57 protein-coding genes (1 of these 57 cut by a window edge) are annotated in these 56,461 nt (G+C 69.2%); 45 read left to right on the top strand and 12 right to left on the bottom strand.

Annotated elements, in window-relative coordinates; genetic code table 11:
* Positions 1-190, top strand: the end of a protein-coding gene (locus tag QRN26_RS12445; RefSeq protein ID WP_369796507.1) for a hypothetical protein. The gene continues 233 nt to the left of window position 1, outside the view; the window shows 190 of its 423 coding nt (coding positions 234-423); its start codon lies beyond the left edge, outside the window; its stop codon occupies positions 188-190.
* Positions 191-196: 6 nt separating this feature from the next.
* On the opposite strand, the gene QRN26_RS12440 is transcribed toward QRN26_RS12445, so the two are convergent.
* Both QRN26_RS12440 and QRN26_RS12435 read right to left on the bottom strand, forming a co-directional pair.
* Positions 197-1,087 carry a TIGR01777 family oxidoreductase gene (locus QRN26_RS12440; RefSeq protein ID WP_056012153.1) on the bottom strand — a complete coding sequence of 297 codons (891 nt, stop codon included), beginning with the start codon at positions 1,085-1,087 and terminating at the stop codon, positions 197-199.
* 38 nt (positions 1,088-1,125) lie between these two features.
* On the bottom strand, positions 1,126-1,551 hold the full coding sequence (locus QRN26_RS12435; RefSeq protein WP_056781902.1) for an OsmC family peroxiredoxin: 426 nt from the start codon (positions 1,549-1,551) through the stop codon (positions 1,126-1,128).
* A 183-nt stretch (positions 1,552-1,734) separates the two neighbouring features.
* Here QRN26_RS12435 and dapA point away from each other — a divergent pair, with 183 nt between their 5' ends.
* The 16 genes from dapA (at position 1,735) to dapF (ending at position 18,745) form a co-directional block, all read left to right on the top strand.
* Positions 1,735-2,712 (top strand): 4-hydroxy-tetrahydrodipicolinate synthase, encoded by a 978-nt coding sequence (gene dapA, locus QRN26_RS12430; protein ID WP_056012147.1) that lies wholly within the window; start codon positions 1,735-1,737, stop codon positions 2,710-2,712.
* 20 nt (positions 2,713-2,732) lie between these two features.
* Positions 2,733-4,409 (top strand): ribonuclease J, encoded by a 1,677-nt coding sequence (locus QRN26_RS12425; protein WP_056012144.1) that lies wholly within the window; start codon positions 2,733-2,735, stop codon positions 4,407-4,409.
* A 147-nt stretch (positions 4,410-4,556) separates the two neighbouring features.
* Positions 4,557-5,549: a permuted SH3 domain-containing protein gene (locus QRN26_RS12420; protein WP_285037092.1), complete on the top strand. Its 993-nt coding sequence runs from the start codon at positions 4,557-4,559 to the stop codon at positions 5,547-5,549.
* On the top strand, positions 5,546-6,253 hold the full coding sequence (locus QRN26_RS12415) for an ABC transporter ATP-binding protein (RefSeq protein ID WP_285037091.1): 708 nt from the start codon (positions 5,546-5,548) through the stop codon (positions 6,251-6,253). The genes QRN26_RS12420 and QRN26_RS12415 overlap by 4 nt, the downstream gene beginning before the upstream one ends.
* On the top strand, positions 6,246-7,484 hold the full coding sequence (locus QRN26_RS12410) for an ABC transporter permease (protein ID WP_056012136.1): 1,239 nt from the start codon (positions 6,246-6,248) through the stop codon (positions 7,482-7,484). Before QRN26_RS12415 ends, QRN26_RS12410 begins: the two co-directional genes overlap by 8 nt.
* 61 nt (positions 7,485-7,545) lie before the next feature.
* Positions 7,546-8,037, top strand: a complete 492-nt coding sequence (locus QRN26_RS12405) for a GNAT family N-acetyltransferase (protein WP_056782039.1) — start codon at positions 7,546-7,548, stop codon at positions 8,035-8,037.
* Between the two features lie 77 nt (positions 8,038-8,114).
* Positions 8,115-11,006 carry an FtsK/SpoIIIE family DNA translocase gene (locus QRN26_RS12400; protein ID WP_285037090.1) on the top strand — a complete coding sequence of 964 codons (2,892 nt, stop codon included), beginning with the start codon at positions 8,115-8,117 and terminating at the stop codon, positions 11,004-11,006.
* Positions 11,007-11,008: 2 nt separating this feature from the next.
* The gene (gene pgsA / locus QRN26_RS12395; protein WP_056012127.1) at positions 11,009-11,617 is read left to right on the top strand and encodes a CDP-diacylglycerol--glycerol-3-phosphate 3-phosphatidyltransferase; all 609 of its coding nucleotides are present in this window, start codon (positions 11,009-11,011) and stop codon (positions 11,615-11,617) included.
* Complete coding sequence (locus QRN26_RS12390) at positions 11,614-12,129, top strand: CinA family protein (RefSeq protein ID WP_285037089.1); 516 nt, start codon at positions 11,614-11,616, stop codon at positions 12,127-12,129. The genes pgsA and QRN26_RS12390 overlap by 4 nt, the downstream gene beginning before the upstream one ends.
* Before the next feature lie 219 nt (positions 12,130-12,348).
* A complete protein-coding gene (locus QRN26_RS12385) occupies positions 12,349-12,657 on the top strand; it encodes a helix-turn-helix domain-containing protein (RefSeq protein WP_056012120.1) in 309 nt (102 codons plus the stop codon).
* Positions 12,658-12,742: 85 nt separating this feature from the next.
* Positions 12,743-12,967 (top strand): DUF3046 domain-containing protein, encoded by a 225-nt coding sequence (locus QRN26_RS12380; protein ID WP_056781914.1) that lies wholly within the window; start codon positions 12,743-12,745, stop codon positions 12,965-12,967.
* A 299-nt stretch (positions 12,968-13,266) separates the two neighbouring features.
* Positions 13,267-14,409: a recombinase RecA gene (gene recA / locus QRN26_RS12375; protein ID WP_082456166.1), complete on the top strand. Its 1,143-nt coding sequence runs from the start codon at positions 13,267-13,269 to the stop codon at positions 14,407-14,409.
* Positions 14,410-14,433: 24 nt separating this feature from the next.
* Positions 14,434-15,306: a regulatory protein RecX gene (locus QRN26_RS12370; RefSeq protein WP_285037088.1), complete on the top strand. Its 873-nt coding sequence runs from the start codon at positions 14,434-14,436 to the stop codon at positions 15,304-15,306.
* Between the two features lie 35 nt (positions 15,307-15,341).
* On the top strand, positions 15,342-16,943 hold the full coding sequence (miaB, locus tag QRN26_RS12365) for a tRNA (N6-isopentenyl adenosine(37)-C2)-methylthiotransferase MiaB (RefSeq protein ID WP_285037087.1): 1,602 nt from the start codon (positions 15,342-15,344) through the stop codon (positions 16,941-16,943).
* Complete coding sequence (miaA, locus tag QRN26_RS12360; protein WP_285037086.1) at positions 16,940-17,854, top strand: tRNA (adenosine(37)-N6)-dimethylallyltransferase MiaA; 915 nt, start codon at positions 16,940-16,942, stop codon at positions 17,852-17,854. The genes miaB and miaA overlap by 4 nt, the downstream gene beginning before the upstream one ends.
* A gap of 9 nt (positions 17,855-17,863) precedes the next feature.
* The gene (gene dapF / locus QRN26_RS12355) at positions 17,864-18,745 is read left to right on the top strand and encodes a diaminopimelate epimerase (RefSeq protein ID WP_285037085.1); all 882 of its coding nucleotides are present in this window, start codon (positions 17,864-17,866) and stop codon (positions 18,743-18,745) included.
* Between the two features lie 9 nt (positions 18,746-18,754).
* On the opposite strand, the gene QRN26_RS12350 is transcribed toward dapF, so the two are convergent.
* Positions 18,755-19,372 carry a class I SAM-dependent methyltransferase gene (locus tag QRN26_RS12350; protein ID WP_285037084.1) on the bottom strand — a complete coding sequence of 206 codons (618 nt, stop codon included), beginning with the start codon at positions 19,370-19,372 and terminating at the stop codon, positions 18,755-18,757.
* A gap of 41 nt (positions 19,373-19,413) precedes the next feature.
* On the opposite strand from QRN26_RS12350, the gene hflX reads away from it, so the two are divergent.
* Positions 19,414-21,018 carry a GTPase HflX gene (hflX, locus tag QRN26_RS12345; RefSeq protein WP_235526828.1) on the top strand — a complete coding sequence of 535 codons (1,605 nt, stop codon included), beginning with the start codon at positions 19,414-19,416 and terminating at the stop codon, positions 21,016-21,018.
* Positions 21,019-21,048: 30 nt separating this feature from the next.
* Here the strand turns inward: hflX and QRN26_RS12340 are convergent, their stop codons facing one another.
* Both QRN26_RS12340 and lexA read right to left on the bottom strand, forming a co-directional pair.
* Positions 21,049-21,954 carry a hypothetical protein gene (locus QRN26_RS12340; RefSeq protein WP_285037083.1) on the bottom strand — a complete coding sequence of 302 codons (906 nt, stop codon included), beginning with the start codon at positions 21,952-21,954 and terminating at the stop codon, positions 21,049-21,051.
* Positions 21,955-22,114: 160 nt separating this feature from the next.
* On the bottom strand, positions 22,115-22,813 hold the full coding sequence (gene lexA / locus QRN26_RS12335; protein ID WP_056012094.1) for a transcriptional repressor LexA: 699 nt from the start codon (positions 22,811-22,813) through the stop codon (positions 22,115-22,117).
* 271 nt (positions 22,814-23,084) lie between these two features.
* Between lexA and QRN26_RS12330 the strand changes: the two genes are divergently transcribed.
* Positions 23,085-23,477, top strand: coding sequence for a LysM peptidoglycan-binding domain-containing protein (locus tag QRN26_RS12330; protein ID WP_056781928.1), 393 nt, complete (start codon positions 23,085-23,087; stop codon positions 23,475-23,477).
* Between the two features lie 71 nt (positions 23,478-23,548).
* The gene (locus tag QRN26_RS12325) at positions 23,549-24,628 is read left to right on the top strand and encodes a histidinol-phosphate transaminase (RefSeq protein WP_285037082.1); all 1,080 of its coding nucleotides are present in this window, start codon (positions 23,549-23,551) and stop codon (positions 24,626-24,628) included.
* A 42-nt stretch (positions 24,629-24,670) separates the two neighbouring features.
* Here the strand turns inward: QRN26_RS12325 and sufU are convergent, their stop codons facing one another.
* Together sufU and QRN26_RS12315 are read right to left on the bottom strand one after the other, a co-directional pair.
* Positions 24,671-25,108 (bottom strand): Fe-S cluster assembly sulfur transfer protein SufU, encoded by a 438-nt coding sequence (gene sufU / locus QRN26_RS12320; protein ID WP_285037081.1) that lies wholly within the window; start codon positions 25,106-25,108, stop codon positions 24,671-24,673.
* On the bottom strand, positions 25,105-26,412 hold the full coding sequence (locus QRN26_RS12315; protein ID WP_285037080.1) for a SufS family cysteine desulfurase: 1,308 nt from the start codon (positions 26,410-26,412) through the stop codon (positions 25,105-25,107). Before QRN26_RS12315 ends, sufU begins: the two co-directional genes overlap by 4 nt.
* Positions 26,413-26,522: 110 nt before the next feature.
* On the opposite strand from QRN26_RS12315, the gene hisB reads away from it, so the two are divergent.
* The 4 genes from hisB to QRN26_RS12295 all read left to right on the top strand — a co-directional run bounded on the left by hisB (position 26,523) and on the right by QRN26_RS12295 (position 29,389).
* Complete coding sequence (gene hisB, locus QRN26_RS12310) at positions 26,523-27,131, top strand: imidazoleglycerol-phosphate dehydratase HisB (RefSeq protein ID WP_056012082.1); 609 nt, start codon at positions 26,523-26,525, stop codon at positions 27,129-27,131.
* On the top strand, positions 27,128-27,763 hold the full coding sequence (gene hisH, locus QRN26_RS12305; RefSeq protein WP_285037079.1) for an imidazole glycerol phosphate synthase subunit HisH: 636 nt from the start codon (positions 27,128-27,130) through the stop codon (positions 27,761-27,763). The genes hisB and hisH overlap by 4 nt, the downstream gene beginning before the upstream one ends.
* Before the next feature lie 86 nt (positions 27,764-27,849).
* Positions 27,850-28,596, top strand: a complete 747-nt coding sequence (gene priA / locus QRN26_RS12300) for a bifunctional 1-(5-phosphoribosyl)-5-((5-phosphoribosylamino)methylideneamino)imidazole-4-carboxamide isomerase/phosphoribosylanthranilate isomerase PriA (RefSeq protein ID WP_056781931.1) — start codon at positions 27,850-27,852, stop codon at positions 28,594-28,596.
* The gene (locus QRN26_RS12295) at positions 28,580-29,389 is read left to right on the top strand and encodes an SseB family protein (RefSeq protein ID WP_285037078.1); all 810 of its coding nucleotides are present in this window, start codon (positions 28,580-28,582) and stop codon (positions 29,387-29,389) included. The genes priA and QRN26_RS12295 overlap by 17 nt, the downstream gene beginning before the upstream one ends.
* Positions 29,390-29,436: 47 nt before the next feature.
* Here the strand turns inward: QRN26_RS12295 and QRN26_RS12290 are convergent, their stop codons facing one another.
* On the bottom strand, positions 29,437-29,808 hold the full coding sequence (locus tag QRN26_RS12290; protein ID WP_056012072.1) for a DUF1844 domain-containing protein: 372 nt from the start codon (positions 29,806-29,808) through the stop codon (positions 29,437-29,439).
* Positions 29,809-30,046: 238 nt separating this feature from the next.
* On the opposite strand from QRN26_RS12290, the gene infC reads away from it, so the two are divergent.
* The 10 genes from infC (at position 30,047) to pheT (ending at position 39,436) form a co-directional block, all read left to right on the top strand.
* Positions 30,047-30,706: a translation initiation factor IF-3 gene (gene infC / locus QRN26_RS12285; RefSeq protein WP_082456168.1), complete on the top strand. Its 660-nt coding sequence runs from the start codon at positions 30,047-30,049 to the stop codon at positions 30,704-30,706.
* A gap of 15 nt (positions 30,707-30,721) precedes the next feature.
* Entirely contained in the window at positions 30,722-30,916 is a 195-nt protein-coding gene (rpmI, locus tag QRN26_RS12280; RefSeq protein WP_056012069.1) for a 50S ribosomal protein L35, read from the top strand.
* 27 nt (positions 30,917-30,943) lie between these two features.
* A complete protein-coding gene (gene rplT / locus QRN26_RS12275) occupies positions 30,944-31,330 on the top strand; it encodes a 50S ribosomal protein L20 (protein WP_056012066.1) in 387 nt (128 codons plus the stop codon).
* Positions 31,331-31,431: 101 nt separating this feature from the next.
* On the top strand, positions 31,432-32,232 hold the full coding sequence (locus QRN26_RS12270) for a TrmH family RNA methyltransferase (protein ID WP_285037077.1): 801 nt from the start codon (positions 31,432-31,434) through the stop codon (positions 32,230-32,232).
* Positions 32,233-32,453: 221 nt separating this feature from the next.
* Positions 32,454-33,173 (top strand): amino acid ABC transporter ATP-binding protein, encoded by a 720-nt coding sequence (locus QRN26_RS12265; protein WP_056781937.1) that lies wholly within the window; start codon positions 32,454-32,456, stop codon positions 33,171-33,173.
* Between the two features lie 91 nt (positions 33,174-33,264).
* Positions 33,265-34,161 (top strand): glutamate ABC transporter substrate-binding protein, encoded by an 897-nt coding sequence (locus tag QRN26_RS12260; RefSeq protein WP_056012056.1) that lies wholly within the window; start codon positions 33,265-33,267, stop codon positions 34,159-34,161.
* Positions 34,162-34,268: 107 nt separating this feature from the next.
* Complete coding sequence (locus QRN26_RS12255) at positions 34,269-34,916, top strand: amino acid ABC transporter permease (protein WP_056013357.1); 648 nt, start codon at positions 34,269-34,271, stop codon at positions 34,914-34,916.
* A complete protein-coding gene (locus tag QRN26_RS12250; protein WP_056013355.1) occupies positions 34,913-35,812 on the top strand; it encodes an amino acid ABC transporter permease in 900 nt (299 codons plus the stop codon). The genes QRN26_RS12255 and QRN26_RS12250 overlap by 4 nt, the downstream gene beginning before the upstream one ends.
* A gap of 67 nt (positions 35,813-35,879) precedes the next feature.
* Positions 35,880-36,920 carry a phenylalanine--tRNA ligase subunit alpha gene (gene pheS / locus QRN26_RS12245; protein WP_056012053.1) on the top strand — a complete coding sequence of 347 codons (1,041 nt, stop codon included), beginning with the start codon at positions 35,880-35,882 and terminating at the stop codon, positions 36,918-36,920.
* 2 nt (positions 36,921-36,922) lie between these two features.
* A complete protein-coding gene (gene pheT / locus QRN26_RS12240; protein ID WP_285037076.1) occupies positions 36,923-39,436 on the top strand; it encodes a phenylalanine--tRNA ligase subunit beta in 2,514 nt (837 codons plus the stop codon).
* A gap of 70 nt (positions 39,437-39,506) precedes the next feature.
* On the opposite strand, the gene QRN26_RS12235 is transcribed toward pheT, so the two are convergent.
* Together QRN26_RS12235 and QRN26_RS12230 are read right to left on the bottom strand one after the other, a co-directional pair.
* Positions 39,507-41,066: a helix-turn-helix domain-containing protein gene (locus QRN26_RS12235; RefSeq protein ID WP_285037075.1), complete on the bottom strand. Its 1,560-nt coding sequence runs from the start codon at positions 41,064-41,066 to the stop codon at positions 39,507-39,509.
* 39 nt (positions 41,067-41,105) lie between these two features.
* Entirely contained in the window at positions 41,106-41,750 is a 645-nt protein-coding gene (locus QRN26_RS12230) for a hypothetical protein (protein WP_285037074.1), read from the bottom strand.
* Positions 41,751-41,921: 171 nt separating this feature from the next.
* On the opposite strand from QRN26_RS12230, the gene QRN26_RS12225 reads away from it, so the two are divergent.
* From QRN26_RS12225 to QRN26_RS12185, 9 genes are all read left to right on the top strand, one after another.
* Positions 41,922-43,175: a sensor histidine kinase gene (locus QRN26_RS12225; RefSeq protein WP_285037072.1), complete on the top strand. Its 1,254-nt coding sequence runs from the start codon at positions 41,922-41,924 to the stop codon at positions 43,173-43,175.
* Positions 43,172-43,861 (top strand): response regulator, encoded by a 690-nt coding sequence (locus QRN26_RS12220; protein WP_285037070.1) that lies wholly within the window; start codon positions 43,172-43,174, stop codon positions 43,859-43,861. The genes QRN26_RS12225 and QRN26_RS12220 overlap by 4 nt, the downstream gene beginning before the upstream one ends.
* A 201-nt stretch (positions 43,862-44,062) precedes the next feature.
* Positions 44,063-45,106: an N-acetyl-gamma-glutamyl-phosphate reductase gene (argC, locus tag QRN26_RS12215; protein WP_285037069.1), complete on the top strand. Its 1,044-nt coding sequence runs from the start codon at positions 44,063-44,065 to the stop codon at positions 45,104-45,106.
* On the top strand, positions 45,103-46,275 hold the full coding sequence (argJ, locus tag QRN26_RS12210) for a bifunctional glutamate N-acetyltransferase/amino-acid acetyltransferase ArgJ (RefSeq protein ID WP_056012035.1): 1,173 nt from the start codon (positions 45,103-45,105) through the stop codon (positions 46,273-46,275). Before argC ends, argJ begins: the two co-directional genes overlap by 4 nt.
* A gap of 2 nt (positions 46,276-46,277) precedes the next feature.
* Positions 46,278-47,183: an acetylglutamate kinase gene (argB, locus tag QRN26_RS12205; protein WP_285037066.1), complete on the top strand. Its 906-nt coding sequence runs from the start codon at positions 46,278-46,280 to the stop codon at positions 47,181-47,183.
* Positions 47,180-48,364, top strand: a complete 1,185-nt coding sequence (locus tag QRN26_RS12200; RefSeq protein WP_056781946.1) for an acetylornithine transaminase — start codon at positions 47,180-47,182, stop codon at positions 48,362-48,364. The genes argB and QRN26_RS12200 overlap by 4 nt, the downstream gene beginning before the upstream one ends.
* Positions 48,365-48,399: 35 nt before the next feature.
* Positions 48,400-49,341, top strand: coding sequence for an ornithine carbamoyltransferase (gene argF, locus QRN26_RS12195; RefSeq protein ID WP_056781948.1), 942 nt, complete (start codon positions 48,400-48,402; stop codon positions 49,339-49,341).
* A gap of 69 nt (positions 49,342-49,410) precedes the next feature.
* Positions 49,411-50,841 carry an argininosuccinate lyase gene (gene argH / locus QRN26_RS12190; RefSeq protein WP_285037064.1) on the top strand — a complete coding sequence of 477 codons (1,431 nt, stop codon included), beginning with the start codon at positions 49,411-49,413 and terminating at the stop codon, positions 50,839-50,841.
* 15 nt (positions 50,842-50,856) lie between these two features.
* Positions 50,857-51,474 (top strand): DNA-3-methyladenine glycosylase, encoded by a 618-nt coding sequence (locus QRN26_RS12185; protein WP_285037062.1) that lies wholly within the window; start codon positions 50,857-50,859, stop codon positions 51,472-51,474.
* A gap of 8 nt (positions 51,475-51,482) precedes the next feature.
* On the opposite strand, the gene QRN26_RS12180 is transcribed toward QRN26_RS12185, so the two are convergent.
* Positions 51,483-52,082, bottom strand: a complete 600-nt coding sequence (locus QRN26_RS12180) for a hypothetical protein (RefSeq protein WP_056781951.1) — start codon at positions 52,080-52,082, stop codon at positions 51,483-51,485.
* Positions 52,079-52,711: a hypothetical protein gene (locus QRN26_RS12175; protein ID WP_056012015.1), complete on the bottom strand. Its 633-nt coding sequence runs from the start codon at positions 52,709-52,711 to the stop codon at positions 52,079-52,081. The genes QRN26_RS12180 and QRN26_RS12175 overlap by 4 nt, the downstream gene beginning before the upstream one ends.
* Positions 52,712-52,877: 166 nt before the next feature.
* Between QRN26_RS12175 and tyrS the strand changes: the two genes are divergently transcribed.
* Together tyrS and QRN26_RS12165 are read left to right on the top strand one after the other, a co-directional pair.
* Positions 52,878-54,188 carry a tyrosine--tRNA ligase gene (tyrS, locus tag QRN26_RS12170; RefSeq protein ID WP_285037059.1) on the top strand — a complete coding sequence of 437 codons (1,311 nt, stop codon included), beginning with the start codon at positions 52,878-52,880 and terminating at the stop codon, positions 54,186-54,188.
* Between the two features lie 133 nt (positions 54,189-54,321).
* Complete coding sequence (locus QRN26_RS12165; RefSeq protein WP_285037057.1) at positions 54,322-56,088, top strand: outer membrane protein assembly factor BamB family protein; 1,767 nt, start codon at positions 54,322-54,324, stop codon at positions 56,086-56,088.
* Positions 56,089-56,461 lie beyond the last annotated feature (373 nt).

Here is a 56,461-nt window from a genome sequence, read left to right as displayed (position 1 = left end):
GACCCGTGAGAGCGGGCGGCCGTTGCGGGACGCCGCTGACGAGCTGTTCCCGAAGTACCGCGACGCAGCCGAGGCTGCACCGGACGACTGGCGCAGCTGGTACCGGCTCGGCCTCGTCTACGACGGGGCGGGTGACCGTCGACGAGCCAGGGCCGCCATCCGGCAGGCGATCCGGCTCGCACGCGACTGACGGCGCTCAGCTCCGCGCGAGCGCCTCGGCCAGGGCGTCCTCGACGGTCGGCGTGCTGAACGTGAACCCGTCCTGCAGGAGTCTGCGGGGCTCGACGCGCTGATCGCTGAGCAGGAGACCGTCCGCGGCGTCACCGAGCAACGCCTTGAGGGCGAATGTCGGAGCCCGCAAAAGGTAGGGCCGGTTCATCCGTCGTGCGAGTTCGAACATGAGGTCGTCCGCTCTGGCCGCCTGTGGCCCGCACAGGTTCACGGGTCCGCTGAGCGAGGAGGTCACGAGGTGGGTGATCGCCCTGACCTCGTCCGCCAAGCCGATCCACGGCCAGTACTGACGACCGCTGCCCAGCGGGCCGGCGAGCCCGAACCGGGTGAGGGGCGCGAGTGGCTTGAGGACCCCGTCGAGGTCGACGACGATGCCGTTGCGCAACAACACCGTGCGGACGGACTCCGGTGCAGCGAGCGCCGACTCCTCCCAGGCCACGACCACGTCGGCGAGGAACCCGGACCCGCGGGTGGACTCCTCCGTCAGCGTCTCGCCCGGGCGGTCGCCGTAGTAACCGACCGCCGAACCGCTGAGGAAGGCCGCGGGCGGCTGATCGGCCCGGTGCATCGCGTCGACGAGGGTGCGGGTGGCGCTGAGGCGCGACCACAGGATCGTCGACTGATAGGCGCGCGTCCACGGGAGCTTGCCGAGCGAGGCGCCGGACAGGTTCACCACCGCGTCGGCGCCGTTCAGCACCGAGGGGTCCAGGGAGCCCGCGAGCGGATCCCACTGGGCCTCGCCCGGCCCGCGGGCAGGACGCCGGACGAGTCGGACGACCTCATGGCCGTCCGACTCGAGTGAGCCGCCGAGTGCGGTTCCGATGAGCCCGGAGGCTCCGCCGATCACGATGCGCATGCGCGTCGCCTTCCTGGTCGTGCTGCGGGGAGGGGAGGTTACGCGAGGCTGGCCTCGAGGGTGATCGGGATGCCGGCGAGCGCCTGCGACACGGGGCAGCCGTCCTTCGCCGCTGCGGCGATGCGCTCGAAGTCCGCCTCCGAGATACCGGGGACGACAGCGCTGACGAGGAGGTGGCTGCCGGTGATCCCGGTGCCGGGGATGAAGGAGACGGCAGCGGTCGCCTGGATGCGCTCCGGCGGGAACCCGGCGGTGGTGAGCTCGTTCGCGAAGGCCATCGAGTAGCAGGAGGCGTGCGCCGCTCCCAGCAGCTCCTCCGGGGTGGTGGTCGTGTTGGAGCCCTCGGAGCGGGCCTTCCAGTCCACGGCGAACTCCGCGGCCTCCGAGGTGTCGAGACTCGTGTGCCCTGAACCTTCGAACAGCGTGCCGTTCCAGACCGTCGTCGCTTCGCTCGTTACCGCCATGGTGTGACCTCCATCGTCGTCGGGCCGTGCAGGAGTGCATCGGCGCGGGTACTCGTGGGTCAGCCTAACCGGATCGACCCGCGCGGACACCCGGTCGACGGGACGCTCCAGGTGTGCTCCCAGCCCCGCGTCGGGACCCCTCCGGTGGTGACCCCGGAGGGGGAAACCCGGTAGCCTGAGACCGTGTCGCGTGCAGAGAACCCCTTCGGTCAAGTCCTCGTCGCCCTGGTGACGCCGTTCACCGCCGACGGCGAGGTGGACTGGAAGGCCGTCGAACGACACATCGACGACGTCGTGACCGCGGGTGCCGACGGCATCGTCGTCACCGGCACCACCGGCGAGACGTCCACGCTGACGGACCCGGAGAAGATCAAGCTCGTCGAGGTCGGCAAGGACGTCGCAGGCGGGCGCGCGAAGATCATCACGGGTGGCGGATCGAACGAGACGGCGCACGCGATCGAACTCGCGAAGAAGAGCGCGCAGGCTGGCGCCGACGGCAACATGATCGTCACCCCGTACTACAACAAGCCGACCCAGGCCGGTGTGCTCACGCACTTCCGCATGATCGCGGATTCCACCGATCTGCCGGTCATCCTCTACGACATCCCCGGGCGCACCGGGATCCCCATCACCTACGAGACGATCCTCCGCGCCGCGAAGCACCCGAACATCCTCGCCGTCAAAGACGCCAAGGGCGACCTCAGCGAGGTCAGCCGCGTGATGAACCAGACGGACCTCATGTACTTCGCCGGAGACGACGCCAACGCGTTGCCGACACTCGCCATCGGCGGCACCGGCCTCATCGGCGTCACGGCGAACATCGCCCCGACGCCCTACCGACACATGATCGACGCCGTGAACGCCGGCGACCTCACCGCGGCCACCGCGGCGCACCGGCAGCTCGAGCCCCTCGTGCGCGCGGTCATGACCCACGTACCCGGCACTGTCGCCGCCAAATACATCTTGCACGGCCTCGGCCGGATCCAGAGCCCGCGGGTGCGTCTTCCGCTGGTCGGTCCGGAAGAGTGGGAGGCCGCGCAGATCGAGGATGAGATCGACCTGGTGAAGGACATCCCAGGCGTCGACTTCCGCAACTTCCGGCCAGACCGCAACGCCGCCGCCGGTGGCGCGCTGCCCAAGGTCGCCGGTACGACTCGCTAGACAAACCAGAGGGGGGCTACATGCCCAATACCATCATCGATCCGCCAGTCCTCGAACCGGGGACGCTCCGCGTCATCCCCATCGGAGGACTCGGCGAGATCGGCAGGAACATGACCTGCTTCGAGATCGACGGCAAGATCCTGATCGTCGACTGCGGCGTGCTCTTCCCCGAGGAGCACCAGCCGGGCGTCGACCTGATCCTGCCCGACTTCACCTCCATCAAGGACCGGCTCGACGACATCGTCGGCGTCGTCCTCACGCACGGTCACGAGGACCACATCGGTGCCGTCCCGTACCTCCTGAAGCTCCGCAAGGACATCCCGCTGATCGGCTCCGGGCTGACGCTCGCGCTCATCGAGGCGAAGCTCAAGGAACACCGCATCGTGCCCTACACCCTTCCCGTGAAGGAGGGGCAGATCGAGGCACTCGGTCCGTTCGACCTCGAATTCGTCGCGGTCAACCACTCGATCCCCGACGCCCTCGCGGTCTTTATCGACACCGACGCCGGAACGGTGCTCGTCACGGGCGACTTCAAGATGGACCAGCTGCCGCTCGACGGCCGCCTGACCGACCTCCGTGCCTTCGCACGCCTCGGCGAGGAGGGTGTCGACCTCTTCCTCGTCGACTCCACGAACGCGGACGTCCCCGGGTTCACGCCGCTCGAGCGGTCGATCGGCCCGGTCCTCGACCAAGTCATCGCGAAGTCCGAGCGACGCGTCATCGTCGCGAGCTTCTCGAGCCACGTCCACCGTGTCCAGCAGGTCCTCGACGCGGCGCACGCCCACGGTCGCCGGGTCGCGTTCCTCGGTCGTTCGATGGTGCGCAACATGGGCATCGCCGCCGACCTCGGGTACCTCAACGTGCCGGAGGGGCTGCTCATCGACTACAAGAAGGCGAAGGACCTCCCCGAGGACAAGATCGTCTACATGTCGACCGGGTCGCAGGGTGAGCCCATGGCCGTCCTCAGCCGGATGGCGAACCTCGACCACGCGATCGAGCCGGGCCCGGGCGACACCGTCATCCTCGCCTCGAGCCTGATCCCGGGCAACGAGAACGCGGTCTACCGGGTCATCGACGGCCTGACGAAGCTCGGCGCCAACGTCGTCCACAAGGGCAACGCGAAGGTGCACGTCTCCGGGCACGCTGCCGCCGGCGAGCTGCTCTACTGCTACAACATCCTGCAGCCGAAGAACGTGCTCCCGGTCCACGGCGAGTACCGTCACCTCGTCGCCAATCAGAAACTCGCCATCGACAGCGGCGTCCCCGCCCAGAACACCTTCATCGGTGAGGACGGGATCGTCATCGACCTGAAGGACGGCGTCGCGAAGGTCGTCGGCCAGCTCGACGTCGGCCTCGTCTACGTCGACGGCTCGACGGTCGGCGAGATCACGGACGCCGACCTCAAGGACCGCCGCATCCTCGCCGAGGAGGGCTTCATCTCGGTCATCGTCGTCGTCGACTCGAAGACGGGTCACATCATCTCCGGTCCCGAGGTCCACGCCAAGGGGTTCGCCGAGGACGACAAGGTCTTCGCCGACATCAAGCCGAAGGTGGCGAAGGCCCTCGCCGAAGCCGCCGAGAACGGGGTCCGCGACACGCACGCGTTGTCGCAGGTCATCCGTCGGACCGTCGGACGCTGGGTCAACACCTCGTTCCGGCGCCGTCCGATGATCGTGCCGCTGGTCATCGAGGCCTGATCGGTCCGTCGGGTCCAACCGACGCAACCCGCCAGGAGGCGGTCGGACATCATTCGCGAGGGTGATGCCGGCCGCCTTCCGCGTTGCTACCGTGGAAGCTCCTATGGCCGCTCGTCACTCCGACTGCGGTGGATTCCGGAGGTCGGCGTGGGCGTTGTCCGCACCTGGGTGTTCCCCATTCTGAAACTGCTCGTCTTCGCCGCGATCGCGGTCGCCCTCGTGAAGGTCGCGTTCTTCCCGGACGCGCCCGCCGAGGAGAGGCCGACGCAGCCGACCGGGAGTCTCGTGGAGCCGGAGGTGCAGGCGGCACTCGGCACCGTGGTCAACACCGTCTCGGTGGAGGGCCAGGTCGTCGCCGATCCGGCCAGCACCGCCAAGTCGACGGTCGCCGGCACGGTCGACGAGGTGTTCGCCGCCAAGGGTGCCGTCCTCGCCGAGGGCGACCCCATCCTCGACGTCAAGACCATCGACGAGGAGGGCAAGGAGCGGTTCGTGCAGGTCACGGCCCCCGTCGCCGGGACCCTCGGCAACGTCAAGCTGATCCACGGCCAGTCCGTGCAGATCGGCGACGCCGTCGCCCAGGTCTCGCCGGCGACGTTCTCGATCACGGGTTCCCTGAGCGCCGACAAGCAGTACCGCCTGCTCACCATCCCGGGTGAGGCGACGGTCACGATCAACGGTGGCCCGGCCCCGTTCGTCTGCCCGGCGGTCCGCGTCACGACACCGACCACCGGTGGAGACGACGAGGAGCCGGCCGCTGGCGGCGGCACGGGACAGACTCCGGGGGCCGCCGGTACCTCGGTCACGTGCGCCGTGCCCGGTGACGTCCGGGTCTTCGCCGGACTCGCAGCGACGATCGAACTCGCGGGCGGGACCGCGGAGAACGTACTCGTCCTCCCGACGACCGCGGTCAAGGGTTCCGCGGGCACGGGGACCGTGTGGGTCGTCGGCGCGGACGGCGCGCAGGAGGAGCGTCCCGTCACACTCGGCCTGAACGACGGGCAGCAGGTCCAGATCGTCGACGGCCTCGCCGAGGGCGACTCCGTGTTGCAGTTCGTGCCCGGTGCCGTCGCCCCCGTCCCCGAGGGGTGCACGACGCTGCCGGACGGCAGCATGAGCTGCGAAGGGTCGGTCGGGTGACCCTCCTCGAACTCCGCGGGGTCACCAGGGTCGTCCAGATCCCCGACGCCCCGCCCTTGACCATCCTCGACGGCGTCGACCTCGAGGTGCACGAGGGGGATCGGGTCTCGATCGTCGGGCGCTCGGGTTCGGGGAAGTCCACGCTGCTGAACCTGCTCGGCCTGCTCGACAAGCCGACCTCGGGCTCCCTGGTCTTCGACGGTCGTCCAGCCGAGCGGCTCGGTTCCGGAGCGCGGGACCGCCTTCGCGGCGCCCAGATCGGCTTCGTCTTCCAACAGTTCAACCTCCTGCCCGGCCGGACGGCGCTCGAGAACGTCACGACACCGTTGCTGTACGCGAGCGGGCGGTCCTTCTGGCGTCGCCGGGAGATCGCGGCGGCGATGCTCGAACGGGTCGGGCTCGGCGACCGACTCGACGCGATGCCCACGAAGCTGTCCGGCGGTGAGCAGCAGCGTGTCGCGATCGCGCGGTCGCTCGTCCGCGGCCCCCGCCTGATCCTGGCGGACGAGCCGACCGGAGCCCTCGACGTCGAGACCGGCACCTCCGTCATGTCGCTGCTCGACGAGGTGGCCACGTCGACAGGGGCCGCACTCGTGACGATCACCCACGACCGCGCGATCGCGAGGCTCGCGACGACGCATCACCGCCTCGACCACGGCGTCCTCACGCCGGACGAGGAGTTGGAGGCGGCGGCGGATGTCTAGGATCCTCACCTCGATCGTCGGAGCCGTCGTCGAGGCGGCGCAGGAACTGCGCATCCATCGCGGTCGCGTCATCCTGTCGCTCATCGGTGTCGGCGTCGCCGTGTGCGCCCTCACGAGCATGGTCGGCATGTCGTCGCTCGCCGCTCAGGCGCAGACCGAGTCGCAGGAACGCTACGGCGGACGGCCGGCCACGCTCATGGCGTCCGCCTACAGCACCGGCACCGGACAACCCGACCCGGAGGCATTCGTCACCGCGGTCCACGAGCTGGCCGACCGCTACGACATCGAGTACGTCTCGCAGTCCGGCAGCCTGCAGCTGAACGTGCAGTTCGCCGACGGCACCGTGCCGGTGACGTCGACCGTGGTCGACGTCCCGTACGGCGAGATGCACCGCATCAGGCTCGACGAGGGCACCTGGTTCCAGGCGGACGACGGCGAACGCCTCGCGCCGGCGGTCGTCGTCAACCCCGCGTTCTGGCAGCGCCTCGGCTCGCCGCCCATCGAGTCGCACCCGACGGTCACGATCCACGGGGAGCGCGCGATCACGGCCGTCGTCGTCGGGGTGTACGCGAGCAACGAGTGGGACACCGAACCGCAGCTGTCGATCCTGCCGGCCGGCGTCACGGCGATCGGACCGGTGTCTGGCGCCGACGAGGCGGCCGGCCAGTCCGGCCAGCTTCCCCAGTTCGAGTTCTGGGTCCCGAACGCCGACGCCGAAGCGTTCACCCAGCGGATCCAGTCCGACCTGCGCGCCGAGCTCGGTGACGCGTACGGGGTCGACGTCTTCCGCAACGACTTCGGGCAGACGGGGGAGGACCCGTTGTTGTCGCTCAAGCTCGTGGTGGGCGCGGTCGCGGGGCTCATCCTGTTGCTCGGTGCGCTCGGGCTCATCAACCTCTCGCTCGTCACCGTCCGCCAGCGGATCCGCGAGATCGGCATCCGTCGCAGCTTCGGCGCCACGGCGCCACGTGTCTTCTTCGCGGTGATGATGGAGAGCGTCGTCGCCACCTTCGTCGCGGGCGTCATCGGCGTGATGGTGGCGGTGGCCGTCGTGAAGAGCCCGATCGTCGAGCAGTTCATCGGGCAGGGGCTCGTGACGGACTTCCCGCCGTTCCCGGTCGAGGCCGCGGTGCTCGGGCTCGTCAGCGCCACCGCCGTCGGTGCCATCGCCGGCCTCCTCCCGGCGCTCGTCGCCGTCCGGGTGAAGGTGATCGACGCGATCCGGTACTGACGACGGCTGCTGGCTCCCTCGCCGACATCTGCTCGAAACACCGGTGGCGTACCATCCGTCCATGGCGGTCTACTCGATCCGCGACGCCGCGGCGGAAGATGTGCGCGTGCTCACCGACATGATGGTCGAGGCGGCGAACTGGAGCGCCGCCGGGTTCCGGACCAGGGCGGCCGTCCTCGCCGACACGCAGCACACCCGGTACGTGCACGGCTGGCGCCGCCCCGGCGATGCCGGCGTCATCGCCGAGACGCAGGAGGGCGCGGTCGTCGGTGCGTCGTGGTTCCGGTTGTTCCCCGCCGACACCCCCGGGTTCGGTTATGTGGCCCCCGGTGTCCCGGAGCTCATCCTCGGGGTCAGTCCGATCCACCGGGCCCAGGGCCTCGGCCGCCAGCTCCTGCAGGCGACGGTCCTGCTCGCCAGGGCCGCCGGGTATCAGCGCATCAGCCTCAGTGTCGAGCGCGCCAACCACGCCGTGGCCCTGTACCGCTCCGAGGGGTTCACGACCCTCGACCGCCGGGGCACGCGCGACACGATGGTCCTGAATCTCCGCTGACCGCCAGGGGCCGCGCGGATCGTGGACACCCCGACAGCTTGCCGGGCTGCGTCGGTGGCGACGAGTACCGTGAACCCATGGCCGCACGTTCCAACTCGACCAGCCGTTCGCGCAGCGCTTCGCCGCCGAGTGGCGCCTCGTCGCGCACCACCAGCACGAAGTCCGCCACGAAGGCCACTCCGAAGTCGGGTGCGTCGGCCACGAAGCAGCAGAAGACGGTCGCCTACCCGGCCGCGGAGGAGCAGCGCAGCATCGTCACCTCGGTGTGGCTCGGCCTCGCGCACGGCGTGGGTGGTGCCGTCAGGGCGCTCGGTCCCGAGCGCATCGCCAAGGAGGACCGCCGCGACGGCTTCCCCTTCCTGCTCTTCCTGCTGGCGGTCACCGGTGCCGTGGTCGAGTGGTTCGGTGCGGCCGACCCGATCGCGCAGACGTTCGACGCCTGGTCCTTCGGTGGGCTGTTCGGCCGACTCGCCTTCGTGCTCCCGGTCATCATGATCGTGTTCGCCGTGTGGCTGTTCCGGCACCCGGCGTCGGTCGACGACAACGGGCGGATCAGCATCGGCCTCGGGCTCCTCCTCATCAGCATCTCGGCGCTGTGCCACATCCACGGAGGGCAACCGAACCCCAGCCAGGGCCTCCCGGCGCTCGCGCAGGCCGGTGGCCTCCTCGGCTGGATCCTCGGTGCGCCGCTCGCCGCCGTCATCACGCCCATCGGTGCGACGGTCCTGATCTCCCTCCTCATCCTCCTCAGCCTGTTCATCGTCACGAAGACGCCGCCGAACCGCGTCGGTGCGCGGTTCCGGCAGTTCTCCGCGTGGATGTTCGGCGAGCAGCCGGAGGCCGAGCAGGAGGAGACCCCGGCCGAGACGAAGCGCTCGCGCACGAAGCGTCTGGACGACCTCGACGAGGAGCCGGACGAGCCGGCGGCCCTGCCCTGGTGGCGCCGGAACACGAGCCGCCGCGAAGACGATCCGACCTTCGAGGATCCGCTCATGGGCGACAACATGACCGAGCTCCTCGGCCTCGACAAGCCGAGTGGCGGCTTCGACTCGCCGATCGAACCGGTCGCCACGCCTGCGCCGTCGCCGAAGTCCGCGCCGATCCACGACGCGTTCGGCTCGGAACTGCTCGGCGACCTCGAGGCGGCGGAGAGCGCCGTCAAGCGGTTCAACACGGGCGAGATCAAGCCGCAGACCGGCCTGCACGACGACAGCATCCCCGGCGCGACGGAGGTCATCGAAGACCTCGACCCGGCCCTGCTCGGCGCACCCGACCAGATCGACTTCTCGGCACGTCCGCTCGCGCAGAGTCACGACGAGACGCCGTACCGCCTGCCGTCCGCCGGAACGCTCGCGGCGGGGGAGCCCGCCAAGACGCACAGCGCCGCGAACGATGAGGCGGTCGCCGCGATCACGAGCGTCCTCGACCAGTTCGGTGTCGACGCGAAGGTCACCGGCTTCTCCCGCGGCCCGACGGTCACCCAGTACGAGATCGAGCTCGGCCCGGGCGTGAAGGTCGAGCGCGTGACGGCGCTCAGCAAGAACCTCTCCTACGCCGTCGCCTCGAACGAGGTGCGCATCCTCTCGCCGATCCCGGGCAAGAGCGCCATCGGCATCGAGATCCCGAACACCGACCGCGAGATCGTCACCCTCGGCGACATCCTCCGCTCGACGGCCGCGACGAACAGCAACCACCCCATGACCATCGGCGTCGGCAAGGACGTCGGCGGCGGGTACGTGGTCGCGAACCTCGCGAAGATGCCCCACCTCCTGGTGGCCGGGTCGACCGGTTCGGGCAAGTCCGTGTTCGTGAACTCCATGATCACCTCCCTGCTCATGCGCGCGAAGCCGAGCGAGGTCCGGATGGTCCTCATCGACCCGAAGCGTGTGGAGCTCGCCCCGTACGCAGGCGTCCCGCACCTCATCACGCCCATCATCACGAACCCGAAGAAGGCGGCGGAAGCGCTGCAGTGGGTCGTGAAGGAGATGGACATGCGCTACGACGACCTCGCGAGCTTCGGGTACCGGCACATCGACGACTTCAACAAGGCGGTCGTCGCCAACGAGATCGTGCTTCCCGCGGGGAGCGAACGCGTGCTCAAGCCGTACCCGTACCTGTTGGTCGTCGTCGACGAGCTCGCCGACCTCATGATGGTCGCCCCTCGCGACGTCGAGGACTCCATCGTCCGGATCACCCAGCTGGCCCGTGCCTCGGGAATCCACCTCGTCCTCGCGACGCAGCGACCCTCGGTCGACGTCGTCACGGGGCTCATCAAGGCCAACGTCCCGTCGCGGCTCGCCTTCGCCGTCACGAGCGTCACCGACTCCCGGGTCATCCTCGATCAGCCGGGTGCCGACAAACTGATCGGTCAGGGCGACGCCCTGTTCCTCCCGATGGGCGCGAACAAGTCGATCCGCGTGCAGGGCGCCTGGGTCGGCGAGAACGAGATCCAGCGGGTCGTCGAGCACGTCACCAATCAGGCGCGACCCGAGTACCGCAAGGACGTCCAGGCCGTCGCCGAGCGCAAGGAGATCGACGCGGACATCGGCGACGATCTGGAGCTGCTGCTCGCGGCCGCGGAGCTCGTGGTCTCGACCCAGTTCGGTTCGACGTCGATGCTGCAGCGGAAGTTGCGGGTCGGCTTCGCGAAGGCCGGCCGGCTGATGGACCTCATGGAGTCGCGGGAGATCGTCGGCCCCTCGGAGGGCTCGAAGGCTCGCGACGTGCTCGTGACCGCGGAGCAGCTTCCGGGCGTCCTGGCGCGCCTCCGTGGTGAGGACGACGGTTCAGCGGCGGCCCCCGTGTCCGCCCCTGCGGTGGCTGCGGCGGCAGCACCCGCCACGGCGGCGGCTCCGGCGACGGCGGCCGACCCCTACGGGCCGGACGCCGTCGAGGCGCAGTTCCAGGACTATCCTGAGGTCGAGGGCGGTTCTGACGACGACGCCTGGAGTCTCACCGGTCGGGAGTAGACATGACGGCATCGGACGCGGCGGCCGCTGAGCCCCGCATCTCGAACTGGAACCTCCCGAACGGCATCACCGTGGCGAGGATCGTGCTCGCGCCCGTCTTCATGTGGATGCTCCTCGCCGACGACGGCACGGACGGCGCCCTCCGCTGGTGGGCGGCTCTGCTCTTCGTCGTCGCGATCGCGAGCGACGGGATCGACGGACACATCGCGCGGAGCCGCAACCTCGTCACCGACCTCGGCAAGATCCTCGACCCGATCGCCGACAAGGTCCTGACGGGCGGAGCACTCGTCGCGCTCTCGATCCTCGGCGAGCTGCCCTGGTGGGTCACGATCGTCGTGCTCGTCCGCGAGGTCGGCATCACCGTCCACCGGTTCATCGTCATCTCCGACCACGTCGTCGCCGCGGCGTGGATGGGCAAGCTCAAGACGGTCGCGCAGGCCGTCGCCATCTCGCTCGCCCTCGCGCCGTTCTGGGTCCTGTTGGGCGACTGGGTCCTCTGGGTGAACGCGGTGTTCATGACCATCGCCGTCCTCCTCACCATCGCGAGCGGTATCGACTACGTGATCACGGCCGCCCGTGGTGCGCGGCTCGATCGTCAGGTGAAGCGATGACGACCGCCTCGGGTGTCGAACCGGCTCCCCGAGCGGCCGAGGCCATCGCGTCGCTCATCGAGTCACGCCTGACCATCGCGGTCGCCGAGTCGCTCACGGGCGGCCTGCTGGCCGCGGAGCTCGTCGGTGTCCCCGGAGCCTCTGCGGCGGTCCGCGGTGCGGTCGTGGCGTACGACACCCGCCTCAAGCACTCGGTGCTGGGGGTGGACGCGGGTCTCCTCGCGCTCCATGGCGCGGTGCACCCGGAGGTCGCCCTGCAGATGGCCGACGGCGTCCGTCGGGCGTTGGCTGTCGACGGGTTGCCGGCCGACGTCGGGATCGCGACGACCGGGGTGGCCGGGCCGGATCCACAGGACGGTCAACCGGTCGGGACGGTCTTCGTCGGGATCGTCACCAGAGCGGGCGGCAGAGTGGTCCCACTCACCCTCGACGGCGACCGCCAGGAGATCCGTCGGCAGACGGTCGCGTCGGCACTCGAGGCGCTCGTCCACGAGCTCGGCCGCCTGGCGTGAAACCCGGCGTCGATCCTTGGAATAGCTACCGTTTCCATCGCGTTACAGATCAGTGATTCACAAGAAAAGCCCAGTGATTCTGGTTAGTGTTCGGCACACGGTGGTTGTAATGTTGGCCATCCACGAACGAGACGGCGATCAGCTGGGACGACGTGAATCCGCGTTGCAGAAGCAGAGCGCTGTACGACATGGAGTCGTAGAGCACAGAGGGAGGGTCACGTGGTTCTAGTCCGTCAAGAGATCGGCGACGTGCTGAGGGACTTCCGGTTGCAGAAGGGTCGCACGCTGCGCCAGGTGGCCAGCAAGGCGAGCGTCGCACTCGGATACCTCAGCGAGGTCGAGCGGGGTCAGAAGGAAGCGTCGAGCGAGATCCTCGCGTCCGTCGCAGACGCCCTCGACACCCCGATCTCCGTCATCATGCGAGAGGTCGGCGACCGCCTCGCGGTCATCGAAGGACTCTCACCGAACATCCCGGACACCGTTCCGGACGAATTGGTCAACGAGCTGGACGAGCTCGTCTCCCGCTGAGCGGGTCGAGTACCTCGTCGAGACGCCCCGGGATCCCTCTCCCGGGGCGTTTCCGTGTCCCGAGGGCGAACAAGGAGGCGTAGGGATGAAGCTGAGTCAGTTCAGGACGGCCGTCGCCGACGAGTTCGGTGCCGCCTACGGGGCGGTGCTTACCGGCGATCTCGGTCTGACGGAGTTCGGGTCGAAGACGGCGGAGGAGGCCCTCCGCGCCGGTGTCCCGCCACGTGACGTGTGGATCGCGCTCTGCGCGGCGACCGACGTCCCCGACGACCGACGACACGGCGTCGGTCGTTTGCAGCCGGGGTCGTAGTCCGCGACGCACGTCGTCCGGACGTCGTTCTGGCGGTGGGGCGATGCCCGACACGCCGTTCGAACGGTATCGAACATCCGTTCTAGTGCTGCTAGTGTCCTCCACAGGATCATTCGTGAGTGCGTTCTGCACGGATCGAGTCGTCCACCGACCGATGTCGGTGGTGGCGCGTACCGTCGAAGACACCAGGAACGATCGACGCCTTGTCGCCTCCGGGCCCCGACCTTCAGGAGAAGCGGGTCTCGGAACACGCGGCGACAGCCTATAGGCACCCGACACCGAGCAGAGAGAAGCACACCATGCCAAGCCCAGCTGAACGCGAGAAGTCCCTCGAAACCGCACTCGCCCAGATCGACCGTCAGTTCGGCAAGGGCTCGGTGATGCGTCTCGGCAGCGACGAGCGCGCGCCGGTCGAAGTGGTCTCCACCGGATCGATCGCGCTCGATGTCGCGCTCGGGATCGGAGGACTCCCTCGCGGTCGCATCGTCGAGATCTACGGTCCGGAGTCCTCGGGTAAGACGACCCTCACGCTCCACGCCATCGCGAACGCCCAGCGTGCCGGGGGCATCGCAGCCTTCATCGACGCCGAGCACGCACTCGACCCCGAGTACGCGAAGAAGCTCGGTGTCGACATCGATTCGCTCCTCGTCTCCCAGCCCGACACGGGTGAGCAGGCGCTCGAGATCGCCGACATGCTCGTGCGCTCCGGGTCCATCGACCTCATCGTGATCGACTCCGTCGCGGCACTCGTGCCCCGTGCTGAGATCGAGGGCGACATGGGCGACTCGCACGTCGGTCTCCAGGCCCGCCTCATGTCGCAGGCATTGCGCAAGCTGACCGGTGGACTGAACCAGACGAACACGACCATGATCTTCATCAACCAGCTGCGCGAGAAGATCGGCGTGATGTTCGGGAGCCCCGAGACGACCGCCGGCGGCAAGGCGCTCAAGTTCTACGCCTCCGTGCGCCTCGACATCCGCCGGATCGAGACGCTGAAGGACGGTACCGAGGCCGTCGGTAACCGTACCCGCGTCAAGGTCGTCAAGAACAAGATGGCACCGCCGTTCCGTCAGGCCGAGTTCGACATCCTGTACGGCGTCGGCATCTCCCGTGAGGGCTCGTTGATCGATTTCGGCGTCGAGCACGCCATCGTGAAGAAGGCCGGCGCCTGGTACACCTACGAGGGCGACCAGCTGGGGCAGGGCAAGGAGAACGCCCGGAACTTCCTGCTGAAGAACCCCGACATCGCCGCTGAGATCGAGCGCCGCATCCTCGGCAAACTCGGTGTCGGAGCCGAAGGTGCCGCCACCAAGAAGGCGGCCGACGCCGCTGCCGCCGAGGTGGCAGCCGCTGAGGCTGCGGCACTCGAAGCGGCGACGGGCGGGGCACCGCAGCTCGCATCGGCCGGCGCTTCGAAGTCCGCTGCCAAGCGCAGCGCCTAACCCCACCCGAACAGCGAGGTCATCATGGTCGTCTCCTTCCCTCCCGCCGGTCCGGCCGACGAGTCGTCGGAGACGCTGGCTCCCGTGACCTCGCTGTTCGGCCGTCGGCCGGCCGCCGAAGCGACTCCTGAGCCCGACGGCTGGTTCGTCGGCCAGACCGAGGATCCCTCGGCACCCGAGGGCGAGGGAGCCTCGCCCGGTCGCCCGGTCGCGCCACTCCGCCGCCGGACCACCGAGGACACGGTCGAACACGGCAGGGCTCAGAGCCGGCCGCAGGCCACGTCATCGCCAACCGACCGGACCGCGCCCGCGCCCGCCACTCGGAGCGTTTCCTGGGCTTCCGACACGGATGCCGAGGCGCCCGGTGACGACGAGGCGGCCGAGGATCCGGAGGTTCCGGTCGACCCCGAGGTGCGGTTGGCCGAGCTCGACCTGTTGGCCGTGCGGCGGCTTGCCCGTCGTGGTTCTTCGGAGTGGGAGATCGCGGAACTCCTCCGGGGCCATGAGGCGGAGCCGGATGAGGTCGAGCATGTCCTGGGTGAGCTCCGTCGCCGCGGTTATCTCGACGATGCGGAACTCGCGCGCCAGCTCGTCGAGAGCCTGCACACCCGGAAGGGGCAGTCCCGAGCGGTGATCGGGCGCGAGCTCTCCTCACGACGGATCGACCCGTCGATCGCGGCGGAAGCCCTCGAGGCGATCGACGACGACGACGAGCTCCGGCGCGCGTTGGTCGTCGCGGAGAAGCGTGCCGGCCAACTCCGGTCGCTCGACCAGGCGACCGCCGAGCGGCGGCTGTCGGCCTACCTGGCACGACGCGGCTACGGTTCGGCGATCATCCGTGAGGCCTGCTCGCGTGCGCTCTCCGGTTCGAAGCGTTCAGGCGTGAGTTTCCGCTGACGGGTCGTGCTCCAGCCCGCGCGTAGACTGCTGGTATGAGCAGCATCGTCGAGACCCCCACGGTCATCAGCGCCTCTCCCGCAGCGTTCGACGAAGCCGGTCGGCAGCGGAGTTACGAGGTCCGCACGTACGGCTGCCAGATGAACGTGCACGATTCCGAACGGTTGAGTGGCTCCCTCGAAGCGGCAGGATACGTCAAGGCCGATGGTGAGCAGGCCGACATCGTCGTCATCAACACCTGTGCTGTGCGTGAGAACGCCGACAACAAGTTGTACGGCAATCTCGGGCACCTGGCGTCGATCAAGAAGCAGCGCGACGGCATGCAGATCGCCGTCGGTGGATGTCTGGCGCAGAAGGACAAAGAGGTCATCCTCAAGAAGGCGCCGTGGGTGGACGTCGTCTTCGGCACCCACAACATGGGGTCGCTTCCCAGCCTGCTCGAACGGGCTCGACACAACGACGAAGCCCAGCTGGAGATCCTCGAGTCCCTCGACACCTTCCCGTCCACGCTCCCCACGAAGCGGGACTCCAGTTACAGCGGCTGGGTGTCGATCTCCGTCGGCTGCAACAACACGTGCACCTTCTGCATCGTGCCGTCCCTCCGGGGCAAGGAGAAGGACCGACGCCCGGGTGAGATCCTCGGCGAGCTGCGGGCCCTCGTCGACGACGGCGCGATCGAGGTCACCCTCCTCGGCCAGAACGTGAACTCCTACGGGGTCGAATTCGGCGATCGACAGGCGTTCGGAAAGCTGCTGCGCGCGGCTGGGACGATCGAGGGGCTCGAACGGGTCCGCTTCACCAGTCCGCACCCCGCGGCGTTCACCGACGACGTCATCGACGCGATGGCGGAGACGGCGAACGTCATGCCGCAGCTGCACATGCCCCTCCAGTCGGGATCCGACCGCATCCTCAAAGCCATGCGTCGCTCGTACCGGTCCGAACGGTTCCTCGGCATCCTCGACCGGGTCCGCGCACGGATCCCGCACGCGGCGATCTCCACCGACATCATCGTCGGGTTCCCCGGCGAGACCGAAGCGGACTTCCAGGAGACGCTGCGGGTGGTGGAGGCCGCACGGTTCGCGAGCGCGTTCACGTTCCAGTACTCCATCCGGGCTGGGACACCCGCGGCAACCATGCCCGACCAGGTGCCGAAGGCCGTCGTGCAGGAGCGGTACGAACGACTCGTCGCGCTGCAGGACCGGATCAGCTTGGAGGAGAACCAGCGGCAGGTGGGCCGACAGGTCGAATTGCTCGTCGCCGTCGGTGAAGGTCGCAAGAACGACACGACGCATCGGCTGAGCGGCCGGGCCGAGGATTCACGGCTCGTCCACTTCGATGTGCCAGCTGGATCCGAGGTCCCGCGCCCGGGCGACGTCGTCACGGTCACCATCACCGAAGCCGCATCGTTCCATCTCCTCGCCGACGCCCCGGCCGGCGCACCGCTGCGCGTCCGCCGCACGCGGGCCGGAGACGCCTGGGATCGCGCTCAGGCCGACTCCTGCGGCGTGCCGGCCACACCTGGGGTGAGTGAACCCGGGCGGGTGTCGCTCGGACTTCCCGGACTCCGCGTCGGGGCCCCGGTCGCCGGGGTGACCACCTCGCCCATCTACGACCCGAGTGACGGCGAACGTCGGTGACCGGTTTCCTCGCGGTCGTCGGAGCGACCGGGACGGGGAAGTCCGCGCTGTCTCTCGATCTGGCGACGGCCTTCCGGGACGTCGGTCGACCCGCTGAGATCGTGAACGCCGACGCCATGCAGTTCTACCGCGGCATGGACATCGGTACTGCCAAGCTGCCGCTCGCCGAGCGCCGGGGGATCCCGCATCACCTGTTCGACGTGCTCGACGTCACCGAGGAAGCGTCCGTCGCCTGGTATCAGCCGACGGCTCGCGCGGTGATCGACGGACTCCTGGCCCGTGGGGTGACGCCGATCCTGGTGGGTGGCTCGGGGCTGTACGTGTCCAGCGTCATCCACGACTTCCGGTTCCCCCCTCGCGACCGGGGCGTCCGGGAGCGGCTGGAGCACGACCTCGAACGAGAGGGGATCGCGGTACTCGTCGAGCGGCTTCGGCGAGCGGACCCCGAGACGGCGGAGCGGGTCGACGTGGCGAACGCCAGACGCGTCATCCGGGCGCTCGAGGTGCATGAGCTCGCCGAGCGAGGTCACGGCGCGGCGCTGCCCGAACGCCCGACGCCCTGGCGACCGGTCGAGGTCGTCGGCGTCTCCACGCCGCGAGAGGAACTGGTCTCGAGGCTCGACCGGCGCGTCGAGGCGATGTGGGCGTCGGGTCTCGTCGACGAGACCGCTTCCCTCCTCGAGCAGGGGCTGGAGCGCGGTGTGACCGCTGCCCGGGCCATCGGGTACGCCCAGGCGGCGGCGCAGCTCCGGTCGGAACTCACCGAGCCGGAGGCGATCGCCGAGACCCAGCGGCTCACGAGACGCTATGCCAGGCGGCAGGTCAGCTGGTTCAAGCGGTACCCCGACATCGAGTGGGTGGAGGGCGGGAGCGCCGAAGCGGACGAGTTCGTCGGCCGGACTCGCCCGTAGACTGGTCGGATGGCGTCGACACTCTCCTTCACGAAGGGCCACGGTACGGGCAACGATTTCGTGCTGTACTCCGATCCCGACGGCCGAGAGCCGCTCGACCCGCAACAGATCGCGGCGCTCTGCGACCGACACTTCGGGATCGGCGCCGACGGCGTGATCCGCGCAGTGCGGTCGGAGCACCTCGACGTCGGCGCAGCAGCGCTGGCAGCCGATCCCTCAGCGGAGTGGTTCATGGATTACCACAATGCGGACGGCTCTGTCGCCGAGATGTGCGGCAACGGGATCCGAGTGTTCCTGCACTACCTGCTCGAACGCGGTCTGGTGACCCTGGCCCGCGGTGAGGAGCTCGCCATCGGCACCCGCGCGGGTGTCCGGACCATCGGGTACGACCCGCTCGGGTACGCCGTCGACCTCGGCCGCTGGTCCCTCGACGAACGGGAGACGCTCGTCCGGGTGAAGGGGCTTCCCGTCGCCCGACCCGGCATCGGGATCGACGTCGGCAATCCGCACATCGTCGTCGCGGTGGCGGACGCCGCGGAACTCGATGGAGCGGAGCTGGAATACGTCCCCCAGCTCGAGCCCACGCCGCCGCAGGGTGCGAACGTCGAGCTGGTGGTCCCCGGAGAGCCGCTCATCGCCGACGGCGTGGCACGGATCCGGATGCGCGTGCACGAGCGGGGCAGCGGCGAGACACTGAGCTGCGGCACCGGGACCGCGGCCGCGGCGCTCGCCTTCCGGCACTGGGCCGGCTCAGCAGCGCCCGACGATTGGCGGGTGGAGGTCCCGGGCGGTGTGCTCGGGGTCCGCATGGTGCAGCGCGAGGACGGCGAGCACGTCGTGCTGGCCGGCCCCGCGACGCTCGTCTACTCGGGCACGATCACGCTCGCCTGACGACGCCGCTCAGCGGTGTTCGCGCCGTCTGGCGTGCAGCACCCGGAAGCCCTTGGCCATCGCCGCTCGGCCCACGTGGAACGACGCCGGCAGCTGCTCTTGGAGCCACTTCTGCAGGGAGTCGGAACCGAGGTTCTTCTGGACGACGAGCCACGCGTCACCGTCGTCCTGGAGTCGTGGAAGCCAGTGCATGAGCAGTCGGTGGAGTTCGTCCTTGCCGACCCGGATCGGTGGGTTGGACCAGACGGTCGCGAACCGGATGTCGTCCGGCACGTCTTCCGGCAGGACGGCGCGGATGTTCTCGAGTCCGAGACGCTCCGCGTTGATGCGGGTGAGCTGGAGCGCCCGCTGGTTCACGTCGACCGCCCAGACGGTCGCCTCCGGTGACGCGAGCGCGAGCGACAGGGCGATCGGACCCCAACCGCATCCGATGTCGAGGAGGTCGCCGGTCGCCGGCGGCGGTGGTGTGTTCGCGAGGAGCACCAGCGTGCCCTGGTCGAGGTGCCCGGGGCTGAAGATGCCGCTCGCCGAGACCAGGGATCGGTCGACTCCGCCGAGCTTCGCAGTGATGGGTCTGAGCTGCAACTCGCTCGCGGGTTCGGCGGTGAAGTAGTGCTCGTTCGACATACAGGAACGGTACCGGACCAGGAGGAAGTAGGGTTAACGTGATGAGTAGACCACCGATGGATGCAGCCCACGACCCCGCAGACGACGCCGATGTCGACCCAGGAGCCGGATCGGACGACGTCTCGGTGGCCGATCCCGACGACGTGGTGGCGCGGGTGCTCACGAGCGCCGCGTCCCGCTCGAGCGGGTACACCCTGTTCGGCAGCGGTGCCGCCGCGCTGCAGACCTCGGACACCACGGGTGGCTCGTCCGACGACGGCGAGCAGTTCGACCGCGAGGACCGCCAGGCCCTCCGTCGCGTCGCGGGGCTCTCGACGGAGCTCGAGGATGTCACGGAGGTCGAGTACCGCCAGCTCCGCCTCGAGAACGTCGTGATCATCGGTGTCTACCCGCAGGGTGCACTGCACGACGCGGAGAATTCGCTGCGCGAGCTCGCCGCTCTCGCCGAGACCGCCGGGGCCGTCGTCCTCGACGGATTGCTCCAGCGCAAGCCACACCCGGACCCGAGCACCTATCTCGGGCGCGGCAAGGCGCAGGAGCTGAAGGCGATCGTGCAGGCGCTCGGCGCCGACACGGTCATCGCCGACACCGAACTCGCACCGAGCCAGCGACGAGCGCTCGAGGACGCCGTGGGCGTCAAGGTGATCGATCGCACGGCCGTCATCCTCGACATCTTCAGCCAGCACGCGAAGAGCCGTGAGGGCAAGGCGCAGGTCGAACTGGCCCAACTCGAGTACCTCCTCCCGCGCCTGCGTGGTTGGGGTGAGTCCATGAGCCGTCAGGCCGGTGGACAGGTCGGTGGTGCCGGCGCCGGTATGGGCTCGAGGGGGCCGGGTGAGACGAAGATCGAGCTCGACCGCCGGCGCATCCACACCCGCATGGCGAAGCTGCGCAAGTCGATCACCGCGATGAAGCCGGCGCGCGAGGCGAAGCGGGCGAACCGACGACGCAACACCGTGCCGTCGGTCGCGATCGCGGGGTACACGAACGCCGGGAAGTCCAGTCTGCTCAACCGCATCACGAAGGCCGGCGTCCTCGTCGAGAACTCCCTGTTCGCGACGCTCGACGCGACCGTCCGACGCAACGAGACCGCCGACGGGCGCGAGTACACGCTCGCCGACACCGTCGGCTTCGTCCGCAACCTGCCGCACCAGCTGGTCGAGGCCTTCCGGTCGACGCTCGAGGAGGTCGCCGACAGCGACGTCATCGTGCACGTCGTGGATGCCGCGCATCCCGACCCGGCGGGTCAGATCGCCACCGTCCGCGACGTGATCGGTGAGGTCGGCGCGCGCCACATCCCGGAACTGGTCGTGTTCAACAAGGCCGACCTCGTCGATGACGGACAGCTGCTCGTCCTGCGCGGTCTGGTCCCGGACGCCGTGTTCGTCTCCGCGAGGACGGGCGTCGGGATCGACGAACTGATGGAGCGCATCGAAGCGCTGATCCCGTCGCCGAGCAACGAGGTCAACGTGCTCGTCCCGTTCGACCGAGGCGACCTGGTCACCTTGCTGCACGAACGCGGCAAGGTGTTGTCGACGGACTACGACGAGCGCGGGACCATCGTGCACGCCCTCGTCGGTGCCGAGGTCGCAGCCGCGCTCGCGCCGTTCGCCGAGATCCTCCCGGCGCCGGCCGTCACCTCCTGAGGCCCGGCCGTCCGCCGTGTCGGCTGGGATTCAGCCGCAGCGGATCCGGACGGCGTCCTTGAGTGCGGTCGCGGTGGCTGCAGGCAACGGAAGCGTCATGACCGCTTCCGGTCCGCCGTCGATGCGCACCACGAGCGGGAAGCGTGTCCCGACCTTGTCCTCCGCGAGGGCGTGCGGGTCGCATCGCGTCGGAACGATGCGGACGTCGATCGACTGAGGACCACTGGTCGCATCGACGGTGCGGTCGAGCGGCCACGCCGAAGCGTCGGTCGGCGTCGACGCGTCGGGTGCCGGTTTGAGGAGCACCGTGGACCGCAGCTCGACCAGGTCGAGGCGTCCGCGCCGGCCGGTGGGCGTGACGCTGATCGTCAGGACCGCGACGGTCGACGGCCCGGAGCCCTCGAGTCGCACGGAGGTCTCGGCGGTGACGTCCGCGATGCGCTCGACGCCCACCACGGTGCACTCGGCTCCGTGCAGACGGGGCAGGACCGCGGTGGGGTCGGCCACTGCCGTGATCGCGATCACAGCACCGTCCTCGAGGTGCAGGGTGACGTCGGCCCGAAGATCTGACGCAGCCGTGCCGCAGGCAGCCGGGGGAAGCTCGACGGACAGATCCTTCGTCTGCCCCGCTGGCACGGCCGACGCCCGGTCCCGGTCGGTGGTCGCCGTGAAGGCGGACCCCGAGACCTCCAGGCCGACGATGACGAGGTCGTCCTCGCTCCCGTTCTCGATCCGGATGATCGCGGAACGGCCGGCGTACTGATCGCGGTTCTGACCCAGCTGCACGGTGACGTCGGTCGGAACGGCCGTCGTCGAGGTGCCGTCGGGTGCGGGCGTGCATCCCGCCAGGATGGCGAGGCAGAGGAGCGAAGACGCGCTCAGGAGGCCCACGCGACGGGACGACCGGCTGGCGCGAGCGTTCGGGCCGGCGTCCATGCGTTCAGCGTAGGACCAGGGCGCGGGATTGGGAACACCTCACTGTGCGCCGCACTCAGGCCGAGTTCGGCAGCGCTGAACCGAGCGTCTCGGCACAGACGGACACGGGCCGGGGCGACCGTCTGATCGTCCCGGCCCGTGTCCGTCGAGTGGGGTGACGTCAGACGGTCCGGAGTACCGCGACGACCTTGCCCAGCACCTCGGCGTGGTCGCCGAGGATGGGCTCGAACGCCGAGTTGCGGGGGAGGAGCCAGGTGTGACCGTCGCGCTGACGGAACACCTTCACCGTCGCCTCCTCGTCGAGCATGGCGGCGACGATCTCACCGTTCTCCGCGGTCTTCTGTTCACGGATGACGACCCAGTCACCGTCGCAGATGGCGGCGTCGACCATGGAGTCGCCGACGACCTTCAGCATGAAGAGACTGCCCTTCCCGACCAGTTGGCGTGGCAGGGGGAAGATCTCTTCGACCTGCTGCTCGGCCGTGATGGGGATGCCGGCCGCGATCCGCCCGACGAGCGGCACCATCGCCGCGTCACCGACCGGGGGAGCAGTGTCGGGGTCGCTGCCCTCCACGGCGCTCGGGAGGTCTATGAGGACCTCGATGGCGCGGGGGCGGTTGGGGTCGCGCCGGAGGTACCCGCTCAGTTCGAGCTGGCCGAGTTGGTGCGTCACGCTCGAGAGGGAGGCGAGCCCGACGGCGTCCCCGATCTCACGCATGCTCGGCGGGTAGCCCCGCTGCGAGACAGAGCGCTGGATGACGTCGAGGATCGCCAGCTGCTTGTCGCTGAGGCTCTTCCGCCGCCGAGTGCCGCCGACCTGACGCTCCCTTGCGCCGTCGCCCGCCGTGTTCGCTGCCATCTTCGCTCCTGCCCTGATCGGCTGTCGGTGACCGATGTCGGTGGGTGGTGGTGTACTGCTTCCAACACTCGAAACTGTATCCGCACCAGCTCGACCAGACAAACATCTGTTCGAGCGTGTCGTCGATTTCCCGGCGCGAAGGTGCGAACACAGGGTTGAGTATTCGAACAATCGAAGATATATTCGGAACACAGGTTCGTATCCGGCCCTCTCGGCCGAGGGTCGGATACGAGTCCTCATCGCACGATGAGCACACACTTGGAGGGTTGACATGAGCGCAGCACTGATCGGGTCACACGCAACGGTTTCCACGCGCACCGCGCAGGCACCGACGTCGGACGCGCGGCCAGCGCGTCGGCTCCGTCTGACGCGACGCGGGCGGGTCGTCTTCACCACGCTCGCCGCCATCCCACTCGTGATCGGCGTCGCGGTCGTCGGCTTGTCAGCCGGTGGCGCGGCAGCCAACACCGCAGCGGCGGGTACGACGTTCAGCTACATCACGGTCGACCCGGGTGAGTCGCTCTGGCAGCTCGCCGAGTCCATCGCCCCGGATGCGGACCCTCGCGACGTGATCGCGGAGATCATGAACCTGAACCAGCTGAGCACCGCCGGCATCGAGCCCGGGCAGCGTCTGGCCATCCCGCAGCGATACGCAGCGGAGTAAGGCAGGCGCGAGCTGCTCGTGAGTGGCCCTGAGCGCGTCGACGGCGGGGTACGACTGGCTACGATTGTCGGGTGACTGCTCTCGACGACCTCCCCATCCGCGACGACCTCCGAGGACAGCGCCCGTACGGGGCCCCCCAGGCGCAGGTGCCCGTGGCGCTGAACGTCAACGAGAACACGCATCCCATCCCCGAGGCCGTGGCGCACGACATCGTCGCCTCCCTGGCCTCCGCCGTCCTCACCGTCAACCGCTACCCGGACCGCGAGTTCACGGTCCTCAGGGAGGCCTTGGCCGGGTATCTGGGTCACGGCGTCGCGCCGGAGCAGATCTGGGCGGGCAACGGTTCGAACGAGGTCCTGCAGCACATCCTGCAGGCGTTCGGCGGACCGGGTCGTTCGCTGCTCGGATTCGTCCCGACGTATTCGATGTACCCGTTGCTCGCAGCGGGCGTCGGCACGACGTGGATCCCGGCGGAACGCGACCCGGAGTTCGAACTCTCACCAGAGACGGCCGCCCGGCAGGTGAAGGCGGCTGATCCCGACCTCGTGTTCCTGTGCTCGCCGAACAACCCGACCGGCACGCCGCTGTCGCTCGAGACCGTCGCCGCGGTGTACGAGGCGTCGCGCGGCATGGTCGTCGTCGACGAGGCGTACGCGGAGTTCGCCCACGATGACGAGGCGAGCGCCCTGCGCCTGCTCGAGGGTCGGCCCCGCCTCATCGTGTCGCGGACGATGAGCAAGGCGTTCGCCTTCGCGGGTGTCCGGCTCGGCTACCTGGCCGCAGACCCGGCCGTCGTGGACGCGCTCCGACTCGTGCGGCTGCCGTATCACCTGAGTGCGCTGACGCAGGCCGCCGCAACCGCCGCGTTGCGGCACGCCGACGAGATGCTGGCGATGGTCGACGACATCCGCACCCAGCGGGATCGCCTCGTGGTGGAACTGACGCGCCTCGGCTACGACCCGAAGCGGAGCGGCGCGAACTTCGTCCTCTTCGGCGGTGTCTCCGATCCCCACGCCGCCTTCGAGGCGCTGCTGGCGAGGGGCGTCCTCATCCGCGACGTCGGCATCCCGAACCACCTGCGGGTCACCGCCGGTACGGAGGCGGAGACGACCGCGTTCCTGGAGGCGTTGGCCGCCATCAGCCCGGCGTAGTGCCCTCGACCGGCGTGCGGGTGTCCCGCGCGCCGGCTCCGTTCACGGAAGCCGCGAGACGGCCTCCTCCGCGGCGACCCAGGGCAGCATCGCGCACTTGACGCGGGCGATGTAGCGCGAGACGCCTCCGAACGCCGCGGCGTCGCCGAAGCGTTTCTCGTCGAACTGCAGGGTGCCGCGCGAGCGGATGACCGTGCGGAACTCGTCGATGAGCGTCTGCAGCTCGCCGGGGGTGAGGCCGGGCGCGAGGTCGCTCAGGCAGGAACTTGACGCCTGGGAGATCGAGCAGCCGTGCCCTTCCCAGGCGATCGCCCGGAGGCTGCCGTCGGACTCGAGGTGGAGCTGCAGGGTCACCTCGTCGCCGCAGGTGGGGTTGAGCTGATGCGATTCGGCTGCGGGCGCGTCCAGCAGCCCGAACCCGTGCCGCTGTCGGGCGTGGTCGAGGATGAGCTCCTGGTACAGACTCTCGAGACCGCTCATCGGCCCACTCCGAAGAACGGACCGACGAGTGCGGCGGCGTCCAGGAACGCGTCGATCTCGGACTCGAGCGTGTAGAGGTAGCTGCTGGCGCGCGTCGAAGCCGTCAGGCCGAGCCTGCGGTGCAGCGGCTGGGCGCAGTGGTGCCCCACGCGCACGGCGATCCCGCGATCGTCGAAGAACTGCCCGACGTCGTGCGCGTGCACACCCGCGACCTCGAAACTCGCGAGACCGGCACGGGGAGAGCCCGGAGGAGGGCCGATCAGACGGACCCCGGGGACGGCGGCGAGTCCGGCCGCGAGCCGGCGGCCGTACGCGGCCTCGGTGGCGTGGATGCGGTCCATGCCGACGTCCTGCAGGAACCGGACCGCGCTCGCGAGGGCGATCGCCTGCGAGACCGGCTGGGTCCCGGCCTCGAACCGCTGGGGCGCCGGCAGGAACTCGGCACCTTCGAGGGTGACGGTCGTGATCATCGACCCGCCGGTGAGGAAGGGGGGAAGCGCGTCGAGCAACGCACGACGGCCCCAGAGGGCTCCGATGCCGTTCGGGCCCAGCATCTTGTGGCCGGAGAACACCAGGAAGTCGACGCCGAGCGCCGTGACGTCGACCGGGAGGTGCGGCACCGACTGGCAGGCGTCGAGCACCGTGAGCGCGCCGACGCGCTGGGCGAGGGCGACGAGCTCCGCGACGGGGGCGAGGGCGCCGGTCACGTTCGACACGTGCGCGAAGGCGAGGATCCGCGTGCGTTCGCCGATGACGGCGGCGGCGTGGTCCGTGGAGAGGACGCCGTCGTCGTCGACGGGCAGATGACGGAGGGTGGCGCCCGTCCGTGCGGCGAGTTGCTGCCAGGGGATGAGGTTCGCGTGGTGTTCGAGTTCCGTGACGACGATCTCGTCGCCGGGCCCGAGGCGGAACCGCTCGGCCGCTGCGCCGCCGAGTCCGGCGCTCGCGTTCCCGATGGCCCCGGCGATGATGTTGAGGGCCGCTGTAGCACCGGACGTCCACACGAGTTCGCGCTCGTCCGCACCGATGAATCCGGCGACGGTCGCCCGTGCGTCCTCGAAGGATTCGGTCGCCTCCGCGGCCAGGAGATGGGCGCCTCGGTGGACCGCCGCGTTCTCGTGGGTCGCGAAGTGCCGTTCGGCGTCGAGGACCTCGGTCGGGCGCTGGGAGGTGGCGCCCGAGTCCAGGTACACGAGCGAGTGCCCGTTCATCTCGCGGGCGAGGATCGGGAACCGCTCCCGGAGCGCGGCGATCTCCGCCTGGTCGAGAGCGGCGGCCGGCGTGGTGCTGAGTGAGGAAGTCATGACCTCTCAACGATAGGCGTCGTGCCGGACGGCCGCTCCCGGATGACGTGGCGACCACCGTCGTCCGACACACGGCGTGTGACGCTCACGCCCTCGATACACTGGAACGCATGACCACGCAGCAGCGAACGGCCCGGATCCAGCGCTCGACGAGCGAATCCAGCATCGAGCTGGAACTGGACCTCGACGGCACCGGTACCAGCAGCATCGAGACCTCCGTCCCGTTCTACAACCACCTGCTCACGGCGTTCGCGAAGCACTCGCTGACGGACCTGACCGTGCGCGCGACCGGCGACGTCGACATCGACGTCCACCACACGGTCGAGGACGTCGGCATCGCCCTCGGGCAGGCGATCCGCCAGGCGCTCGGCGACAAGTCGGGGATCTCGCGCTACGGGGACGCACTCGTGCCGCTCGACGAGGCGCTCGTCCAGGCTGTTGTCGACATCTCAGGCCGCCCGTACCTCGTCCACGGGGGCGAGCCGGCCGGGTTCGAGTTCCACCTGATCGGCGGACACTTCACCGGGTCGATGGTGCGTCACGTCTTCGAGGCGATCACCTTCAACGCCGGTCTCACGGTGCACGTCAACGTGCTCGCCGGCCGCGACCCGCACCACATCGCCGAGGCGGAGTTCAAGGCCTTCGCGCGTGCGTTCCGCCAGGCGAAGGCCCTGGACCCGTTGGTGCAGGGCATCCCCTCGACGAAGGGCTCCCTGTGACGGCCCGCCCCTCGGTGGTCGTCCTCGACTACGGTTCCGGCAACGTCCACTCCGCCGTGAAGGCGCTCGAGCTCGCCGGCGCCGACGTCGTCCTGACGGGGGACCGCAAGGCCGCCCAGGCCGCCGACGGCCTCGTCGTTCCGGGTGTCGGCGCCTTCGACGCGGTCATCGGCGCACTGCGTTCCTCGCACGGCGACGAGGTCATCGACCGCCGTCTCGCCGGAGGCCGACCGGTCCTCGGCATCTGCGTGGGCATGCAGGTCATGTTCGAGCGCGGGGTGGAGCGCGGTTCCGAGGCCGAGGGGCTCGGCGAGTGGCCGGGCGTCGTCACCGAACTCACCGCACCGGTGCTGCCCCACATGGGCTGGAACACGGTCGCGCCCGACGCCGGCTCGGTCCTCTTCGACGGGCTCGCCGACGAGCGGTTCTACTTCGTCCACTCCTACGCGGCCCAGTCGTGGACCCTGGAGGTCATGCCGCCGTTCCCCGAGCCGCGTCTGACCTGGGCGACCCACGGGGCGCCCTTCCTGGCCGCCGTCGAGAACGGTCCGCTGTCGGCGACGCAGTTCCACCCCGAGAAGTCGGGCGCCGCAGGCATCCGTCTCCTGTCCAACTGGCTCGGCACCCTGTAGCCCGACTAGGATCAGGTGTTTGTGCCACGAGGCATCCTGTGCGCCGACGCCCGACGGGCTCGCAGCTTCCGAAGAGACGGTGGATCATGAACGAGTTCAACACGACGGCCGGCCTCACCCTGCTGCCGGCGATCGACATCGTGGACGGGAAGGCCGTCCGCTTGACGCGCGGCGAGGCCGGCTCCGAGACCAACTACGGGGAACCCGTCGATGCGGCTCTGGACTGGGCCCGTCAGGGCGCTGAGTGGATCCACCTCGTCGACCTCGACGCCGCGTTCGGCCGGGGCGACAACCGTGCGATCATCCGGAAGGTGATCTCGAAGGCGCGCGGGGTGAACATCGAACTCTCCGGTGGCATCCGCGACGACGCCTCCCTGGAGCAGGCGCTGGAGACGGGCGTCAAGCGCGTGAACCTCGGAACCGCGGCGCTTGAGAACCCCGAATGGGCGGCGAGTGTGATCGCCCAGTACGGCGAGGCGATCGCCGTCGGTCTCGACGTCCGGGGGACGACCCTCGCGGCCCGTGGTTGGACGCAGGACGCGGGCGACCTCTGGACCGTGCTCGACCGCCTCGAGGAGGCGGGTTGCGCCAGGTACGTCGTGACCGACGTGACCAAGGACGGGACGATGCAGGGCCCGAACATCGAGCTGCTCCGACAGGTGATCGACCGCACCGACCGTCCGGTCGTGGCCTCCGGCGGGATCTCGAGCCTCGACGACCTGGTCGCCCTGCGCGAGCTCGTCCCGTTCGGCCTCGAAGGGGCGATCATCGGCAAGGCGCTGTACAACGGTGCCTTCACCCTGGCCGAGGCGCTGGATGTCTCCGGCAGCTGAAGACGGTCCTGCGCCCGACCGTCACCACCGCCCGACGCCGGGTGGCGCCGATTCCGCGGGCCAGCCCTGGGCCGGTCGACGGTTCCAGCAGAACGCGAGCTCGGGCGACGACGGCAGCGCGCCGGAACGCCTGATCGAGTCCCTGCGGCGCTTCCGCGCCGGCGAGGTCGGTGAGGCGGAGGTCGTCGACGCCTTCCGGGACTCACGACTGCTCATCCCGCTCGTGGCGCACCTCGGCGAAGCCGGGAGCAACGAGCAGGGGCAGTTGGTGGACAAGTCGCAGGAGCTGTCGATCGTGACCGTGACCGGCCCTGACGGTCGGACCGTCCTCCCGGTGTTCAGCTCGGTGGGTGCCATGTCGGCCTGGAACGGCACGGCCCGGCCGATCCCCGCCGATGGCGTCCGGGTCGCGCTGGCCGCGGCCAGTGAGCAGACCGACGTCGTGGTGCTCGATCCGACGTCGACGACGGAGTTCGCCATCCGCCGGCCGGCGCTCTGGGCGATCGCGCAGTCACAGCCGTGGACGCCCAGCTTCAGCGATGCCGCGGTGCGGCAGGCGTTCGAGCGGTCGATCGAACCGGAACTCGCGGTCGTGACCGTGCGGCTGCGTGCCGGAGATCCCGACGCGAAGCTGGCCGGATCCGAGCTCGTGGTCGAACTCGGACTGCTGCAGGGCCTGACCCAGCAGGAACTCGACGCGGTGCTCGCCCGTCTCGCCCAGCGGTGGGCGGCCGACGAGACGATCGCCACCCGGGTGGATTCACTCGCCGTCTCGCTCCGTCCCGCAGACTGACCGTCCCGCTCGCCGACCGTCCTCCGGCCGGCGAGGCGGGAACCGGATCAGGTGACCGGGCCGGTCCACTTCTCGCCGGGCCCCTTGCCGATGGGGTCCTGGATGGTCGAGGCCTCCCGGAAGGCGAGCTGCAGCGAACGCAGGCCGTCGCGCAGCGAACGGGCGTGCATGTCGCTGATCTCCGGCGCTCCCGCGGTGATGAGGCCGGCGAGGGCGTTGATCAGCTTCCGAGCCTCGTCGAGGTCGGTCTGGGCGTCGGGGGCGTCGGCGAGGCCGCACTTGACCGCTGCGGCGCTCATGAGGTGCACGGCGGCGGTGGTGATGACCTCGACGGCGGGGACGTCCGCGATGTCGCGGGTGGCCTGATCGGCTCCTCCCGACTCGTCGTCGTGGTCGTAGGGGCTGGTGGTGTTGTTCACGTGGATCCTCTGTTAGACTCGTGCGGTGCTCCGAGACATGTCTCGGTACGAAAGAGGAGATTCTCCCACCCGCGCTTGACCGCTTCATTAGGTTACCGGGTTGTCACGCTCCGCCCGACGCTTCACGGCTTCGGGTAGCAAGGGTGTGGTGCCTTCCGGCACGGTGTTCACGGACACCGTTCGGGGGTACGGGTGTGTGGTGAACCGAATTCGTCGCGTCGCAGGTATCGGACCTGCCGTGTGGCATCCCACCCAGTCAGAGGAGCTCCGCATCAGCGATCCCCGTACCAATGACCGTATCCGCGTCCCGGAGGTCCGACTCGTCGGTCCCGGCGGAGAACAGGTCGGCGTCGTCAAAATCGAGGTCGCCCTTCGCCTCGCGCAGGAAGCGGATCTCGACCTCGTCGAGGTCGCACCCAACTCCAAGCCGCCCGTCGCGAAGATCATGGACTACGGCAAGTTCAAGTACGAGGCTGCGCAGAAGGCCAAAGAGGCCCGGCGCAACCAGGCGAACACCATCCTCAAAGAGGTCCGGTTCCGCCTCAAGATCGATCAGCACGACTACGAGACCAAGCGCAAGCGCGCTGAGGGCTTCCTCAAGGCCGGCGACAAGGTGAAAGCCATGATCCAGTTCCGCGGCCGCGAGCAGTCCCGCCCAGAGCAGGGCGTCCGCCTGCTCCAGAAGTTCGCCGAGGACGTGTCCGAGTGGGGCACCGTCGAGTCCACCCCGATGGTCGACGGCCGCAACATGGTGATGGTCGTCGGACCCCTCAAGAACAAGTCCGAGGCCAAGGCCGAAGCCAACGCACAACGTGCGGCATCGAAGGCACGTCCGGCTGAAGCCGACGAAGCCTCCGAGGCTGCTCCGGTGGAGTCATCCACCGACGAGAACCGATAAGAAACGAGGAATCCCATGCCGAAGCAGAAGACCCACTCCGGGGCCAAGAAGCGATTCAAGGTCACCGGCAGCGGCAAGCTGATGAAGCAGCAGGCCGGTATGCGACACAACCTGGAGAGCAAGTCCAGCCGTCGCACCCGTCGCCTGAACCAGGACCAGGTGCTGGCGCCCGCCGACGCCAAGGTCATGAAGAAGCTGCTCGGTCGCTAGACCGTTTACCCGTAAGGAACTAGGAACATGGCAAGAGTCAAAAGGGCGGTCAACGCTCACAAGAAGCGTCGCGTCATCCTCGAGCGCGCCGCCGGTTACCGCGGTCAGCGTTCGCGTCTGTACCGCAAGGCCAAGGAGCAGGTCACTCACTCCCTCGTCTACTCGTACCGTGACCGTCGTGCGCGCAAGGGTGACTTCCGTCGCCTCTGGATCCAGCGCATCAACGCCGCGTCGCGCGCCAACGGCATGACGTACAACCGCTTCATCCAGGGTCTCGGCCTCGCCGGTATCGAGGTCGACCGTCGCATGCTCGCCGAGCTCGCCGTGCACGAGCCCGCCACGTTCGCGGCGCTCGTCGCCTCGGCCAAGGCCGCGCTGCCCGCCGACACCTCGGCGCCGAAGGTCTCCGCCTAGTCGGAAGCCCTGCGCTCGTCCTCGGACGTGTTCGAACGGCCCGATCCCTCAGGGGATCGGGCCGTTTCGTCTGTCCGGAGCCCGCGCCCTAGGATGGGTGCGTGCTTGACAATCCCCGGTCCCCGCGCGTCCGATCCGTCGCCAAGCTCGCCAAGCGTCCGGCGAGACAGGAGACCGGCCTGTTCCTCCTCGAAGGACCACAGGCGGTGTCGGAGGCCCTGCAGTTCCGGCCCGACCTGATCCTCGAGCTGTACGCCACGCCGACGGCGCTCGAGCGGTACACCGAGATCGCCGCCGCCGCGTCCGCCGCCGGCCTCGAGATCGAGTTCGTCACGGAGCAGGTCCTCGAGTCGATGGCGGACACCGTCACGCCGCAGGGGTTCATCGCCGTCGCGCAGCAGTTCCCGACCTCCATCAAGGACATCTTCGCCGGGGAGCCGCAGCTCGTCGTCATCCTGGAGGAGGTCCGGGACCCCGGCAACCTCGGGACGATCATCCGCGCGGCCGACGCCGCCGGAGCCGACGCGGTCGTCCTCAGCGGACGGACCGTCGACCTCTACAACCCCAAGGTCGTGCGGTCCACGACCGGTTCGCTGTTCCACCTGCCCGTCGCCGTCGGTGTCGAGCTGCCCGCCGTGCTGGAACGGGCCCGTGCCGCGGGTCTGCAGACGCTCGCGGCGGACATCAAGGGTGAGGACCTGCTGGTGGCGCGGTCCGAGGGCGTGCTCGCACAGCCCACCGCCTGGGTCTTCGGCAACGAGGCCAGAGGACTCACCGACGAGCATCTGGCGCTGGTCGACCGTGCGGTTACGGTACCGATCTACGGCCGCGCGGAGAGCATGAACCTGGCCACGGCAGCATCGGTGTGCGTCTTCGAGAGCGCGTTCGCGCAGCACGCCTGAGCGCCTGAGGCGTCGGCCGTCGAGGTTACGAAACGGTAACCGTAGCGCTTCCGTCATGCGCACGAAACACACGGTCACCTAGTTTGGGTTACATGGAGCCAACAGCGTCCCCGAACTCCGGCCCGACGGAACCCGAAGCCGCGTCAGCGCACGGAGCCGCCGGAGCATACGAGACCACCAGCAATCCCATTCAGGCGGGCAGGGGCGAGCCGCTCGTTGTCATGGAAAACGTCGAGAAGCACTACGGCGACTTCCACGCCCTGAAGCGCATCAACCTCACCGTCAACAAGGGTGAGGTCGTCGTCGTGATCGGACCGTCCGGTTCCGGCAAGTCGACCCTGTGCCGCACCATCAACCGACTCGAGACGATCACCTCGGGGGAGATCCGGATCGACGGCAAGCGCCTCCCCGAGGAGGGCAAGCAACTCGCCGAGCTCCGGGCCGACGTCGGCATGGTCTTCCAGTCCTTCAACCTGTTCGCGCACAAGACCATCCGCGAGAACGTCACGCTCGGACCGATCAAGGTGCGCAAGCAGAAGAAGCGTGACGCCGACGACGCGGCCAAGGTGCTCCTCGAACGCGTCGGTATCGGCGTACAGGCCGACAAGCTGCCCGCGCAGTTGTCCGGCGGACAGCAGCAGCGCGTCGCCATCGCCCGAGCCCTTGCCATGAAGCCCAAGGTCATGCTGTTCGACGAGCCCACCTCGGCGCTCGACCCCGAGATGATCAACGAGGTGCTCGACGTCATGGTGCAGCTCGCGAGCGAAGGCATGACGATGATCGTCGTCACCCACGAGATGGGCTTCGCCAGGAAGGCCGCCGATCGCGTGGTCTTCATGGCCGACGGGGAGATCCTCGAGGACACCGACCCGGAGTCGTTCTTCACGAACCCGCAGTCGGATCGCGCGAAGGACTTCTTGTCGAAGCTCCTCACCCACTGACCCATCCGACTCCGGATCGCGCTTCCCGCGCGGCGACCCGGAACTGACCAACCGATCGGCCCGTCCCGGGCACCAAGGAAGGAAGGACAACATGCGCAAGAGGCTCATGTTCATCACCGCGGGAGTCGCTGCAGCAGCGCTCGCGCTCAGCGGGTGCAGCGGCGGCGACGCCGGCACCGGATCGACCGACGGCGCGTCCGACGGCGGCGCCCTCTTCGAGGTCGCCTCCGACGTCCAGCTCGAAGGTAGCCCCACCTACGACGCGATGGTGAAGGCCGACAAGGTCCGCATCGGCGTGAAGGAGGACCAGCCCGGTCTCGGGTACCTCGACGCGGCCACCGGCGAACGCTCCGGCTTCGACGTCGAGATGGCGACATGGATCGCCGCATCGCTCGGCTTCGACGCCGACAAGATCGAGTTCAAGGCGATCCCGAGCGCGAACCGCGAGTCCGCGATCGTGAACGGCGACATCGACTACTACGTCGGGACCTACTCGATCACCGACAAGCGCAAGGAACAGATCGACTTCGCCGGCCCGTACTTCGAGACCGGCCAGGGCCTGCTCGTCGCCGCGGACAACGACGACATCAAGGGCGAGGACGACCTCGCCGGCAAGACCGTCTGCTCGGCGACCGGTTCCACGCCCATCCAGAACATCAAGGACAACTTCCCCGACACCAAGACGGAGGAGTTCGACACCTACTCGCAGTGTGTCGAGGCGCTGAACGACGGCAAGGTCGACGCGGTCACGACCGATCAGGCCATCCTCATCGGGTACGCGGCGCAGTTCCCCGACACCCTCAAGGTCGTCGGCGAACCGTTCAGCACCGAGCTCTACGGCATCGGTCTCCCGAAGGGTGACGACGCGCTCCGCCACTTCATCAACACGATGTTCACCGATGGCGGCGACACCTGGACCAAGATCTACGACGCCACCCTCGGCGCCTCGGGTACCAAGGTGACCCAGCCGGCGGTCGACGACTACTAAGCAGCGCCCCGGGCGGCCACGCACCAGTGGCCGTCCGGGGGAGCTGTCCCGTCGACTCCGCCCAGGCGCCCGCCACGGGCGTCCCCCTCCCGAAAGGCGTGCGCGACATGAACGTCCTGCTCGACAATCTCGACCTCTTCGTCACCGGCTTCCGCAACACCCTGCTGTTGTTCGTGGTGTCGGGGTTCTTCGCGCTCGTGCTCGGCACCATCGTCGGTGCGATGCGGGTCTCGCCGGTGCCCGCCATGCGCCTGTTCGGCACCGTCTACGTCAACACGGTGCGCAACACCCCGCTCACCCTCATCCTCTTCTTCTTCGCCTTCGGCTACCCCAAACTCGGGCTTCCGGAAGTGAGCTACACCACGCTCGCGATCATCGGACTGAGCCTCTACACCGCGACCTACGTCGCCGAGGTCCTGCGATCGGGCGTCAACACGGTGCCGATCGGCCAGGCCGAGGCCGCTCGTGCGATCGGCCTGCCGTTCGGGCAGACCATGACACTCGTCATCCTCCCGCAGGCGTTCCGTGCGGTGCTCCCGCCGCTGTTCAGCGTGTTGATCGCCCTGCTGAAGAACACCACCGTCGCAGCGGGCTTCTCCGTCGCCGAAGCCGGTGCCATCCGTGCGAACCTGTCCGAACGCGGTGAACCGCTCCTCATCGGACTGCTGTGGGTGGCGCTCATCTTCGTCGCCCTCGTGTCGCTCCTGTCCCTCGCCCAACGGGCCTTCGAGAAGAAGTGGAGGATCGCGCGATGAGCTCCGTCCTGTTCGACACCCCCGGCCCGAAGGCCGTCGTCCGCTACCGGTGGATCGGGGTCGCGACCGTCCTCGTCGTCGCCGGCATCCTCGCCTTCATCGTCTTCCGGTTCATCGAGACCGGGCAGTTCACCGCTTCGAAGTGGAAGCTCTTCACCTTCCCCCGCGTGTGGGAGCAGATCCTCCAAGCGACGGGCGCGACCCTGTCCGCCTTCGCGGTCGCCGCCGTCTGCAGCGTCGTCCTCGGACTGGTGCTGGCGATCGGTCGGCTGTCGGACCACAAGATCATCAGCGTCCCCTTCACGATCTTCATCGAGTTCTTCCGGGCCGTCCCGGTCCTCATCCTCATGATGCTCATGTACTACGGGCTGCCGCCCCTCGGCTTCACCTTCGTGACGCCGTTCGTCGCCGTCGCCATCGCGCTGACGCTGTACAACGGCGCGGTCTTCTCCGAGATCTTCCGAGCGGGCATCGAGTCGCTGCCGAAGGGTCAGGGCGAGGCCGCGTACGCGATCGGGCTGCGCAAGTCCGCCGTCCTCCGCCTGATCCTGTTCCCACAGGCGATCCGGGCGATGCTGCCCGTCATCATCGCGCAGCTCGTGGTCGCGTTGAAGGACACGGCGCTCGGCTTCCTCATCACCTACCAGGAGCTCCTCTACCTGGCGAAGCAGTTCGGGTCGCAGGCGCTGTACGGCAGTCCGATCATCCCGTCCATCATCGTCATGGGGTCGATCTACATCGTGCTCTGCCTCATCCTGTCCGGGGTCGCGAAGATCGTCGAGGTACGCACGCGTCGGTCCCCTCGGACGCCGAAGGAGCAGGCCGCTCCCGAGGTGACGACGACCCAGCTGATCGGCGTGCAGTTCGGGGACCAGACGGGACGCCCCACACCCTGACGGCGGCGACCGGGTGCGTTGCAGCCGGTCGCGCCGCGGGGCGGGCGCCTGGGTAGACTTGGCTCTCGTGTCCGACGCATCCCCAATCTCCGAACCAGCGGTGAACGCCGCGGTCGATGCCGCTCTCGAAGCCATCGCCGCCGCCACCGACTCGGCCGCCCTCAAAGCGGTCCGATCAGCCCACGCCGGCGAGGCTTCACCGCTCGCCACCCTCAACGGCTCGCTCCGCAGTGTGCCGAACGACCAGAAGGCCGCTCTCGGCAAGCTCGTCGGCCAGGCGCGTGGTCGAGTCGCCAAGGCGTTGAGCGCTCGCGAGGACGAGATCCTCGCCGCCGAGACGGAGGCACGCCTCGCGGCCGAGACGATCGACGTCACCGCGGTGCCCCTGCGGCGCACGGTCGGCGCGAGGCACCCGCTCACCCTGCTGCAGGACCGGGTGTCGGACATCTTCGTCGGCATGGGGTGGGAGATCGCCGAGGGGCCGGAGGTCGAGAGCGAGTGGTTCAACTTCGACGCCCTGAACTTCGACGCCGACCACCCGGCGCGTGCCATGCAGGACACCTTCTTCGTCGAGCCGCTCGAGTCCCACCTCGTCCTGCGCACCCACACCTCGCCGGTCCAGGTCCGCTCGCTGCTCGAGCGCGAGCTCCCGGTCTACGTCCTGGCGCCGGGCCGGGTGTACCGCACGGATGAACTCGACGCCACCCACACGCCCGTCTTCATGCAGTTCGAGGGCCTCGCCGTCGACAAGGGGCTCACGATGGCGCATCTCCGCGGCACCCTCGACCACTTCGTGAAGAGTGTCTTCGGCGACGACGCGAAGGTGCGACTGCGCCCCAGCTACTTCCCCTTCACCGAGCCGAGCGCCGAGCTCGACTTCTGGCACCCGACCTTCAAGGACGGCCCGCGCTGGATCGAGTGGGGTGGGTGCGGGATGATCAACCCGAACGTGCTCCGCTCGGCGGGGATCGACCCCGACGTCTATTCGGGCTTCGCCTTCGGGATGGGCGTCGAGCGCGGGCTGATGCTCCGCGACGGTGTGCAGGACATGCGAGAGATGGTGGAGGGCGACGTCCGCTTCTCCCAGCAGTTCGGGATGGTGGTGTAGTCGTGCGTGTTCCATTGAGCTGGCTCGGGGAGTTCGTCGAACTCGCCCCGGGGACCACCCCCGAAGACGTCCACGCGGCCCTCGTCCGTGTCGGGCTCGAGGAGGAGGACATCCACGTCTTCGAGCTGACCGGCCCCATCGTGGTCGGCGAGGTGCTCGAGTTCGTCGAGGAGCCCCAGTCGAACGGGAAGACCATCCGCTGGTGCCAGGTGCGTGTCGCCGAGGGCGATGACGAGGGTGCCGTACGCGGCATCGTCTGCGGCGCCGGCAACTTCTTCGTCGGCGACCAGGTCGTCGTCACCCTGCCGGGAGCCGTGCTCCCCGGCCCGTTCCCGATCGCCGCGCGGAAGACCTACGGTCACGTGTCCGACGGCATGATCGCCTCCGCCCGAGAGCTCGGCCTCGGTGAGGACCACGACGGCATCCTGCGGCTTTCGACGATCGGTGTTGAGGCACCCGTCGGTACGGACGCCATCGCCCTGCTCGGTCTGGACGACGCGGCGGTCGAATTGAACGTCACGCCGGACCGCGGCTACGCGTTCTCCATCCGCGGGGTGGCCCGCGAGTACTCGCACGCGACGGGCGCTCGGTTCCGCGATCCGGCGTCCAGTGTGCCCGACGCCTTCACGACCGAACTCGACGGGTTCCCGGTCACCATCGACGACGTGGCTCCGATCCGGGGCCGCGTCGGTTCGACCGTGTTCGTGACGCGCGTGGTGCGCGAGGTCGACCCGAGCCGGCCGACGCCGCCCTGGATGGTCGCCAGACTGAAGCTCGCGGGCATCCGCTCCGTGTCGCTCGTCGTCGACATCACGAACTACGTCATGCTCGAGCTCGGCCAGCCGATCCACGGCTACGACCTCGACACGCTCACCGGCGGCATCGTCGTCAGACGTGCGCGGACGGGGGAGACCTTCGTCACCCTCGACGGTCAGGAACGGAAGCTGCACGACGAGGACCTCCTGATCACCGACGACTCCGGTCCGATCGGTCTGGCGGGCGTCATGGGCGGCCTCCACACGGAGATCACCGACGTGACCCGGAACGTCCTCATCGAGGCGGCGAACTTCGATCAGGTGTCCATCGCCAGGAGCGCCCGTCGCCACAAGCTGCCGAGCGAGGCGTCCAAGCGCTTCGAACGCGGCGTCGACCCACAGGTCGCGATCGCAGCAGCCGGCCGGGTCGCGCAGTTGCTCGTCGACCTCGCGGGTGGTCGCCCGGACGCGCTCGGATCGACCGTCGCCGCCGCTGCCGATCGTGAGGCGATCCTGCTGCCCGACGGGTACATCAACGGACTGGTCGGGGTCGACTTCGGCGCCGACGAGACCCGGTCGGCCCTCGCGGAGATCGGCGCGGTCGTCGCCGCCACCGACGACGGCCTCCTCGTGACACCGCCCAGCTGGCGTCACGACATCACCGGCAAGGAGGATCTCGCGGAGGAGGTCGCTCGTATCCTCGGTTACGACCGCATCCCGTCCGTGCTCCCGGTCGCCCCGCCGGGCCGCGGGCTCACCCGTTCGCAGCGACTCCGCCGAGGCGTCGCCGACGCGCTCGCCTACGGCGGTGCCACCGAGGTCCTGTCGTACCCGTTCGTCTCAGCCGAGGAGAACGCCCGCTTCGGTACCGCCCAGCCGGGGGAACTCCCGTCGGTGAAGCTCGCGAACCCCCTCGACGCCAAAGCTCCGTATCTCCGGGCGTCGATGGTGCCCGGTCTCCTCACCGTCGCTCACCGCAACGTGTCGCGTGGGCTGACCGACCTGGCGATCTTCGAGCTCGGGGCGGTGTTCCGTCCTGCACGGCACGGCGCGTTCGGTCAGTCGGTGTTGCCGGAGGGGGCAGCCCGACCATCGGACGAGCAGCTCGACGAACTCGAAGCGGGCGTCCCGGCACAGCCGCGTCACCTCGGCTTCCTCGTCGTCGGCAACAGTGTGCCGAAGCAACCGGGGCAGCCGGCGGTCGCCGCGGGGATCGCCGAGGCGCTGGAGGCCGTCCAGGCCGTGGCCGTCGCGACCGGTGTCGAGATCACGGTGTCCCAGGGCGCGCACCAGGCGATGCACCCTGGTCGTGCTGCGGCCCTGCACGTCGGTGACGTGCTGGTCGGCTATGCGGGTGAACTGCACCCGCAGGTCGCCGAGGCGGCCAACCTGCCCCGCGTCGTGGCCGTCGCGGAACTCGACCTCGACCGCATCATCGCCCTCGGCGACGCGGTGCCCGAGGCGGTCGGCGTCCGGACGCTGCCGGCGGCGACGCAGGATCTGTCACTGCTCGTGCCCGAGACGGTCGCCGCAGGTGCCGTGCTCGAGACCGTGCGGAACGGGGCCGGTTCGCTGCTCGAACAGATCCGCCTCGTCGACGATTACCGGGGCACGGGGGTGCCGGCCGGGAGCAAGAGTCTCACCTTCGCCTTGCGCTTCCGGGCGTCGGATCGCACGCTGACGGCTGCGGAGGCGAGCGACGCGAAGCTCGCCGGAGCGGCGGCGGCCGCGGAGCGCTTCGGCGCGAGCATCCGCGACTGAGTCGGTCCAGGACAGACGAAGCGGCCCCGCGGATCGATGATCTGCGGGGCCGCGTCCGTCGTCGGCTGACTCAGTCGCGGAAGGTCTCGATCGAGGCGCCGAGGGTGATGAGTCGTTCCTGCAGTTGCTCGTACCCACGGGCGATGATGTCGACGTTCCGCAGGACACTCGTGCCCTTCGCCGCGAGCATGGCCAGCAGGATGACGACGGCGGGTCGGAGTGCCGGCGGGCAGCTCACCTCGGCTCCGGACCAGTGCGTCGGTCCGGAGACGTCGATGCGGTGCGGGTCGCGCAAGCGGACGTTCGCGCCGAGGCGCGTGAGGTCGGTGAGGTGGATCGCCCGGCCCTCGTAGACCCAGTCGTGGATGAGGGTGTCGCCCTCGGCGCACGCGGCGATGACGGCGAAGAACGGCAGGTTGTCGATGTTCAGTCCGGGGAACGGCATCGGGTGGATCTTGTCGATCGGTGCGTGCAGCTTCGACGGGTGCACGGTGACGTCCACGAGCCGGGTGCGACCGTTCGCCGCCGGGTACTCGGGGGAGCGGGTGTGACGCAGGCCCATTTCCCCGAGCGTCGCGAGTTCGATCTCCATGAACTCGATCGGGACCCGTGTGACGGTGACCTCCGAATCGGTGACGATGCCTGCAGTCAGCAGGCTCATCGCTTCCACCGGGTCCTCGCTCGGCCAGTAGTCCACGTCCTCGTTGATGGCGCTGCGGCCCGTGATCCGGAGGGTCGTGCTGCCGATGCCGTCGATGGTGATGCCGAGGAGCTCGAGGTAGAAGCAGAGGTCCTGCACCATGTAGTTCGGGCTGGCGTTGCGGATGGTCGTGACCCCGTCCCGGACGGCTGCGGCCATGATCGCGTTCTCGGTGACGGTGTCGCCGCGTTCGGTCAGCACGACGGTCAGTTCCTCGGGCACATCGGGAGCGACGGTGGCCTGGTACCACCCGGCCGTCGCCTCGATGGACAGGCCGAAGGGTCGCAGGGCGATGAGGTGGGGTTCGACTGTGCGTGTTCCGAGGTCGCAGCCGCCGGCGTAGGGCAGGGCGAAGGTGTCGTATCGGCCGAGCAACGGGCCGAGGAACATGAGCACGCTGCGGGTGCGTCGTCCGGCGTCCTCGTCGATGCTCGCGAGCGAGAGGTCGTCGGGCACGTGGATCTCCACGTCCTGGCCGTCGGGCGACCATACGACGGAGACGCCGAGACTGCGCAGGACGTCGATGATGCGGTCGACCTCGACGATGCGGGCGATGCCGTGGAGCGTGGTGCGGCCTCGGTTCATGAGCGCCGCGCAGAGCAGGGCGACCGAGGCGTTCTTGCTCGAGCGGACCTCGATGCTCCCGTGGAGTCTGCGTCCGCCCTGGACGCGGAGGTGCGAGTTCTTCTTCTGCTCGCCGAAACTGACGATCTCGCTCTCGAGCGCGGTGCTGATCCGGCTCAGGAGGTCGATGCTGATGTTCTGGCTGCCCTGCTCGATCCGGTTGATCGCGCTCTGGCTCGTGCCGACGCGTTCAGCCAGTTGGGCCTGGGTGAGTTTGCGTCCCTGTCGTGCCCCGCGGATGAGTGCTCCGACCTGCCGGAGCGGCGCAGCGGGGTCAGTTCGTTCAGACGTTGCCGTATCTTCCATGGCGTCATGCTATCTCAGATATGAGATAGCGCACCCCCGCTAAGGCTTTGAGTGCGACCGAATCGGATCGGATACCCGCTCCGTGGTGTCGGGCTGTGCCGCGGCGCTCCGGAACAGGACCGCGTACACCGGCCCTGCGACGAGCCAGATCGCCGTGATGGCGAGCAGCTTGACGATCATGCCCCAGATGACGTCGTCGTTCGCCTCCGCGAACGATGAGGGCACGGACCACCCCACCATGGCCTGCATCGCGAGGAGTCCGCCGATGGCGATGCTCACGGCGAGCAGCACCCGACGCCATTCGAGCCACGCGGCCCGAACGTACGCGGGCCCGGACTTCGGCTTCGCCTGCGGTGCCGGGCCCCCGGCGAACCGGTGGGCGAACCAGCCGTCGGCCTTCGTGATGAGCGCGTGTCCGAAGGCCACGGTGAATCCCAGGTAGATGGTCGCCAGGAGGTGTGTGAGGTTCGGTTCCTCGCCGCCGGCCAGATCGATCGCGGTGAGGACGAGGAGGACGAGGTCGACGAGCGGCACCCCGATCAGCATGATCGAACTGAGCAGCCGCCGCCGCAGCAGGTAGCGGACCGCCAAGCCGCCGAAGAGGAGGATCCAGAACGCGCCCTCCGCGCCGAGGATGGCCCAGATGAGCGGGCTGGTCCCGAAGAGTTCCGTGAAGCTGTCCATGTCCCGATGCTCCCGCAGCGGCGTGCTGCCCCACATCGACCGAGCTGCGGATCCTGCGCCGGCGTCGTCAGCGGAACTGCGTACGGGCGCGTCGTCCCTCCGGCGCTCGCGTCTACCGCCGGGAACTGGTCTGATGGACGCATGGCTGCGCTTGAAGGACCTCGCTCATGGGTGAGTCGACACCGGGAACCGGTCGTCACCGTCGTCTGCGCCGTCGTCGGGCTCCTGTTCGCGCTGATCGGATTCCAGATCCCCTGGAGTATGGCGGCGACCCCGTCGACGGCGCCGGTGATGCTGGTCTTCCTCGCCGCCGTCCTGGTCGTGCACGTGTTCCGGCGACGCCGCCCGCTGACCATGCTCCTGCTGGGGGCGCTGATCGCCCTTGCGGAAGCGCTGTCGACGGGCAGCAGCAGCGTCGGGGTCCTCGTCGTGCTGTCAGACCTCGCCTACGCCGCCGCCCTCTACTCACGGTCGCGCCTCGTCGACATCGCCGCCTTCGTGTGCACGGCGATCGCGGTCGCAGCGGTCAGCGTCTTCGCGGTCTTCTGGTTCACCGACGACGTCGTCGCGGCCGCGCGTCTGGACGGAGGCGTCCTGTTGGGTTCGCTCATCACCGTCCCCGTGATCCTGGCCAGTTCGATCTGGTTCGGCAGGATGGTGCGGTACCCGCGCCTCGAGGCGGAACGTCAACGGGAGCGTGCCGACACGATCGCGCAGGCCGCCACCGCCCTCCGCCAGGACGCCGTCACCCGGGAACGGCTCGAACTCAGCCGCGAACTCCACGACGTCATCGCCGGACACCTGTCGGCGATCGCCATGCAGTCGACCGCGGCGCTGGAACGACGGACGCCTGCCGACGAGGCGACCCTCCGTCACACCGTGGAACTCGTCCGAGCCGGCAGTCTGGAAGCCTTGGCGGACATGCGCACGATGATAGATGTGTTGCGGGGGGACCCCTCCGCAGACGTGCCGGTATCGGCGCCCGACCGTCTCACCGGCGAGCAGATCGCCCGTGCGGTCGACGTCGCCCGCGCCAGCGGTGTCGAGATCGACCTCCGGATGCCGGGGGACGCGGCGCTCGCCGAGGTCCCGGCGCAGACGTCGATCGTCGGACTGCGGACCCTCGTCGAGGGGCTGACGAACGCCGCGAAGCACGCGCCGGGCGCGCGGGTGCGGGTCGAGATCTCGCTGCCGCCGGGCGCACTCTCGGTCGTGCTCAGCAATCCGCTGCCGTCGTCGCCGGTCGCATCGGCCCTCGTCGGTTCCGGCGGCGTCGGCCTCGTCGGCCTGGCGGAGCGGGCGCGGCTGGTGGGAGGGGACCTCACCGCAGGCCCTCACGGTGCCGAGTGGCGGATGTCGGTGACGGTGCCGACCGGGATGCTTCGAACGCCGCCGGCCCGGGTCACCGCGGGGATGACGACATGACGATCTCCGTCCTGATCGCGGACGACCACGCGGCCGTCAGGGCCGGGTTGGGTGCCCTGCTCGCCGAGCCGGACGACATCATGGTGGTCGCCGAGGCGGTGGACGGGGAGTCCGTCGTCACCCAGGCCACCCGCTACCGGCCGGACGTCGTCCTCCTCGACGTGCAGATGCCGCGGGCCTCCGGCATCGACGCGATCCCGGCCATCTTCGCCGCGGTCGACCCGCCGCCGGCGATCATCGTGCTCACGACCTTCGCGATCGACCGCTACGTCGACGACGCGCTCGCCGCCGGGGCGAACGCCTTCCTCGTCAAGACGGTCTCGGCCGCCGGCCTCGTCGATGCCATCCGTCGTGTCCATGCGGGGGAGGCGGTCCTCGCTCCGGAGGTGACGCGCCGGGTACTCGACCGTCTGGCGGCATCGAGCCCTCCCGTCGTCACCGGTCCGGTCACCGTCCACCCGGGACTGGCCGCCCTCACACCGCGGGAGCGGGAGGTGCTCGCGCAGCTCCGAGCGGGACTGAGCAACGCGGGGATCGCCGCCGCGCTGAGCCTGTCGGAGGCGACGGCGCGCACACACGTGTCGCGGATCCTCGTGAAGCTGGATGCCCGGTCCCGGGTCCAGGCGGCGCTCATCGCGGAGCGCGCGGCGGCCGGTCCGGATTCGTCCGCATCCTCGTCGCCGTAGTACGCTCTCGGCATGGCACGTTTCCAGGCACAGGGTTCTTCGCGGGCGATCACGCTCCGCGCCCTTCGCCGTCGCGTGTCCACGCGCTCCACCGCAGAGCGACGCTAGGCGACCCCGATGCCCGCACGGTCCACGAGACGGTGCAGTCGTCCAGGAGTCGCCGCCTCCGCCACCCGAGCGTCCACTCAATAAGGTAGAGCCATGTCCTTCTCTGTCGCCGTCGCCGGCGCATCCGGTTACGCAGGAGGCGAGCTGCTTCGGCTGCTCGCCGACCATCCCGACTTCGAGGTCACGACGGTGACCGCGCACGCGAACGCCGGTCAACCACTCATCGACCACCAGCCACACCTCCGATCGCTCCGGCATCTGGTCCTCGAGGCGACGACGCCCGAGGTCCTGGCCGGGCACGATGTCGTCTTCCTGGCCCTGCCGCACGGCAAGTCGGGGGAGGTCACCGCCTCGCTCCCGCCCGAGACGCTGGTCGTCGACTGTGGAGCCGACCACCGGCTCGTCGACGAGGGCGACTGGGACGCGTTCTACGGCGGCGACTACTTCGGTGCCTGGGCGTACGGCGTGCCCGAACTGCAGACCACCACCGGCCGGGGCCGCGACGCACTCGTCGGCGCCAAGCGGATCGCCGCCCCCGGGTGCAACGCGAGCACGGTCGCCCTGTCGCTCGCGCCAGGCATCGCCGCCGGCGTCATCGAGCCGCTCGACCTCGTCTCCGTGCTCGCGGTCGGCCCGTCCGGCGCCGGCAAGAGCCTGAAGCTCAACCTACTGGCGAGCGAGGTGCTCGGCTCTGCGAACCCGTACGCGATCGGCGGGACCCACCGCCACATCCCCGAGATCACGCAGAGCCTGCGAGCCGCGGGAGCGGACGTGGCGACCATCTCCTTCACCCCGGTCATCGTGCCGATGTCGCGGGGCATCCTGGCGACCTCGACGGCGCGGATCGTCCCGGGCACCACGGGCGCGCAGGTGCGCGCCGCGTGGGAGTCGGCCTACGAGGGCGAACCCTTCGTGCAGGTCCTGCCGGAGGGGGCCTTCCCGCGGACGGCGGACGTGCTCGGTGCGAACACCGCGCTCATCGGGCTGGCGGTCGACGAGGCCGTCGGACGCGTGGTCGTCGTGACCGCCGTCGACAACCTGGTGAAGGGGACCGCCGGAGCGGCGATCCAATCGGCGAACCTCGCACTCGGACTCCCCGAGTCGACCGGCCTCAGTGTGAACGGAGTGGCACCGTGAGTGTGACAGCAGCAGCAGGATTCGTGGCGGCGGGGGTCGCTTGCGGCCTCAAGACCTCGGGCGGGCTCGACCTCGCCATCGTCCAGAATGTCGGACCGCTGCAGCATGCGGCGACGGTGTTTACGAGCAACCGGTGCAAGGCGAACCCCGTCCTCTGGAGCGAGCAGGTCATGGAGGACGGCATCGTCTCGGCCATCGTCCTGAACTCCGGTGGCGCGAACTGCTACACGGGGTCGCGCGGGTTCCAGACCACGCATGCGACGGCGGAGTCGGTCGCGGAGCGCCTCGAGGTCTCCGCGGGCGACGTCCTCGTCTGCTCCACGGGACTGATCGGCGAGCAGCTCGACCTCGACAAGCTGACCGCCGGCGTCTGGGATGCGACCCGGGCGATCACGATGGAGGGTGGCGCCGGTGAGGCGGCCGGCCTCGATGCCGCGACCGCGATCATGACGACCGACACGAAGCCGAAGCAGGCGACGCATCGATCGGCCGACGGGTGGACCATCGGCGGGATGGCCAAGGGAGCCGGCATGCTCGCGCCAGGGCTGGCCACCATGCTCGTCGTCATCACGACCGACGCGGTCCTCGAGCCGGCGGAACTCGACCGCGCCCTCCGGAGCGCGACGCGGGTCACCTTCGACCGTCTCGACTCCGACGGCTGCATGTCCACCAACGACACCGTCTCATTGCTCGCCTCCGGGGCGAGCGGAGCGACCCCGGACCTGCCCGACTTCATCGCGGCACTCACCGAGGTCTGCCGCGATCTCACCCTCCAGCTGCAGGCCGACGCCGAGGGCGCGGCCCACGACGTCGCCATCGAGGTCGTCGGGGCGTCCTCAGAGGACGACGCCGTCGAGGTCGCTCGTGCCGTCTCGCGCAGCAACCTGTTCAAGGCCGCCGTCTTCGGCAACGATCCGAACTGGGGTCGCGTGCTCGCGGCCGTCGGGACCACGGGCGCCGCATTCGACCCCTACGGGATCGACGTGGCGATGAACGGTGTCCAGGTGTGCACGGCGGGAGAGCCCGATCAGCCGCGTGAACTCGTCGACCTCGCTCCCCGTGCCGTGCACGTCCTCATCGACCTCCACGCCGGCGAGGCGGGCGCGACCATCTGGACGAACGACCTCACCCACGACTACGTGCACGAGAACAGCGCGTACGCGAGTTGACGATGACGGAGTACCGAGACAACTCGCCCGAGGAGGCTGCCATCAAGGCGGCCACCCTCATCGAATCCCTGCCCTGGCTGAAGGCCTTCCGCGACCAGACGATCGTCGTGAAGTTCGGCGGCAACGCCATGGTGAGCGACGAACTCGCCCAGGCCTTCGCCGAGGACATGGTCTACCTGCGCTATGCGGGGCTCAAGCCCGTCGTCGTCCACGGTGGAGGACCCCAGATCTCCGCCATGCTGGAACGCCTCGACATCCACAGTGAGTTCCGCGGCGGATACCGGGTCACCACGCCGGAGGCCATGGACGTCGTCCGGATGGTGCTCACCGGCCAGGTCAACCCTGAGCTCGTCGGCCGTATCAACGAGCACGGTCCACTCGCGGCCGGCCTCTCCGGCGAGGACGCCGGCCTGTTCGGCGGACGCCGTCGTTCCGTCGTCGTCGAGGGGGAGCCCGTCGACATCGGCCTCGTCGGCGACGTCGTGACCGTCGAACCCTCGTCCGTGCAGGCCTACCTGGACGCGGGGAACATCCCGGTGGTGTCCTCGATCGCTCCAGACCTCGACCACCCCGGACAGACGCTCAACGTCAACGCGGACGCCGCCGCCGCTGCGCTCGCCGTGTCACTCGGCGCGGCGAAGCTCGTCATCCTGACCGATGTGGCCGGTCTGTACAGCGACTGGCCCGACCGTGACTCGCTCGTCTCGCGGATCACGACCACGGAGCTGCGGCAGATGCTTCCGAGCCTCGAATCCGGCATGATCCCCAAGATGACCGCCTGCCTCGACGCCGTCGACGGTGGCGTCGCGAAGGCGGCCATCATCGACGGCCGCGTGCCGCACTCCATCCTGCTCGAGGTGTTCACCCAGAACGGCTCCGGCACCGAGGTCGTCCCGGAGGACTCATGAGCGACTGGAAGTCCCGCGTCGAACGGGACATGATGCGTACGTTCAACACGCCGATCGCGATGTTGACCCGAGGCGAGGGCTGTCACGTCTGGGATGCCGAGGGCAACCGCTACCTCGACTTCCTCGCCGGGATCGCGGTCAACGCGCTCGGACACGCGCACCCGGCCTTCGTCGGCGCCGTCACCCGGCAGGCGAGCACGCTCGCGCACGTCTCGAACTACTTCTCGACTCCGCCGCAACTCGAGCTCGCCGCCCGGTTGAAGCGGCTGGCGGGTGCCGACGACGGCGGTCGGGTGTACTTCGCGAACTCGGGTGCCGAGGCGAACGAGGCGGCGTTCAAGCTCGCGCGCCTGAATGTCGGCGACGGTTCCCGGACTCGGGTGCTGACCCTGGAGAACTCCTTCCACGGGCGTACCTTCGGCGCGCTCGCGTTGACGGGCAAGCCTGCCCTGCAGGAGGCGTTCCACCCGCTTCCCGGGGGAGTCGAACACATCCCGACGACGATCGAGGCGCTGGAAGCGGAACTCGATGATCGGGTGGCCGCGCTGATCGTCGAGCCGATCAAGGGCGAGGCCGGCGTCGTCGACCTCCCGGACGGTTACCTCGCCCGAGCCCGCGCGCTCACCGAGGCGCACGGGGTGCTGCTGATCATCGACGAGATCCAGACCGGCGCCGGCCGCACGGGGGAGTGGTTCGCCTTCCAGCGCGCCGGCATCATCCCGGATGCGATCACCGTCGCGAAGGGCATCGGTGGTGGTATGCCGATCGGCGCGCTGGTGACCTTCGGTGCGGCGTCCGAGCTGTTCGGACCCGGCCAACACGGCAGCACCTTCGGCGGCAACCCGCTCGCCACGGCGACGGCCAACGCGGTGCTCGAGGAGATCGAGCGTGCCGGTCTCGTCGAGAACGCGGCCGTCCGCGGCGAGCAGCTCCGGGCGGTGATCACGGCCATCGGATCACCCCTGATCGAGGAGGTCCGCGGACACGGCCTCCTCATCGGCATCGGCCTCAGCGCACCCGTGGCGGCGGAGCTGTCCGCCGCGGCGTTCGAGCGAGGCCTCATCATCAACGCACCGAACGCGACGAGCATCCGCATCGCACCCCCGCTGATCATCGGCGACGCCGAGATCGACGAGTTCACCACGCGTTTCCGCGCCGCGCTCGACGCCGTCCAGGCCTGACCGGCCACCGACCCTCACGAACAGGACTCTCAGTCATGACCCGTCACTTCCTCCGCGACGACGACCTCAGCCCGGCCGAGCAGGCCCAGATCCTCGATCTCGCCACCGAGCTCAAGCGGGACCGCTGGTCCCGTCAGCCGTTGGCCGGCCCGCAGACCGTCGCGGTCATCTTCGACAAGTCCTCCACGCGCACGCGGGTGTCCTTCGCCGTCGGCATCGCCGACCTGGGTGGGTCCCCGCTCATCATCTCGACGGCGAACAGCCAGCTCGGCGGCAAGGAGACGGCGGCGGACACCGCTCGGGTGCTGGAACGCCAGGTCGCGGCGATCGTCTGGCGCACCTACGCGCAGTCCGGCTTGGAGGAGATCTCCGCTGGAACGACCGTGCCCGTGGTCAATGCCCTGTCCGACGACTTCCACCCGTGCCAGCTGCTCGCCGACCTCCTCACCATCCGTGAGCACAAGGGCGGTCTGGCGGGGCTGACGATGTCGTTCTTCGGAGACGGCGCGAGCAACATGGCGCACTCCTACCTGCTCGCCGGCGCGACCGCCGGCATGCACGTGCGGGTCGCGGCGCCCGCGGAGTTCGCTCCGTCGCCGGATGTCGTCGCGGACGCGGAACGCATCGCCGAGACGACGGGCGGGTCGATCCTCGTGACGACCGACCCGGACGAGGCCGCAGCGGGCGCCGACGTCATGATCACCGACACCTGGGTGTCGATGGGCAAAGAGGACGAGAAGGCACAGCGTGTGGCGATCTTCGGCGGCTACCGGGTCGACCGGAGACTCATGGGGCTGGCCGCCGCCGACGCCGTGTTCATGCACTGTCTGCCGGCCGATCGCGGCTTCGAGGTCGAGGCCGAGGTGATCGACGGCGAGCAGAGCATCATCTGGGACGAGGCGGAGAACCGCCTCCACGCGCAGAAGGCCCTGCTCGTCTGGCTGCTGGAACAGCAGCACACCGGTTCCGCGGCCTGACCCACCACCGCTTCAGCCACATCGACCCGTCCGGAGCGCTTCGGACGCGAGCAGTACAGGAGGCCCATCGTGGCAGAACAGCAGAACCGTGCAGGCGAATCGGGAGCCCTCTGGGGAGGACGGTTCGCGAGCGGACCGTCGCCGGAGCTCGCGAGGTTGAGCAAGTCGACGCAGTTCGACTGGGTCCTCGCCGCCTACGACATCGCCGGCTCCCGCGCCCACGCGAAGGCACTGGCCGCGGCGGGCTACCTGGACGACGCCGAACTCCGCGACATGCTCGCCGCGCTCGACCGACTGGACGCGGATGTCGCCGAGGGCGTCTTCGTCGCCGCGGAGAGTGACGAGGACGTGCACTCCGCGCTGGAACGTGGCCTCGTCGAGCGGGCGGGGAAGGAACTCGGCGGGAAGCTGCGCGCCGGCCGCAGCCGCAACGACCAGATCGCCACGCTCGTCCGGCTCTACCTGATCGATCACGGCCGGGCGATCGCCCGCGAGGTCGTCCACCTGATCGATGCGATCGTCTCCCAGGCGGAGGCACACCCCGATGCGGCGATGCCCGGCCGGACACACCTGCAGCACGCCCAGCCGGTGCTGCTCGCGCACCAGTTGCTCGCGCACGCCTGGCCGCTGACCAGGGACCTGGAACGGCTCCGTGACTGGCTGGCCCGAGCGAGTGCGTCACCCTACGGATCCGGAGCACTCGCCGGGAGTTCGCTCGGCCTCGACCCCGTGCTCGTCGCTCGGGAGCTGGGCCTCGACCGCCCCACCGAGAACTCGATCGACGCGACGGCGAGTCGTGACGTCGTCGCCGAGTTCGCGTTCATCACCTCGCTGATCGGGATCAACCTGTCGCGGTTCGCCGAAGAGATCATTGTGTGGAACACCCGCGAGTTCGGCTTCGTGACCCTCGACGACGCCTATTCGACCGGCTCGAGCATCATGCCGCAGAAGAAGAACCCCGACATCGCCGAACTCGCCCGAGGGAAGTCCGGCCGGCTGATCGGCAATCTGACCGGGCTGCTGGCGACCCTCAAGGCACTGCCGCTCGCGTACAACCGCGACCTGCAGGAGGACAAGGAGCCGGTCTTCGACTCCGTGAACCAGTTGGAGGTCCTGCTCCCGGCGTTCACCGGGATGGTCGCGACACTGCGGTTCGACACGGCGCGTCTGCGCGAGCTCGCGCCTGAGGGCTTCTCGCTCGCGACGGACGTGGCCGAGTGGCTGGTGAAGCAGGGGGTCGCCTTCCGGGACGCGCACGAGATCAGCGGGGCCCTCGTCAAATACTGCGAGGAGCGGGGCTTGGCCCTGCACGAACCCGACGACGCCGCGCTCGCCGGCGTGTCCGAGCACCTCACCCCTGAGGTCCGGAGCGTCCTGACGGTGGACGGCTCGATCGGCAGCCGACTCGGTGCTGGTGGCACGGCGCCGGAACGGGTGCAGGACCAGCTCGTCACGCTCGTCGGCCGGGTCGGCGCGTTGTCGCAGGCCCTCACGCTGTAGGCGGCGCCGGGTCTCATGACGGCGGCCGGTGCGTTGCACGCGTTGACCTCGGCGTCGGCCTTGGAGGTCGCGCCGGCGCTGCTCGGCGCGGTGCTGTCCCACACGACGCCGGAGGGCACCGTGTCGGTCAGGCTGACCGAGGTCGAGGCCTATCTCGGCGTCGGTGAGGATCCCGGCTCGCACGCCCATCGCGGACCCACACCTCGGACGGGTCCGATGTTCGGTGCGCCAGGCCACCTGTACGCGTACTTCAGCTACGGCATGCACGTGTGCATCAACGTGGTGTGCTCGCCGGCCGGAACCGCGTCGGCGGTGCTGCTGCGAGCCGGAGAGGTCGTCGGAGGCGAGGAGCTCGCCCGACGGCGTCGAGGCGAGCGCGTGTCCGCCCGTGACCTCGCCCGAGGGCCGGCACGGCTGACGGTCGCCCTCGGCGTGACGCTCGCCCAGTCCGGCGACGACCTCGCCGCTCCGCCGTTCGACCTCGCCTTGCCGCAGCGGGTGTCGGATCCGGTGAGCGGGCCGAGGACCGGTGTCAGCGGGGTCGGCGGTGGCGCGGCGTATCCGTGGCGGTTCGTCCTTCCCGGGGAGGCGACCGTCTCGCCCTATCGTCGGTCGCCCCGGGCCGCCGACTGACGAGCGGCTCAGCCCCGAGCGATGACGAGGATCGACGCCACGCCTGCCGCCCAGAGGAGGCTGGCCAGCGAGCCGATGATGAACCGTTCGCGTGCCTCGGCCGAGTCCAGTTCGCTGAAACGGCCGACGCCCTTGACCGCAACGATGACGGCGATCGCCTCCGGATAGCCGGAGAACAGGGCGGCCACGAGGGCGAGCCGTTCGAGGACGCCGATGGCCATCCCGCCGCGGAGGACTTCGATCGGACGGCCGACGACCTGCGACTCGCCCGTGTGCCGTTCTCCCACGAGGATGCCGCCGTGGACACCGGGTGCCACGGTGCCCTTCGTCGCGAGCGAGAGCACCAACGACGCGACCGGCCCGCCGCCCGCGACCGCCACGGCGAGGACGAAGGTGCCGAGGAGCAGGAGGGCCGGGCCGCTCGGCGGGGTGGCGGGGACGAGGGCCGTCGCGAGCGCGCCGGTCGCCATCAGGACGGCGAGGGCGACCATGAGCCGGTTCGCCAGCCGCGCGGCGAGCAGCCGCCCGAGCAGGAGGAAGAGCAGGGCGCTCCCGAGGAGGCCGACGATGGTCGGCCAGGTGAGCGGGGTGAGCACGAAGAGGTTCATCGCTCGTCCTTTCGATCGACGGAATGGGGGGTGTCCGAGTGCTGGTCGAGCTCGACCAGGAGTCGAACGAGCGCGGTGGTCGCCGCGGCTTCGGCTCGGATGCCGGCCGCGGCCACTCGGCGGCTCACGGAACTCTCCGTGATCCCGAGCCGTTCCGCCGCCTCCGTCTGCGTCGCACCCGAGGCGAGGAGGTCGGCCACCTCCCAGCCGCCGGCGGTGCGGCGGTCCCGGAGGTGCAACAGGAGGACGATGAGTGCTTCGAGGTCGGCGCCTCGTTCCCGGTCGGCGGCGTCCAGCGCGAATCGGAAGGGCGCGCGCTTGGCGCGGGTGACGGCGTCCCTCGCGGCGTAGAAGGCCTGCCCGGTGGCCGCGCGGGTCGACTCGGGAAGCGGTCGGCGGACGTCTCCTTGACCGACGCCCACGCTCCATCCCCGGTCACGCAGCAGGTCGAGGGCGATCGTGAGCGCCAGCTCGGCGTCCTCGGTGGCGAGCTGGAACTCGTCGCCCGCCGTCCGTTCCGCGGGGAGGAGGAGACGGTCCCGGAACCGCTCGTTGACGGCGTCGATGACGGTTCCGGCGCGGTCCGGGCCGGTCCGGCTGGCGATCTGGTCGACGGTGAGGACGAACACGGCATTCCTCCCGTCAGTCGGTTCACGCTCACCGTAGACCCTCCATGCAGGAATTTCAACAACTCGCACGACTGAGAGAAAATACCGCAAGTCGACGAGCGGGTCCTGGCACAGCGCCGCCCTCGGTCGATCGGGCGGTCGATCCGGCGCTGATAGCCTTACACGCGTGTCGAACCTCGCTCTCCCTGAACAGCGCAACGATCCAGCCTTCGAGGACATCTGGGACGAACTCGTGTGGCGCGGGCTCGTCCACGTGTCGACCGACCAAAAGGAGCTGAAGGCCCTGCTCGCGGGAGACCCCATCACCTACTACTGCGGGTTCGACCCCACCGCGGCGAGCCTGCACCTCGGCAACCTCGTCCAGCTCCTCGTCATGCGTCGCCTCCAGCTGGCCGGTCACCGGCCGCTCGGACTCGTCGGCGGGTCGACGGGGCTCATCGGCGATCCTCGGCCCACCGCCGAACGCACCTTGAACACCCCGGACACGGTCGCCGAATGGGTGCAGTCGTTGCGCGCCCAGATCGAACGCTTCCTGAGTTTCGAGGGCGACAACGCCGCTCGTATGGTCAACAACCTCGACTGGACGGCGCCGTTGTCCGCGATCGACTTCCTGCGCGAGATCGGGAAGCACTACCGCGTCGGCACGATGATCAAGAAGGACGCGGTGAGTGCGCGGCTCAACTCCGAGGCGGGCATCAGCTACACCGAGTTCAGCTACCAGATCCTCCAGGGCATGGACTACCTCGAGCTCTACCGCGAGTACGGGTGCGTGCTGCAGACCGGCGGAAGCGACCAATGGGGCAACCTCACGAGCGGCACCGACCTCATCCACCGGGTGGAGCGGGCGAACGTCCACGCGATCGGGACCCCGCTCATCACGAACTCCGACGGCACGAAGTTCGGCAAGAGCGAGGGCAACGCGGTCTGGCTCGACCCGAGCATGACGAGTCCGTACGCGTTCTACCAGTTCTGGGTGAACACCGACGACGCGGACGTCGTCGCGCGCTTGAAGGTCTTCACCTTCCTCGACCGATCCGAGATCGAGCGATTGGCGGCCGCGACCGAGGCCGAACCGTTCAGGCGTGAGGCGCAGAAGACGCTCGCCTACGCCGTCACCGCGCTCGTCCACGGGACGACGGCCACGGACGCCGCCATCGCCGCGTCCGCCGCGCTGTTCGGGCAGGGCGAGCTCGAGGCACTGGACGTGGACACGCTCCGCTCCGCCGTCGCAGAGCTCCCGAACCGCGCCACCGGCGAGGACACCCTGGTCATCCAGGCGCTGGTCGACACGGAACTCTGCTCGAGCCTCGGCGAGGCCAGGCGCGCGGTCACCCAGGGGGGCGTCTCGGTGAACAACCGGAAGATCGACGATGTCGACGCCACGCTTGCGGGTCGGTTCCTCCCCGGTGGGGTGGCCGTGATCCGTCGCGGTAAGCGGACGCTCGCCGGGGTCTTCCTGGACGACGCGTCCGCCTGATCCGCCGACCACGGCGTCGCGATCGTCGTCGAATCTGAGAGGGATGCTCCGAGTGCAGCTCTGCGAGGCGTGCGGGACCGAGATCGTCGATCGTCGCGACGGCGTGTGCCCGAGCTGTGGAAGCATGCTGCCCGTGCGATCGGAAGAGCTCTCGGCGAGCGGGGCCGACACGGACGCTGAGACGGCGGGCGATCTCGGGACGCAGGCCGAGACCGAAACCGAGATCGCGCCGAGGTCCGGGACGGCGTCGACGGACGAGCCGACGCCGTCGACCGGTGCGGTCGACCAGGACGGGACCGCCGCTGTCACTCCCGGCGGGGTGCCCTCCCCGGAGACGGACTCGTCTGAGGCACCCGCACCCGCGCCCGCGACGTCGGCACCGCCCACGTCCCCGGAGGTCTCGTCCTCAGCCGCCGAGCTGCCTGCGGCGACGGCGCGGGACACGCTCCAGGTGACCGCGACGGGGGAGACGGTGGAGGCGGGCACCACCGGCCCCCGCGCCGTCTGGCATCCCGACTCGTTGCCGGCTTCGGCCAAACGGGTCCCCTCGCGGCGTCGATGGTTCCTGCTCGGTGGGATCGCCGCAGCCGTGGTCGCCGCGATTGTGGTCGTCGTGCTCATCGTGGTCGCGTCCGTCCCGCACCGCGTCGAAGGGCTGGCGTTACTGCGGGACCTCCCGACGAAGCCGACCGTCGGGACCTGGGATCTCGCCCACCCGCTCGACGACGAGGTGCCCGCGGGGGACGAGCTGTACGTGAACGGGTACACGGCGAGTCCGAGCACGGCGCTCCTGGTGTGGTCGACCGACCGGCCGCTGGATCAGACGAGCCTCGACGACGCCCCCGGTGAGACGGTGATCTCCCTCGTGAACACCGCCAACGGGCACACGCTCTGGGACCGCCGTGTGACCGAGCTCTCCCCGGAGTTCGACCGGTTCGACGCCCCGGTGGTCGTCTCGCCTCCCGATGCTGCCGCCATCGTGCTCAACCAGGGCGACCTCATGGTCGCGGTGAGTCGCCGCGACGGACACGTGGTCTCCACGTCGCAGGAGCATTCGAGTGTCGAGGGGATCGGCTTCGCGGACTTCGCCGCACCGGCCGCCTTCGTCCCGGGGCTCGAGGGGGACCTGCTGATCTCGTCGACCACCACGGACGGCAGGGGAACGGTCGGTCGGTACCGGTCGACGGATCTGACCGAGCCGATCTGGGAGATCGAGGGCGACGCCGGCGAGCGGGCGACCACCGCCGGCGACAAGCTCTTCTACGACGGAGCGGTCTACTCGCTCACCGACGGCTCGCCGATCGCCTGGGAGGGTGACGACTCCTGGTACTACCAGCAGGTCGGTGGTGATCTCGTCGCGATCGACTACTCCGGCAACGACACGACCATCCGTGGGGTCGACGACCGCACCGGCGCCGAGCGGTGGAAGGCGGCCGGGGCGTTGCCGGTGGTCCTCGATGCGACCGGTCTCCTGGTCGTGGCCGACCAGTCGGGGGAGCGGGTGCGTCGTCTCGACCCCGGATCCGGCGAGGTCGAATGGCGCAGTGGACTCACGAGCACGTGGGACGGCGCGTACACCGTCGGCGACACGATCATGCTCAGCGACGGTGACGGCGGGTACACCGGCGTCGATGCCGGCAACGGGGAGGTCCGCTACGAGGAACAGGACGCTGAGGGCAGCCTCGTCGGATACGGCGAGCGGACGCTCCTCCTCACGTTGGACGGCGGGCTCGTCGGGATCGATGCGACCACGGGTGAGCGGAGCTGGTCGGTGGCGTCCGCCGGCGACGAGTACATGTTCACCGCCTTGGGTGGGAGCCCGCTGGCCGTCGCGTCGGTCACCGCTGCCGGTTCGGACACCGCTGCGGTGATGGGCATCGGAGACGATGGCGAGCGGTGATCCCCATGGATTCGGGCGACACGCCCGGGATGCAATGGCGATTTGCCACGACCTGGCGGTCTGCGTAAAGTAATCACTCGTCACCCCAAAGGTGCGGGAAGCGGAAGAGCTTCCCGGCCTCAAGCGGGACCGACACCCAGCCAAAAGCTGAGCGTCTCGTCGTGAGCAAGACTCACACTTGAGATTGTCTCGCTTCAAGACTAGGTTGGAACTTCCCAGATCTCGGGTCATCGAGACGGTGAGGATCCGGTGGGCTTCGGCTCAACGAGATCGACTCTCGCTCGACTTGACAACAACCGAAGAAGTGGTAAGTTAGAGAAGTTGCCCTGCAGGGCGGTCGTGATGGCCAAAGGCAGGAGCATCCGATCCTTGA

Origin of the sequence: Plantibacter sp. ME-Dv--P-095, from assembly GCF_030209365.1 — a bacterium.
GTDB lineage: Bacteria > Actinomycetota > Actinomycetes > Actinomycetales > Microbacteriaceae > Plantibacter.
Note: the sequence above shows the minus strand (reverse complement) of the source record. Positions and strands in the feature narration are given on the sequence as shown.

Excerpts from the sequence above, each read along its gene's own strand:
- QRN26_RS12440 (WP_056012153.1), bottom strand. The coding sequence starts at position 1,087 with ATGCGCATCGTGATCGGCGGAGCCTCCGGGCTCATCGGAACCGCACTC.
- QRN26_RS12435 (WP_056781902.1), bottom strand. The coding sequence starts at position 1,551 with ATGGCGGTAACGAGCGAAGCGACGACGGTCTGGAACGGCACGCTGTTC.
- QRN26_RS12425 (WP_056012144.1), top strand. The coding sequence starts at position 2,733 with ATGCCCAATACCATCATCGATCCGCCAGTCCTCGAACCGGGGACGCTC.
- QRN26_RS12410 (WP_056012136.1), top strand. The coding sequence starts at position 6,246 with ATGTCTAGGATCCTCACCTCGATCGTCGGAGCCGTCGTCGAGGCGGCG.
- QRN26_RS12405 (WP_056782039.1), top strand. The coding sequence starts at position 7,546 with ATGGCGGTCTACTCGATCCGCGACGCCGCGGCGGAAGATGTGCGCGTG.
- QRN26_RS12400 (WP_285037090.1), top strand. The coding sequence starts at position 8,115 with ATGGCCGCACGTTCCAACTCGACCAGCCGTTCGCGCAGCGCTTCGCCG.
- pgsA (WP_056012127.1), top strand. The coding sequence starts at position 11,009 with ATGACGGCATCGGACGCGGCGGCCGCTGAGCCCCGCATCTCGAACTGG.
- QRN26_RS12390 (WP_285037089.1), top strand. The coding sequence starts at position 11,614 with ATGACGACCGCCTCGGGTGTCGAACCGGCTCCCCGAGCGGCCGAGGCC.
- QRN26_RS12380 (WP_056781914.1), top strand. The coding sequence starts at position 12,743 with ATGAAGCTGAGTCAGTTCAGGACGGCCGTCGCCGACGAGTTCGGTGCC.
- recA (WP_082456166.1), top strand. The coding sequence starts at position 13,267 with ATGCCAAGCCCAGCTGAACGCGAGAAGTCCCTCGAAACCGCACTCGCC.
- QRN26_RS12370 (WP_285037088.1), top strand. The coding sequence starts at position 14,434 with ATGGTCGTCTCCTTCCCTCCCGCCGGTCCGGCCGACGAGTCGTCGGAG.
- miaB (WP_285037087.1), top strand. The coding sequence starts at position 15,342 with ATGAGCAGCATCGTCGAGACCCCCACGGTCATCAGCGCCTCTCCCGCA.
- dapF (WP_285037085.1), top strand. The coding sequence starts at position 17,864 with ATGGCGTCGACACTCTCCTTCACGAAGGGCCACGGTACGGGCAACGAT.
- QRN26_RS12350 (WP_285037084.1), bottom strand. The coding sequence starts at position 19,372 with ATGTCGAACGAGCACTACTTCACCGCCGAACCCGCGAGCGAGTTGCAG.
- hflX (WP_235526828.1), top strand. The coding sequence starts at position 19,414 with ATGAGTAGACCACCGATGGATGCAGCCCACGACCCCGCAGACGACGCC.
- QRN26_RS12340 (WP_285037083.1), bottom strand. The coding sequence starts at position 21,954 with ATGGACGCCGGCCCGAACGCTCGCGCCAGCCGGTCGTCCCGTCGCGTG.
- lexA (WP_056012094.1), bottom strand. The coding sequence starts at position 22,813 with ATGGCAGCGAACACGGCGGGCGACGGCGCAAGGGAGCGTCAGGTCGGC.
- QRN26_RS12330 (WP_056781928.1), top strand. The coding sequence starts at position 23,085 with ATGAGCGCAGCACTGATCGGGTCACACGCAACGGTTTCCACGCGCACC.
- sufU (WP_285037081.1), bottom strand. The coding sequence starts at position 25,108 with ATGAGCGGTCTCGAGAGTCTGTACCAGGAGCTCATCCTCGACCACGCC.
- QRN26_RS12315 (WP_285037080.1), bottom strand. The coding sequence starts at position 26,412 with ATGACTTCCTCACTCAGCACCACGCCGGCCGCCGCTCTCGACCAGGCG.
- hisB (WP_056012082.1), top strand. The coding sequence starts at position 26,523 with ATGACCACGCAGCAGCGAACGGCCCGGATCCAGCGCTCGACGAGCGAA.
- priA (WP_056781931.1), top strand. The coding sequence starts at position 27,850 with ATGAACGAGTTCAACACGACGGCCGGCCTCACCCTGCTGCCGGCGATC.
- QRN26_RS12295 (WP_285037078.1), top strand. The coding sequence starts at position 28,580 with ATGTCTCCGGCAGCTGAAGACGGTCCTGCGCCCGACCGTCACCACCGC.
- rpmI (WP_056012069.1), top strand. The coding sequence starts at position 30,722 with ATGCCGAAGCAGAAGACCCACTCCGGGGCCAAGAAGCGATTCAAGGTC.
- rplT (WP_056012066.1), top strand. The coding sequence starts at position 30,944 with ATGGCAAGAGTCAAAAGGGCGGTCAACGCTCACAAGAAGCGTCGCGTC.
- QRN26_RS12265 (WP_056781937.1), top strand. The coding sequence starts at position 32,454 with ATGGAAAACGTCGAGAAGCACTACGGCGACTTCCACGCCCTGAAGCGC.
- QRN26_RS12260 (WP_056012056.1), top strand. The coding sequence starts at position 33,265 with ATGCGCAAGAGGCTCATGTTCATCACCGCGGGAGTCGCTGCAGCAGCG.
- QRN26_RS12255 (WP_056013357.1), top strand. The coding sequence starts at position 34,269 with ATGAACGTCCTGCTCGACAATCTCGACCTCTTCGTCACCGGCTTCCGC.
- QRN26_RS12250 (WP_056013355.1), top strand. The coding sequence starts at position 34,913 with ATGAGCTCCGTCCTGTTCGACACCCCCGGCCCGAAGGCCGTCGTCCGC.
- QRN26_RS12235 (WP_285037075.1), bottom strand. The coding sequence starts at position 41,066 with ATGGAAGATACGGCAACGTCTGAACGAACTGACCCCGCTGCGCCGCTC.
- QRN26_RS12230 (WP_285037074.1), bottom strand. The coding sequence starts at position 41,750 with ATGGACAGCTTCACGGAACTCTTCGGGACCAGCCCGCTCATCTGGGCC.
- QRN26_RS12220 (WP_285037070.1), top strand. The coding sequence starts at position 43,172 with ATGACGATCTCCGTCCTGATCGCGGACGACCACGCGGCCGTCAGGGCC.
- argC (WP_285037069.1), top strand. The coding sequence starts at position 44,063 with ATGTCCTTCTCTGTCGCCGTCGCCGGCGCATCCGGTTACGCAGGAGGC.
- argB (WP_285037066.1), top strand. The coding sequence starts at position 46,278 with ATGACGGAGTACCGAGACAACTCGCCCGAGGAGGCTGCCATCAAGGCG.
- QRN26_RS12200 (WP_056781946.1), top strand. The coding sequence starts at position 47,180 with ATGAGCGACTGGAAGTCCCGCGTCGAACGGGACATGATGCGTACGTTC.
- argF (WP_056781948.1), top strand. The coding sequence starts at position 48,400 with ATGACCCGTCACTTCCTCCGCGACGACGACCTCAGCCCGGCCGAGCAG.
- QRN26_RS12185 (WP_285037062.1), top strand. The coding sequence starts at position 50,857 with ATGACGGCGGCCGGTGCGTTGCACGCGTTGACCTCGGCGTCGGCCTTG.
- QRN26_RS12180 (WP_056781951.1), bottom strand. The coding sequence starts at position 52,082 with ATGAACCTCTTCGTGCTCACCCCGCTCACCTGGCCGACCATCGTCGGC.